The sequence below is a fragment of the Pseudomonas guariconensis genome (assembly GCF_024127895.1).
Lineage (GTDB): Bacteria > Pseudomonadota > Gammaproteobacteria > Pseudomonadales > Pseudomonadaceae > Aquipseudomonas > Aquipseudomonas guariconensis_B.
In genome coordinates this window covers 1-56,938 of the sequence record NZ_JAMYBK010000021.1, presented here as the reverse complement: position 1 = coordinate 56,938, position 56,938 = coordinate 1, and the positions used below count along the sequence as shown (strand labels likewise).

Sequence of the window (56,938 nt, the reverse complement as noted above, 5' to 3'; positions counted from 1 at the left end):
CCCACATGCGGCGCGGCAGCAGCACCGGAGGCAGAAAACCTCCCCGATGCGGATGGCCGTCTTCGCCCAGTTCCGCCATGGTCGCCAGGGCTGGAGTCGGCGCCAGGCACCAGTGCAGGCCAGGCGGCGCAAAGCCGTCGTTGTCCCAGAGATGAGGCGCCAGCGTGGCCCGGTACGCCTGGAGCATCTCGGCGGTGATCACCGCTTCGCACTCTTCGCGGCGCCCCAGCCAGGCCTTCAGCGGCTCCAGATCGGATTCGGTCATGGCGAAGTCCTCAGTAGGAACGCGGCAGACCCAGCACGTGTTCGGCGACGTAGCTGAGAATCAGGTTGGTAGAGATGGGCGCCACCTGGTACAGGCGGGTCTCACGGAACTTGCGCTCGACGTCGTACTCCTCGGCAAAACCGAAGCCACCATGGGTTTGCAGGCAGGCGTTGGCCGCCTCCCAGGAGGCGTCGGCGGCAAGCATCTTGGCCATGTTGGCTTCGGCGCCACAGTCCTGCCCCGCCTCGTACTTGGCCAGGCCTTCGCGAACCATCAGTTCGGCCGCGCGCATCTGCGCATAGGCCTTGGCGATGGGGAACTGGATGCCCTGGTTCTGGCCGATGGGACGCCCGAACACCTTGCGCTCATTGGCGTAGTCCACCGCCTTGCGGATGAACCATTTGGCATCACCGATGCATTCGGCAGCGATCAGCATGCGCTCGGCATTCATGCCCGAGAGGATGTAGCGGAAGCCCTTGCCCTCTTCGCCAACCTGGTTCGCGGCCGGAACCTCCATGTTGTCGAAGAACACCTCACAGCTGTTGTGATTCATCATCGTGCGGATCGGGCGGATAGTCAGGCCGTTGCCCAGCACCTCTCGCATATCCACGATGAACGTGGACAGGCCGTCGGTCTTTTTCTCCACCTGGTCACGCGGTGTAGTGCGCGCCAGCAGCAGCATCAGATCGGAATGCTCGGCCCGGCTGGTCCAGACCTTCTGGCCATTGACCACGAACTTGTCGCCCTCACGACGAGCGAAGGTGCGCAGCGACGTCGTGTCGGTACCGCTGGTGGGTTCGGTGACACCGAAGGCTTGCAGGCGCAATTCGCCGCTTGCCACACCGGGCAGGTACTTGGCCTTCTGCTCCTCGGAACCATGTCGCAGGATGGTGCCCATGGTGTAGAGCTGGGCATGGCAGGCGGCGCCGTTGCAGCCGGTTTCCTGGATGGTTTCCAGGATCGCCGCGGCCGCTGACAGGCCCAGACCGGAGCCGCCGTACTCCTCGGGGATCAGCACGGAAAGGAAGCCCGACTCGGTCAGGGCCTGGACGAACTCGGTGGGGTAACCACGCACCTCATCCAGCTTGCGCCAGTACTCGCCGGGGAAACGGGCACACAGTTTGCGGACTTCTTCGCGGATTTCCGGGTAGCTTTCCTGGGGATTCTTGAAGCTCATCGACTCAAACCTCGTTATCGCTCGGGCAGTGGAAGGGCCGGTCAAACCGGATCCCAACAGAACACGTCGGCGCTGACCTGCAGCGGCGTAAAGGAACTGGCCAGCGCTGGCATGCCGTGCTCGGCAATGCTCTGGGCGCTCCAGCCTTCGCTCTGCTGCACCGAACGCAACGGGCGGTTCTGACTCATCAGGAAGATTTCATTGCGGCGCACAGTGAAGATCTGGCCGGTGACGTCCCTGGCCGCATCAGAGAGCAGATACACCGCCAGCGGGGCGTTCTTTTCCGGGGTCATCTGCTTGAGCCGCTCGATACGCGCCTTCTCTTCCGGAGTGCTGTCGGGAATGGCATTGGTCATGCGGCTCCAGGCGAAAGGTGCGATGCAATTGGAGCGCACGTTGAAACGCCGCATGTCCAGGGCAATGGATTTGGAGAGAGCGACCATGCCCAGCTTGGCAGCGGAATAGTTGGCCTGGCCGACGTTCCCGATCAGGGCCGAGGTGCTGACCATATGCACAAATGCACCACAATTCTGTGCACGGAAGCGTTCGGCAGCTGCACGACTGACAAAGAAACTGCCGTTGAGATGGACCTGGATCACCGACAGCCAGTCTTCCACGCTCATCTTGTGGAAGATCACGTCGCGAATGATCCCAGCGTTGTTAACCACACCATCAAGGCGGCCGAAATGGTCCATCGCGCACGCGATGATCTGCTGCGCCCCGTTCCAGTCCGCAACACTGTCGGTATTGATCACCGCCCGGCCACCAATGGCTTCGATCAACTTGAGTGTTTCCTGGGCAGGCGTGGCTGAACCGCCCTCTCCACCCAGCGAGACACCCACGTCATTGATTACGACCGAAGCGCCGGCTCGCGCGAGTTCCACAGCCATTGCACGACCAATACCGCCACCGGCACCAGTGACCACCACTACTTTGTTATCGAGCATCTCGTATGCCTCTCTATGTCAGGTCAAGTGCTTAGCCGGGCAGGCCAAGCACCATCTTGGCCAGGATGTTGCGCTGGATCTCCGAACTGCCGCCGTAGATGGTCGCGGGGCGCGCCTGGAGGAATAGACCGGTGGGGTTGAGGTTGCCGTTGCCCTCGATAGGTTCGAGCAGCGCTGCGTACTCGCCGGAAATTTCCAGCATGTATTCGGTGATGCGCTGAAACAGCTCGGTCTGATGCACCTTGAGGAGAGACACATCAGCCCCGAGACTCTCCCCGCGACGCAGACGCTCGGCGAAGGTCTCGAACAGCAACTTGTGGTCGTCCAGATCCAGGCGCAGGCGTGTCAGGCGGTCACGGAAGCCAGGGTCTTCAGACAGCCCAAGGAAGTCCCCCAGCAGCTCCAGGCGCGCCAGGGCATTGGCCGACTGTTTGGGGGAGCCGAGAAAGATGCGCTCAAACCCCAGCAGCGCCTTGGCCATTGTCCAGCCGGCATTGATCTCGCCTACCAGATTGCTCTTGGGCACACGCACGTTGTCGAAGAACACCTCGCACAGCTCGTCATGCAGGTCGAGGTTGAGGATTGGCCGTACCGTCACTCCGGGGCTGTTCATCGGCACCAGCAGGAAACTGATGCCCTCCTGCTTCTTGGCCGTCTTGTCAGTACGCACCAGCAGGAATATCCAGTTGGCGTCGGTGGCCAGGGTTGTCCAGATCTTCTGGCCGTTGACTACCCACTCGTCACCATCGAGCACGGCCTCGGTGCGCAGACTTGCCAGGTCGGAACCGGCATTGGGCTCACTGTAGCCCTGGCACCAGATGTGTTCTCCGGAAAGGATCCGGGGGAGAAAATATTGCTGCTGCTCAGGGCTTCCGTAGCGGATAAGCAAGGGGCCCAGCAGCATGATGCCGTGGTCGGGGGTACGCGCGACGCCGTAGTTTTCGAACTCCTCGGTGTAAATGAGCTGCTTGGAAGCGGAAAGCCCCATGCCCCCGAACTCACGAGGCCAGCCTGGGCAGAGCCATCCGTGCTGCGAAAGGGTCATGTACCAATCTTTGACCTCGGCCCAATGCAGGCGCTTGGGCACATCTCGGAGTTCATCCGGGAAGTTCCCGCGAAGAAACTCTCGAACCAGCTGGCGAAACTCGTCGTCGCTCAGCGCATTGAAATCGGGCAACTGAAATTTGTCGCTCATTCTTGTGTGCTCCAGCGGGTGATCAGGCTTCAGTCAGGCGCGGCATACAAGCGTCGTAGCGACGTCGATGCAGGGCGGACGCCCCATAGAGGTTGGCCAGGGTCATGGCTTTGCGCAGATACAGGCCGACATCGCACTCATCGGTGTAACCGATGGCGCCATGCAGCTGGACAGCCTGGCGAGTCACCAGTAGCGAAGCGTCGGCAGCTCGTGCCTTGGCTCGTGATACAGCGGCACGCCGTTGTGACTCGGGGGTCAGGGAATCGCAGGCTACCGCCGCAGCATCCAGACTGGCACGCCAGAGGGACAGCTGCAGCTTCAGATCCACTGCCCGATGCTGCAGAGCCTGAAAACTGCCGATGAATTGGCCGAACTGCTTGCGAGTACGCAGATAATCCAGGGTTATGGCGAACGCCTGCTCGGCAACCCCCAGCAGGTACGCAGAAGTACCGAGAGCGGCCTCATCCAGGGCGTCGGTAAAGGCATTGGTATCCAGAGGAAGCAGTTCCGCGGGGGCACCACGCAGGGTCAGCGCGCCAAAGTGTCCACCGTCCTGAGTGCGCAGCACTTCCAGCTCGACACCGGTTGCCTTGGCATCTACCAGGGCAAGGCCTTGGGCAGTAGCGACCAGGAAGCCATCCGCCCCTGCTGCCATGGGAATGTTGATCTTTCGCCCATCTATCCGGCCAGCGCTGAACCGGGTCTCCTCAGTCCAGAAGCCAAAGCAGTCAGCCTGCTCTTGCAGTGCAGGCAACAGCAGCTTCTCACCACGAAGCTGTGCTGCAAGCGGTTCGCCATCCAGCAAGCGAGCTGCCAACACGGCCGGCACAAAAGGCTCAGGCACCAATGCCGCACCCAGCACTTCCAGGAGTGCGCAGTATTCGGCCATGCCTAGTCCGGCACCACCCTTCTCTTCTGGCAGGGACAGACCGACCCAGCCATTTTCCGCCATTTCCCGCCAGACCCCGGTATCAAACCCCGGCTCCTGGTATCGCAATCCACGTACTCGAGCCAGTTCATTCGCCGGGGCGAAAGCAACTGCGCTATCTCGAATCATGCGGATGTTTTCCAAACGCTCTTCTGACAAAAGCATCTTGTTCTCCTGTTTGCCCTGCATGACGCCCAGTACCTGGAGGTCCAGCGCAGGGCGAAAGCGATCGGCCCCCTCGCCACTCAACTCCGTCATCAGCGCGGGGTCATGACTTACGATATTTCACAATCTGAAATATCATTTCAATCAATGAATCAGGCAAAAACGACGCAACGCCCTGGGAAATGGCATCTGTTCCGTAGTTCGAAATCTCGAAAGTTGGGAAGTGAGCCGTTGGCCCCCAACGCTCTGGCCGACAGCTTTATCGCCCCGCCTGGATGGGGCGCGGAGCATTCAATGCTAAGATCCGTGCTTCAGGACTCAGCACGCAGGGCGGTATAAACCGAAACGTACCCCCGACTCAGGACTTAACGTGAACAGCATTTCCAAGCCCTCATTCAAGCCAGTCGAAGCGGTCGCACGCGCACTCAAGGTGCTGCGAGTGGTCAACGAGGAAAAACAAGCTACTGTCGCCTCCATCCACAGGCAGACCGGCCTGGACAAGGCAACAATCGTTCGCATGCTGGAAACCTTGCACCACGAAGGTTATGTATCCAAGGACCCTGAACGCGCCGTTTACTCCGTCACCGCGCGGACGCTGTTGCTGAGCCAGGGCTATGACAAGTCACGTTGGGTTGCGAACATCGCCGAGCCAACCCTGGCACGTTTCAGAAATGCCATTGGCTGGCCCTCAGACATCGCTCTTTTCGATTACGACGCGATGGTGGTGGTCCAGACTTCGCGGGGCAGCGGCCCTCTCTCCTTCAATCGTCAGCCTGGGTTCCGCTCACCAATGCTGGTCACTTCCATTGGTATTGCGTACCTCGCCTTCTGTGAACGGGAAGAACGTGAAGCAATCATCCAGCGACTAGCGGCCACGCCAGAAGAATGGAATCAGCTCGCGCATCAGCCCGCAAAACTGGAAGAACTGCTCGAGAAGGTTCGCCAGGATGGCTTTGCGGTAATGAGTGATGCATACAGCAGCAACGTGTTTGCTGGAAACGTATGGGCCATCGGCGTTCCGGTAATGCACGAAGGCAAGCTGTACGCGACCATGAATATCATGATGCTCAAAAGCGCCGTCGATCTTGATTCAGCCCGGGAAAACCTGCTTGCCCCACTTCAGGAAGCGGCCGCGGAAATCGCTTACAACCTGGCGGAGTCGAAACGCCACCGATAGCGTTATAAATCTCACCTCGGCCCCAAGAGCGGCAAGACTCGCCTTCGCTCCTTCTTTCGAAACAGATTAAGTCGAACTCCGCAACACCTGGCCAAGTATGAAGAAATGCCGCCACTTCATTATTGAAAGTGGCGGCATTCGCCTCAGTACTGCATATGTTTTTTCTGGCTCCGGCCGAGGCAGGTCAGAAGATCGGCAAGGTATAGTTGAAGATCAGTCGGTTCTGGTCTTCATCCCTGACTACACCACCACGCGCTGAACCATTCAGCCAAGTTATCCCCAGCCCTTTGAGCGGGCCATCCTGCAGTACATAGCTGATGCTCAAGTCACGCTCCCACTCGCGAACTTTTTCGCCCGCAGCATTCTTGGCATCCTTGCCATTAAGATATATCAATGAAGCATTCAGGCCGGGTATCCCCGCGGCCGCGAAGTCATAGGCGTATTGTGCATAACGGGTAGTTTCGCCAGCCTCGGTGAAGACCGAGATCAAGCGATTGGTGTACAGATAAACGTTCATGCCACCAGCACCAACACCTCCATCCAGAGAGCCTTGGTTAGGCTGCACAAAAGGGCTGCCATCAGATACTTTCTGATATCCCAGCAGGAAACTGTGCCCTTGCAGGGAGTAGATGAACGTAGCGCTCCAGGTATTGTTATCGATCTCCCCGTCACCGCCACTCGTGTAACCACTGACCTGGTAGCCTGGTTTCCCCGAAGCATTCGCTCCCTGGGAACTGGTCCTGAAGTAACGCAAGTCTGTTTTCAAGCTCTGCTGATTCCCCAGGTCGAATGTATGGACCAGCCCGACAAAGTGCTGACGGTAATAGTCCTCCATGGAAGCCTGGTAATATTGCAGCGTCAGGTCCTTGCCAACCTTGTAGTCGCCACCAGCAAAGTAGAATTTGTTGCTTTCCTCACGGCCGCCCCGCACGGCAAAACCGGTGCGATCGGTCGACCCCCTCCCCGTGACACTCTCAAGCTGGCCTGCGGTCAGGGTCAGATTCTCTATCTCCTTTGAGGTGATCATCCCACCCTGAAATGTCTGTGGCAGCAGGCGCCCGTCGTTATAGACCAGTACCGGAACATTGGGAAACAGAGTTCCAAGTCGCAGTTCGGTATTTGAAGCTTTCAGTTTGGCGGTTAGCCCCAAACGGCTCCATTCATGTGCGGAAGAATCTCCGTCATCGGGGATCATCGTACTGCGCAAATGCCTGCCCTTCCCCCCGTCGAGCCTTACCCCCAGCAAACCAACCGCATCCAGACCAAAGCCAACGGCACCCTCAGTAAAGCCGGACTGATAGTCCAGCCTGAACCCTTGAGCCCACTCCTCCGTTTTAGAAGGCAGGTCATCCCCCTTTCGGTAGTCGCCATTGTAATAGAGGTTTCTAAGAGCCAGGCTCATCTTGCTGTCACTTATGTAATCAGCATTGGCATTAACTGCAGCCACAGCCCCAGCAACGGAAACCAGAACCCTGCCGACAAACTTGTTTTTACACATACCGCCAACCTCTCTTTATTATTTTTGGACTAACTGCCCCCGCCGATGAACTCTCATCAGCAAGAACAAGAATGAGGACAATGCTATTAAACGGCGCTTAGGGAATCAGGGCACTGAATCAGATTATATTATTCTGACGAAACTCCTTTATTTGCTCAGCATTGAAGCCAACCTCAAACAAAACCTCTTCTGTATGTTCCCCGGTATATGGTGCATGCCGCCTTATTTCCAGAGGTGTTCGGGAAAGTTTGAATGGAGCCGCAACATAAGGCACGTCGACCAGAGGGCCACTTTCCAGCCAGACGAACGCTCCACTTTCTGCAATTGCCTGATCAGCATTCACTTCGGTTGGTGAGTAAACCGGTCCTGAAGGAATTTTGGCGGCAGACAGCTCTTCCAGAGCCTGGTCTCGACTACGCTCGGCACACCACTTGCCCATCAGCTCAGACAAGATTTCCCCATTCTTTCCACGCAGCTCATCGTCGGCAAAACGCGAGTCATCCAGGAGCTCGGGATGACCGACCAGGTTCGCCCAGCGTTTGAACATGGATGGGCCAATTACCTGCACAATGATCCAGCCATCCTTTGTCCGGAAAATGTCCGATGGCCCATAACTCTGGCTGCGATTGCCGCTGGCCTTACGACCCAGATTGAGCATTCGATCCTCAATCAGATAGCCACTGGAAAAGTTGAGTGCTGTTTGCAAGAGAGAAGCCTCAACCTTCTGCCCCTGCCCGCTCCGACTACGTTCGTAAAGTGCCGCAACAGCACCCAGCGCACAGGCCAGGGCTGTCGAGAAATCCACAACAGGAACCATTGACTTGATCGGTTGCTCCGGATAACCGGAGAGATAGACACCGCCGCTCATGGCCTGGCCAACTCCATCGAAACCGATCCTGTCGCGCAGTAGTTCGCTGTCACCAAAGGCCGACGGCGCCACCAGAATGATGTCCGGCTTGATCTTCTTCAGCGACTCGTAGTCCAACCCCAGATTGACCAATGTTGCCGTCGGCATGTTGGCAATCACGATATCTGCCGATTCCACCAGGCAGCGGACAATCTGCCTGCCTTCATCACTCCCCAGATCAAGGGTGATTGAACGCTTGTTGCGGTTGGACTGGAGAAATACCGCACCATCGCCGTGTTCTGTTACCGGCATGACGAAGCGATCCTCACTACCTCCAACGCGATCTACCCGGATCACATCCGCACCAAGATCCGCCAGCAACGCCCCGCAGAAAGGTCCCGCGATGTAACGCCCGAAATCGATCACCCGTATACCTTCGAGAACTTTCTCCATATCCACTCACTCATGTGCTCGGTTTAAGTTTTGAACTAGATGGGGTGATCCAGATCCTGAAGCAGTCGCTCCAGCTCCGGCGCAGCCCGCATGAGCCGCCCACCAATGACTGAACGAACCTGGGCAAAGTCAGCGCCGACAACCGCAGCTCCGCAGTTCAGGCCCACCACGGTTCTCTGGACGCCCACCCGGATCGGCACGGCTATTCCGTAGGTGTCGCGTTGATATCCGCTCTTCACCAGGCAGGTGCCCATCGCGTCCAGTTCAGAGAAGCTCTCCGAGATTTTCTTCTGCAGCGCTTCGAAGGCCCCTCCGAAGTGCTCTTCCAACTCTCCAAACAGCACCTCCCGGTCCTCATCCGAAAGGCCCCACATGTAGGCCCTACCGATGGCCGTGGACACCATCGGCAACATCGCACCAACACCAAGACGCAAAGTGGTGATATTCCGGCTGGAGCAGTACGCGACGTAGAGCATCTCGAAGCCGTTCCTGATCGCCAGGGCCACAGACACGTTCAGCTCATCAGCCAAGTCCTGCATGAAAGGCAGGGCCAGCCGCACTAACGGGCTCGTCTCGAGAAATGCATGGCCAATCCCCAGGGACCCCAATCCCAACTCAAACTGCCGTCCCCCTGGCGCATGCCGCAGAAAACCCGAGGCCAGCAAGGTGCTTGTCAAGCGAGACACGGTCGATTTGGGAAGTCCGGTACGCGCCACAATCTCCGCATTGCTCAAAGGCGTACGCTCGTTACGGAAAGCACGCAGAACCTGCAGCCCGCGGTTGACGGTCAGCAAGGAATCGCCAGCATCGACATCAACTGACATGTTCCAGCCTCCAGTGATTCGTGCTGAAGCCCTCCAGCACCTGCTTGAAGTGGTCAGCCAGCGCCACCAGCTGCGGCCCTAGCTCGCGCAGAATCCTGGCCTTGCTCATGTTGCCCAGGGAACCGAGGCAGGCCAGTACAAAAAGGCCACGCTCAGCCAGGGGCATAGGTACCGAAATGACGCCAAGGTCCTGCTCCAGCTTGCTCAACGAGTAGCAGAACCCCACCGTGCGTAGCTGACGCGAAGCCTCCGACAGACAGGACTCCACCCCGCTCCAGTCATCCGGCATACGCCGCGCGATGTTGTCCAGCAGGTAGGCACGCTCCAGGGCCGGCAGAGAAGCCAGCAGGGTGTGCCCCATGTGGTTGGAGGCAATGCTTATGCGGGTCCCCACGTTGAACCCGCTGCGGCGAAAACTGCCCGTTCCGGTGCAGCTTTCCAGCGCAACCAGGTCAAGCCGATCACGCATCGCCAGAAGAACGGTGACATTGTTGCTGCTGGCGAACTTCAGCAGCTCCGCCCTCACCAGCCTCTGGACATCGGAATGGGCAGTGGCCGCATAGCCGAGCGACAGCACAGGTGCGGCCAGGCAGTACAGGTGCCGTTTAGCGCAATAACCCACATAACCAAGCGCAACCAGCGAGCGCAGAAAACGGCTGACAGTAGAAGCTGGCAAACCGGTTCGCTCTGCGATCTCCTTGTTGCCCAGCCAACCGTCATGGGGCGTGAAGGCGGACAGCACGTCCAATGCTCTCACCAGCGGCATGACAATCTTGCCGCGAGTGTTCGAGTCGACCTGGTGGCTGGGGCCATCACTGCGTCGCAGCTCGGACGGCACGGTTTCTGCCTTGGCCATGGATGCCCCCTTATACCTCGGAGTGATCCGGGAAAATGGGCGGGCGCTTGTCGCGATGCGAACTCAACCCCTCCTTAACCTCATCGCCGGCAAACCCCAGCATCTCCAGGGCCAGGGAAGCATCGAAGATCGGGCCGGCCTGGCGCAGCCAGTTGTTCAGCGCATACTTGGTCCAACGGATAGCCGTCTGCGCACCATTGGCCAGTCGCGTGGCAATCTCCACCGCCTTGTCTTGCAACTCGTCATCTTCCACGCACAGCGACACCAGGCCGAGCCGCTCGGCCTGTTCGCCACTCATGGGTTCGCAGAGCATCAGGTGGTATTTGGCCTTGGCCATGCCACACAGCAACGGCCAGAGAATCGCTGCGTGATCGCCAGCGGCCACGCCCAGACGAGTGTGGCCATCAACCAACCTGGCACTCTTCGCTGCGATGGAGATATCGGCCAACAGCGCGGCTACCAGGCCAGCACCCACGGCCGGTCCATGAATCGCGGAAACAATGGGCTTGTTGCAGTTGATGATGTTGTAGACCAGGTCCTTGGACTCTCGCCATACACGGTAGCGGTACTCGAACGAGTCAATCATTGACTCGACCATCTCGAAGTCACCGCCTGCAGAAAAACCTTTGCCAGCGCCACGGAGAATGACGGCGCTGACGGATTCATCCGCTTCAACATCGCGCCATACGCGAGCAATCTCGGCATGACCGGTAGAGTCGAGAGCATTGAGCCGCTCCTGCCGATCTATTGTGATTCGCAATACACGCGGTACAGGGCGATCAAAGGTCAGTCGCTGGTAGCCGGAATAGGAAATAGGTTCACTCATCGCTGTACTCCTTTTGAGGATTGCTCAGCGAGCAGCACTGAGGGAGCGATCGGACACCAGCCCGCCATCGAGAGTGACGACGGTACCGCTGGTGTAGGACGACCTGGCGGAAGCCAGGAATACGAATAAGTCAGCCACTTCTTCCACCGTCGCCACGCGACCAAGGGGATAGCGCTTGAGCTTTTCCGCATAATCCGCCTCCGGATCGCTGGATCCGGAAGTCTGTGTTTTGAACACCTTGCGGATTCGGTCAGTATCCACCGGTCCAGGATTCACCCCGACCACACGTATGCCTTCATTCAGGCTGCGGCCACCAAGCGCACGGGTGAAGGCCATCAAGGCAGCGTTGCCGGTGGTGCCGGCTATGTAGTCGTAGTCGAACATCTCACCACCGCTGCCTATGTTGTTGAGGATTACCCCGCCACCACGTCTGCGCATGGTGTCGTAGACCAGACGGGTGAGATTGATGTATCCGAACACTTTCAACTCCCACCCCTGGCGCCAGCGCTCTTCGTCCACTTCCCAGAGTGTTCCTCCCGGTATGCTCCCGGCGTTATTGACCAGGATGTCCGCCTCGCGACCAAACTCTGCGACCCTGGCAATAGCGCCAGCACTCGCCAGATCGATGGGGAGGACTTCAACCAGAACGCTGAATCGTTCGCTCAGGGAAGAAGCAAGACTGACCAGGCGACTCTCGTTGCGCGCAACCAATAGCAGGTTGCACCCCTCTCTGGCGAAGGCGACAGCCAGAGCCTCGCCGATACCTTGGGAGGCACCGGTTATCAGTACCTTCTTGTTGTTCAGACCCAGATCCATAACCGCCTCCTGAATGTGTCAGCCTTTCAGCACCTGTTTGATCTCTTCCAGAGCTGCAGGGTTGTCCAGCGACGAGGTATCGCCCATCGGCAGCCCATTGCAGATATTCCTGATGACTCTGCGCATGACCTTTGAGCTGCGGGTTTTCGGCAATTGATCTACGAAGTAGACGGCTGCCGGCACAAACGGCTTGCCCATGCGTGCCTCGACATGAGTCTTTATGCGTTTGCGCAAAGACTCCTGATCCTCCCCAATACCGGGGGCGATGAGAAAAACCACCAGCTTCTGGCCTTTGCTGGCGTCATTTACGCCCACCGCAGCGGCTTCGCTGATCTCCGCCAGCTCGAGCAGCACCTCCTCGATCTCTGCCGGGCCCACGCGCTTGCCTGCCAGTTTGATGGTGTCGTCGGAACGGCCGAGCATGTAGTAGCTACCGGATTCACGCATGACCAGATCGCCATGCACCCACAAACCAGGAATGGTGTTCCAGTAGGATTCCAGGTAACGCTCGTCGTCCTGCCAGAAGGACTGGGTCATGCCAACGAAGGGGCGACGGATTGCCAATTCTCCCGGAACGCCATCCACATCCTTGCCTTCGGCATCCACCACACAGACTTCCACACCTGGGGAGGCAGTATTGAAACCGGCCGGACTGATCGTCCGGATCACTACACTCGACAACAACGCACCGGATACCTCGGTGCCGCCGGTGTAGTTGATCAACGGGCAACGGCCAGCTCCGAAATGCTTCTGAAACCAGGTGAAGTGTTCGGGATCAATGCCCTCCCCTGCAGTTATCAGCAGTCTCAGCGAGGAAAGGTCCGCGTCGCACGCCTCACCTTCATGGGCAGCCAAGCCGCGGATAAGTGTCGGGGCAGAACCGAAGTGCGTAACACGGTAGCGCTCGATCAGCCTGCCCATGCGCGACCAACTGGGAAAGTCGGGAGCACCGTCATAGCAAACCAGGGTGGCACCTCGCATCAATGCAGAACAGAGAACCAGGGTTCCTGCAATCCAGCCCATATCCGCGGGCCAACAGAACACATCACCCTGACGTACATTGAAGTGCACTGCGGAGTCATGAGCGATCTTGAGGGCGAATCCGCCATGGACATGGACAGTACCTTTCGGTTTGCCAGTCGTTCCCGATGTGTAAACGATCATGAACGGATCACTGGCAGCCATGCTGGCGGGGCTCTGCTCCTTGCCCAGTCCGGCATTCAGTACCTCGCCCCAGGCAATCCCGGATACGTCCGCACCTTCAGGATGGTGGACGATGATCTGCTCAAGTGTCGGCAACTGGCTGCGGCTGGCCTCGACCAGGCCCTGGATATCGACCCACTTGCCACGGCGATGGAAACCCGCGCTGGCAATCAGCGCTCTGGCCGAGCAGGACGACAGGCGCGCCTTGATCGCGTCGATGCCAAAACCACTGAATAGCGGTACCGCGATAGCGCCCATATAGGCGATGGCCAGCATCGAGACCGTAGCTTCCAGACCGTTGGACATCAGCAGACCTATACGGTCTCCCCGTTGCAGGCCCTGGGCTTGCAGACCTGCGGCGAATGCCCTGACCTGAGCCGCCAGCTCACGATAACTGGCCTGGCTTGCCTTTCCTGTCTCGCGCTCTGCCACTACGGCAACAGTCTCTGCCAGCCGAAGATCATCTGCCTTGGCCAGAATGCTCTGAACCCAGTTCAGCCGTCCGCCAGGGAACCAGGTCGGGAATTCCTTCCCCCGAGTTTCATCGAGATAGCTTTCGAAGGGTTTCTCCCAGGCTATGTCGCAGTACTCCATGACCATTCGCCAGTAACGCTCTGGCTCTCGGATGGAGCGGGCATAAAACTCGTCATAGTCATCCGTCCCCATGCGCTGCATCAATTCAGTCACGCAGGCGGAGGCGATGTCCGCAGCGCTGGGCTGCCACGTGGAGAGAGAGCTGTTCTTCATTTCGTTTTCCGTATCCAGATCGATTTCAGAAGCAAGGACAACCCTGAAGGCTGCTCACATGCCCATGTAGGCCCGCTGAACATCTTCGTTCTGGGCCAGTTCAGCGGCTGGTCCTTCGGCAACGATTGACCCGCCCTCCACGACATAGGCGTAGTCCGCAATACGTAGGGCAGTCTCTGCGTTCTGCTCTACCAGCAGCACATCCACACCGGTGTCACGAATCTTTCCGATCACCTGGGCGATTTGTTCGACAACAGCCGGTGCCAGGCCGATAGTCGGTTCGTCCAGCAGTAACAGTTTTGGCTTGCTCATAAGCGCCCGCCCCACAGCCACCATCTGCTGTTGTCCGCCACTGAGCGAACAGGCCTGGGCGGATAGCCGCGAACGCAAATCCGGCAGGAACTCCAGACACTGCTCCAGATCCGCCTCGATCTGTACTCGGTTCTTGCGGCAATAGGCACCCAGCATCAGGTTCTCGATGACCGTCATGGCGCCAAACAAACGGCGTCCTTCCGGCACCAGGCTCAAGCCCCTGCGTACCAATGCATCCGGTTGTTGATTCGTCGCCAGCTCGCCATGCAGGCGAATGCTGCCGCCACTGCTCTTCAGCAGGCCGCTGATACATTTCATGAGTGTCGACTTGCCAGCCCCATTGGCTCCGATCAGGGTTACCACCTGGCCGCGTGCAACGCCCATGTTCACACCACGCAGAACCGGCACCTTGCCGTAGGAAGCAGTGAGCCCCTCAACCTGCAATACGTATTCGCCGGTACTCATTGCTGACCTCCAAGATAAGCGGCAATAACCTTCGGATCGGCTCGGATCTCTTCTGGAGTTCCTGTTGCAAGCATCTGCCCGTGGTGCAGGACCACGATGCGATCGCAGATCTGCATAACCGCCTTCATGTTGTGTTCCACAAGCAGAATGGAGCTGCCGAATTCCTTGCGGATCCGTCGAAAGACATCCAGCGTGGCCTCTACCTCAGTCTGGTTAAGGCCTGTCAGTGGCTCATCCAGACACAAGAGACGCGGGCGGGTGGCGAAAGCGATGGCAATGCTGACCAACCGCTGGATGCCATGAGGCAAAGCGCCCGTCACGTCATTCAGACGATTCGACAGCCCAAGCACCTCGGCGCTTTCCATCGCCCGCTGACGCTGTTTCTGCGTAGCCAACAGTGGCAGTGCACCGATGGCACCGATCAGGATGTTGTCCAGCACTGTCATGCTCGGCAGGATGCTGCCGTGCTGGAAGGTGCGGGAAACGCCAAGGCGACTGATGCGTTCAGGCGAACTGCCGGTAACCTCAGTACCATCGATATACAGGCCCCCACTGGTGGGTTTGTAGAAGCCGCTGATCAGGTTGAAGGTCGTGCTTTTTCCTGCCCCGTTCGGACCGATCAGACCCAGCACCTCACCTGGACGAATATCGAAACTGAGATTGGAAACAGCCTTCACGCCGCCGAATGCGCGGCTGATCTCTCGCGTGGAGAGGATGGAAGCGTTATAAGCCGTCATCTTTAAGCCCTCCGCACGACTGCCTTGTTGTTATTGTTCCGCAACGCTGCGCAGCCCTGCCCAACAGGCCGACCACCCCCTTGGGAAGCAGGAGCATGGCCAGAACGATCGCAGCGCCATAGAAAATGTGCTCGTCGAGCCCCGCATCCAGCACGAGGGCATTGAGCAGAATCAGAAGCGATGCCCCGAGGACCGGGCCTGCCGGATGCTCTTCGCCACCGACTTTCAGATAAGCCAGGGCAAAGGTGGAAAGCAGAAAGCCGAAGTCGCCGGGACTGATCACATTGTTGGTGTAGGCATGGAGAGAACCCGCGATACCTACGGCAAAGGAGGCGATAACGAAGCACACCACCTTGCTCAAGTGCGCGCGGATACCTACCGAGCGAACTACGTTCTCGTTGTCTTTGATAGCAGTGAATATTTTCCCGAGGTTGGAGACCTCGACCAGGTACAGCCCCCCGATGAGCAGACCACTGACCAGGATCACGAATGGGGTCAGGTACGCGTCGAGCATCTCAGGGGCAAAGATGCCAACCATCCCCGAACTGCCGCCCAGCAAATCCGACTTGGTGTAGATGATTCGCATCACCTCGGTGAAAGCGAAGCCAATCAGCAGGAAGTACGGCCCCTTGGTGCGAAGAGTGATAAACCCGAACATCAGGCTTACCAGCGCCGCGACCACGCCACCTGCTAGAAACGCAATCAGGAATGGCCACTCGAATTGAGTGGTAACCAGCCCCGCGGTATAGGCACCGATGCCATAGAAGGCAGCAGTGGCGAAGTTCAGCTCGCCAATCAACATGACGAAGCGGAGGCTGGAGGCAACCAGTGCAGCGATAGAGATCCAGATCATCAGCTTCGCGCCATAGCCACCACCAAGGAACTGACCAAGCACCGCCAGCACCATCAGTCCCGCACAGCAAAGGAAAAACTTTTGATTAGCCACGACCCAGCACCCCATTCGGACGGACAAGAAGCATGAGCATCACCAGGACGAAAATCGCCAGGCTCGCGCTTGAAGGATCGAGATAGAAGCCGCCAAAGGCCTCAATCGCAGCAATCAGCAGACTGCCGATGATCGCGCCCGGAACGCTACCCAGGCCGCCGATAACCACGGCGATGAACCCCTTGACCAGGAAGCTGTCGCCAAAGACGGGGGACACAGAGGAAACCGGAGCGATCAATGCGCCCGCGATGGCCCCGATCATGGTGGCGAAGACAAATCCATGAAAAGCGATGGAGCGATAGGGAATGCCTTGCAACATGGCTGCCTCATGGTCGATGGATACCGCCCGCAGGGCATTACCAAAGCGAGTCCTGGCAAGGATCCAGGCCAGTCCGACAGTAAGGAGCACTGCGATCAGACAAATCAGCAGACGCTGTGAGCTGACTCCAGCACCCAATATGCTGACCGTGCCTTCCACCAGTGGAGGGACAGAGCGCACCGAGCCACCGAAGATTTCCAGGTAGATCCCTTCGAACAGCAGCACCAGCCCTGCTGACAAAATAAAGGAGCCGACCATGTCGCGCTGGAACCTGCGAAAGCCTGCCTGATACACCACTACACCCAGCAGAGTGGCCACGCTTACCCCAACCAAAAGGCCGATCAAGTAGGCACTGAACAGCGAATAGCCGTGACCGGTCAGCCAGGGAATGATCACCGCCACCAACAAGGCTGATAGTGTGAAGAACTGCCCATGGGCAAAGTTGACGATCTTCAGTACACCGAAAATGATGGTCAGTCCCAAGGCAAAGAGGATGTAGACCGATCCGATCTGCAGCGTCATCAATAAAAGCTGAATCAGGTTATCCATGATTGCTCTCTCGCGTTGCAGCGCCCCTTATTGGAGGCGCTCGCCAAGTTCGGCTGGCTGCAGACGGGCAACTTCCACCAGTCGGCCCTGCTGCAGTTGAGTCACCACCACCGGCACCAGGATCTGCTGGGGCGAACCATAGGTTTGCTGACCACCAAAGGCGGAAGTGCCATAGAAGGAATCGAAGGTAATTTTTGGCAGGGACTGGGCGACTACTTTCGGCTCAAGGCTTTGGGCATGCTCAATGGCGGCAGCAAGTGCCTTGACCGAGTCGTAGAAACCAATCTGTACCGCATTGATGGATTCGCCCGTGAGGGCACGCACCCCCTCATCCAGGCGTAACTGAAGAGGCGTCGCGTTATCGGCATCCAGCGTCACTGCTGCGCCCATGTAGGTTCCATCCACTGCATCCCCACCCGTGGCGATCAGACCATCGGCGCCAGTACCGACCTCAATGACCTGGATGCCATTCCAGCCCAGCGATTTCAGCGCCTTGAACACGTGGCCGCTGTCGGCCGGCGTGCTGGAGCACAGGTCAACGACATCGGGATTGAGCGCGGACATCTTGGCGGCAATGGGCTGGAACTCAGCAGTGCCGCGCTCATACCAGTCGCTGGAAATCACTTCGACACCCAGAGACTCCCAGGCCTTGCGAGCGATCGCCTCGGTTTCCTGGCCGGTGGCATCGTTGGGGTTAAGCAGGGCTACCGTCTTGATCTGTGGATGACGCTCCTGGACGAACTTCACCAGTGGATAGGCAATTTCGTTGGGCGTGCTCATCTGAGTGAATGTCAGCGGATACTTTGGCCCTTTGATGCTCGCCCCCCAGGCGGTGGTGAAGATCAGCACACCACGTCGCTCTGACAGCGACTGCAGAGCTCGTACTGGCGCAGTCCCCAGACTGCCTGCAACAAACTTGACCTTATCCTTGTTGAGCAGGGTCTGGGCAACCTTCGCACCATCGGCCGCGTTGTACTTGTTGTCGTAAGCAACGCACTCGAAGTTGTATTCCTTGCCCGCCACCTTCACGCCACCTTGCGCAGCGATATCTTTTGCAGCGTTCTGGCATAGCCAGTTGGCGCCAATACCCCAGTTCGCTCCCGCACCGGACAGCGGCAATGACATTCCCAGTTTGATGGTGTCAGCGGCATATCCATGCACAGACACGGCCGAACCGACGGACAGAGCAATGAGCAGTGAGAGCTTCTTGATTGCGGACATGGTCTTAGCCTCTTGTTTTTGTGTAGTTGCATTTAATTGCCGGGCTGATTTCAGCGTCAATTTGCCCAATACAACCGTTCCATCCTGCGGAATCTTGCTTTTACGCTGCTCTCGACATGAGAGTTTTAAAAACAGATACACGCAGCCACTACGGCTGATTCTCGATACCCGACCTTTATTCCACTGTACGGAACACTCTTGAAAAACCGTCACTTGGGCGGCTTGAAGTCTGCTATCCCATGGCTCACCACCAGGACATCTCGCTCAACCACCCGAGCCTGGAAGGAGCCGTTACGCCAGATTTCGCTGCGAATGGTTTCTCCCGGAAATACTGGTGAGGAAAAACGCAGAGACATGCCACGTAGTCGTGCGCCGTCGTAATCGGCCAATGTTCTGACCAGCGCGTGGCAAACCACACCGAAGGTGCACAACCCGTGCAGGATGGGACGCTCGAAGCCGGCTTTGCGCGCGACAGAGGGATCGGCGTGCAGCGGGTTATCGTCACCGTTCATTCGGTAGTACAGGGCCTGCTCTGGACGAGAAGGCAAATCCACTACGAAGTGCGGCTCACCTTCCGGCCGTGGAGTGCCGGGCTTGAAGGGCTCGGACGATCCTCCAAAACCACCTCCGCCCCTGACGAACGTCGTATTCAGCGTCGTGGCGATCAACTTCCCAGTTTCCGCCTCCACCACCTCTTTGCGCGTGTACAGCAGGGCGCCCTGGCCTTCTCCCTTGTCCACCAGGCCGACGATCGACGTGGTGCCGATCAACTCGCCCTCGACCGGAAGCGGCTCATGCAAGGTCATCTCCTGTTCCCCATGCACCACCTTGGTGGCATCGACGCCAGAGCGTGGATCGGACAACCAGAAACCGGGATGGGTCAGCACGACGGCCATGGAGGGCAAGGCCCGTAGATCTCGGGAGTAATCCACGTAACTCAGCTGCCGCTCGTCTGTGGGGTCCTGCCCCAGCCCTACCGACAGCGCATATAACGCGCTTTCACGACGGGTAAGCACCTGCCTCACCGGCGGGATTGAGTAGCTGAGTAGCTTTTCGGCATCGATGGGCATGCCACGTCCTCTCTTGTTCTGCCAGGAATCGGAATGCGTTTGGCTGCTTCAAATTTCATTAAATGAAATGTCATTTCACAAAAATATTCGGACGATTTGAGACCGAGTGCAACACCTGCTGGAGCCACAGCCGACCACCGGTTCCGCTTTGAGCGAATCCAAATACTTCAACTGTTGAAATTTTATTTCACTTATTGAATCATTCCGCAAGCTTTTCAAAGCTTCGGGAGACCCCATGAACCCAACCGAACTCCGCCGACGCCCTCTTGAAGGCATACGTGTGCTTGACCTGTCCCGCGTGCTGGCAGGGCCGTGGTGTACACAGATCCTTGGGGACTTCGGAGCTGACGTGATCAAGGTGGAAGTACCGGGGAACGGCGACGACACCCGCGCGTGGGGCCCTCCGTTCCTGCCGGACGCAGACGCTTCCGAAGGCGGGAAAACGAGCGCCTACTACTTGGGCTGCAACCGCAGCAAACGCTCCATTGCCGTGGATATAACCACTCCTGCCGGAGCTGATCTGATCCGCTGCCTGGCCTCTAAGGCTGATGTATTGGTGGAAAACTTCCGGGTAGGCACACTGGAGCGCTCCGGACTGGACTACGCCACCCTGAAGCAGCTCAACCCACGCCTGGTGTATTGCTCGATTACCGGCTTTGGCCAGGATGGCCCGTATGCACAACGAGGCGGGTACGACTTCGTCGCCCAGGCCATGGGCGGGCTAATGAGCATCACGGGAGAACCTCAAGGACAGCCCACCAAGGTTGGAGTGGCCATCACCGACCTTTCCACCGGGCTCTACGCAACCATCGCCATACTGTTGGCACTGCGTCATGTCGAGAAAAGCGGCAGCGGACAACATATCGACTGTTCCCTGCTCAACACCCAGATGGCCATGCTTGCCAATCAGGCCATGAGCTGGCTGGTTGGTGGCATCGTCCCGCAACGCCTGGGCAATGCTCACCCTACCGTGGTGCCCTATCGAACCTTCGATGCCCTGGATGGCCCATTAGTGGTAGCGGTGGGCAACGACAATCAATTCAGCGTCCTTTGTCAGGTCCTTGGCCGAGCCGACCTGGCCACCGATCCACGATACCAACGCAACGCTGACCGGGTCCGCCATCGCGATAGCCTGGAGCCGCTGTTACAAAATCTGATCGGCACCTGGCAGAGAGAAAAGCTGATAGAGGCACTGAATCGGGCCAAGGTACCTGCAGGCCCTCTCAACAGCATCGATCAAGCATTCGATGATCCATTCGCCAAGGCTCGCGGAGTGGTCCATACATTCTTCCGCGAGGATGATGAATCCATCCCTACCCTCGCCTTTCCGGCCAGGCTCTCAGAGACACCTGCCGACTACCAACTCCCCCCTCCACGACTAGGCCAACATACAGCCGAAGTCCTGAGCGACTGGTTGCAGATGCCGGAAGATCAGGTGGCAACACTGCTGGCCGACAAGGTTATCGATATCCGCCGCACAGCCGGCCCCAACGCTCAGAGGAAGTCTGATGCCCCGTGAATTTATGGAATTCGACGTCGTCATCGTCGGCGCTGGCCCTGCTGGCCTGTCCGCCGCGTGCCGACTGAAGCAGAAGGCCGCGCAAGCTGGTCAGGAGATCAGCGTATGCGTGGTCGAGAAGGGTTCCGAAGTGGGCGCCCACATTCTCTCCGGCGCCGTATTCGAACCGCGGGCCCTGAACGAACTCTTCCCCGACTGGAAAGAACTGGGCGCCCCGTTGAACACTCCGGTAACCCGCGACGACATCTATATGCTCAAGGATGCCGACGCCGCAATCAAGGTTCCCGGTCTGTTCGTGCCCAAGACCATGCACAACGAGGGCAACTATATCATCTCCCTGGGCAATCTCTGCCGCTGGCTGGCCCAGCAGGCCGAAGGCCTGGGCGTGGAGATCTACCCGGGCTTCGCCGCCCAGGAAGCGCTGATCGACGAGAACGGTGTCGTCCGCGGCATCATCACCGGCGACCTCGGCGTGGACCGTGAAGGCAACCCGAAAGAGGGTTACTACACCCCCGGCATGGAACTGCGCGCCAAGTACACCCTGTTCGCCGAAGGCTGCCGTGGCCACATCGGCAAGCAGCTGATCAAGAAGTACAAGCTCGACGCCGATGCCGACGCCCAGCACTACGGCATCGGCATCAAGGAAATCTGGGACGTCGACCCGGCCAAGCACCAGCCCGGCCTGGTGGTCCACACCGCCGGCTGGCCGCTGAGCGACGAGAACCCGGGCGGCTCCTTCCTCTATCACCTGGAAAACAACCAGGTGGTCGTCGGCCTGATCGTCGACCTGTCCTACAGCAACCCCTTCCTGTCGCCCTTCGACGAATTCCAGCGCTACAAGCACCACCCGGTGATCAAGCAGTACCTGGAAGGCGGCAAGCGCGTCGCCTACGGCGCCCGCGCCATCTGCAAGGGTGGCCTGAACTCGCTGCCGAAGATGGTCTTCCCCGGCGGCGCGCTGATCGGCTGCGACCTGGGCACCCTGAACTTCGCCAAGATCAAGGGCAGCCACACCGCCATGAAGTCCGGCATGCTGGCCGCCGAAGCCGTGGCCGCCGCCCTGGCCGCCGGCAAGGAAGGCGGTGATGAGCTGACCGGCTACGTCGACGCCTTCAAGTCCAGCTGGCTGTACGACGAGCTGTTCCGCAGCCGCAACTTCGGCGCGGCCATCCACAAGTTCGGCGCCCTGGTGGGCGGTGCGTTCAACTACATCGACCAGAACTGGTTCGGTGGCAAGATCCCGGTCACCCTGCACGACAACAAGCCCGACTACGCCTGCCTGAAGCCCGCCGCAGAGTCCAGGCGCATCGAGTATCCGAAGCCGGACGGCAAGCTCAGCTTCGACAAGCTCAGCTCGGTATTCCTCTCCAACACCAACCATGAAGAGGAACAGCCCTGCCACCTGAAGCTGGCCGACGCGAGCATCCCGATCGCGAAAAACCTGCCGCTGTACGACGAACCGGCGCAGCGCTACTGCCCGGCTGGCGTGTATGAGGTGGTGACCCAGGAAGATGGCGCCAAGCGCTTCCAGATCAACGCCCAGAACTGCGTGCACTGCAAGACCTGCGACATCAAGGACCCGGCCCAGAACATCACCTGGGTGGCCCCGGAAGGCACCGGCGGCCCGAACTACCCCAACATGTAATGCAGGCACGAAAAAGGCTCCCTCGGGAGCCTTTTTCGTGCCTGCGGAATGCCGCCCGGCCCAACCTACGAAAGCCTCCTCGCCCGGTGCGAGCGAATTCATTCGCGATTGAAATCGCCCCCACAGGCAAATCGTAGCCCATTGAAATCCGAAAGCGGCGCTGGGACTTTCCTCGGATTTCATCCCGGCTACGGAATTATTCCGGCATCGGACCGATCGGGCAGAACTCTCCTCCGCCCCCCGGCCACTGCGCTGGGCGGAGCCTCTGCGCTTTTGTCCTGACTGCTTCACCACAGCCTGGCCGCATTGCCGGCGAACGTGCTGTTGCCACATCAGCTGTTGCCACACCAACAGTGAAGGAACTGTTGGCGTAGCAACACTTGTTCAACAGTCCGCTTCTCCAGCAACACTCAATCAGCACCTCAATAAATCACAACTTATTGATTTATATGACTTTTATTGATGGAACGGAAATTGCCATGGCACTTGGAGCCCATCTGCCAAAGGAACACCCACCATGAGCACCTCCTTCAACGTCGTCGCCGTTTCGGGCGGAGCCTATCGCCCGTCACGCACCCTGGTCCTGACTGAGGCGATAGTCGATGCCCTCGGCCAACATATTCAGTTCGACAGCCGCCTGATCGAGCTGGGCGATATCGCCCGGTCGGTGGGTGGCGCCCTTTCCCGCAAGGAGCTGACCGCCGATGTGGAGGAGCAGCTGGCGGCCATCGAGAATGCCGACCTGCTGATCGTCGCAGCTCCGGTCTACCGCGGCTCCTACCCGGGCCAGTTCAAGCATCTGTTCGACCTGATCGACCAGCACGCGCTGATCGACACCCCCGTGCTGCTGGCCGCCACCGGTGGCAGCGAGCGCCACGCGCTGGTCATCGATCACCAGCTGCGCCCACTGTTCAGCTTCTTCCAGTCGCTCACCCTGCCCATCGGCGTCTATGCATCCGAGTCCGACTTCCAGGACTACCGGGTCGCCAGCGAGCCGCTACAGGCGCGCATCCGCCTGGCCGCCGAACGTGCTGCCGCGGTGCTGCGTGGCAATCACGAGCGCGCCGTGCTGCGCAAAATCGCCTGACGGGTCGCCTGCCATGAGCCTGCATCAGCAACCCACCCTCCTCAAACCGCTGCAGACGGCCAAGCGGCTGGCCGAACAGTTCGCCGAGAGCGCCGTGGAACGCGACGTCCGCGGCGGCACGCCCAAGGCCGAGCGCGATGCGCTGCGCGCCAGCGGCCTGCTGGCCCTGGCGATCCCCACCCAGTACGGCGGCATCGGCGCCAGCTGGAGCGAGACCTTCGAAGTGGTGCGCGAATTCGCCCGCGTCGACAGCTCCATTGCCCACGTCTTCGGCTTCCAGCACCTGATGCTGGCAACCGTGCGCCTGTTCTCCCGCCCCGAGCAGTGGCAACCCTGGTCCGAACAGACCGCGCGCAAGAACTGGTTCTGGGGCAACGCCCTGAATCCGCTCGACACCCGCACAGTGGTGAAGAAGTTCGACGGCTGGTACGAGTTCTCCGGCAAGAAGAGCTTCTGCTCCGGCGCCAGCGACTCGGAAATGCTGATCGCCTCCGCCGTGGACGAAAGCGCCGGCGGCAAACTGCTGATCGCCGCCATTCCCAGCGGACGCACCGGCATCAGCCTGCACGACGACTGGAACAACATCGGCCAGCGGCAGACCGACAGCGGCAGCGCCACCTTCGAGCGGGTGCGCGTCGAGCACGCCGAGCTGCTGCTGGACCCGGGCCCGCTGAGCACGCCTTTCGCCTGCCTGCGCCCGCTGATCGCCCAGCTGCATTTCGCCAACCTGTTCCTCGGCATAGCCGAAGGCGCCTTCGAGGAGGCACGCCAGTACAGCCTCAAGGAAAGCCGCCCCTGGTTCCGCTCCAATGCCCGCCATAGCAGCGAGGACCCTTACGTGCTGCGCCACTACGGCGAGTTCTGGGTCGGCCTGGAGAGCGTGCGCCTGCTGATCGAACGTGCCGCTACGCAGCTCGACGAAGCCTGGAGCAAGGAACACGCACTCGGCTTTGAGGAGCGTGCGCAGCTGGCCCTGGCCATCGGCACCGCCAAGGTGGCCGCCACCCGCCACGGACTGGATATCTGCAACCGTCTGTTCGAAGTCACCGGCGCGCGGGCTACCCATGCCTCCCTGCGCTTCGACCGCTTCTGGCGCAACCTGCGCACCCAGACCCTGCACGACCCGGTGGACTACCGCATCCATGAACTGGGTGAGTGGGCGTTGAACGGTACGCGCCCCACTCCGTCCTTCTATTCGTGAGGCATACCCATGCAACTGCTGACCCTCCCTCCGTCGCCGACACTGGCTACCTCGATCAGGGCGACCGCCCAGGTCTTCGAAGACCCCAGATCGCAGGCGCTGCTCGCCCACCTGCAACAGGTCGCCCCCAGCGAGGCCAGCGTCCTGATCGTCGGCGAGACGGGTACGGGCAAGGAGCTGGTCGCGCGCCATATCCATAACCTCAGCAAGCGCCGCAACGGCCCCTTCGTGGCGATCAACTGCGGCGCCTTCTCGGAGTCGCTGGTGGAGGCCGAGCTGTTCGGCCATGAGAAAGGCGCCTTCACCGGCGCGCTGGCGGCCAAGGCCGGCTGGTTCGAAGCGGCCAACGGCGGCACCTTGTTCCTCGATGAGATCGGCGACCTGCCCATGCCCATCCAGGTCAAGTTGCTGCGGGTGCTGCAGGAACGGGAAGTGGTGCGCCTGGGTTCACGCAAGAGCATCCCCATCGACGTGCGGGTGCTGGCGGCCACCAACGTACATCTGGAAAAGGCCATCAACGCCGGACACTTCCGCGAGGACCTGTACTACCGCCTCAACGTGGTCAGCCTGCAGCTCCACCCGCTACGCGAGCGGCCCGGCGACATCCTGCCGCTGGCCCGTCACTTCATCGCCGAATACAGCCGCCGCCTCGGATACGCCGAGGTGACGCTCAGCGACGAGGCGTGCCGGCGCCTGGCCAGCTACGACTGGCCGGGCAACATTCGCGAACTGGAAAACGTCGTCCACCACACCCTGCTGGTCTGTAGCGACAAGCTGATCCGCGCCGAAGACCTGCACCTGTCCAACCTGCGCATCGAGCGCGAGGAGGACGGCCGGCCGCGTACCGAGAGCGCCGACGAGCTGCTGCAGCGTGCCTTCCAGCGCCTGTTCGAGGAACAGAGTGGTGACCTGCACGAGAAGGTCGAGGACAGCCTGCTGCGCGCGGCCTACCGCTTCTGCCACTACAACCAGGTGCACACGGCCAACCTGCTCGGCCTGTCGCGCAACATCACCCGTGCACACCTGATCCGCATCGGTGAACTGGTGGTGAACAAGCGCCGCCAGGTCGCGAGCCTGCAGGGCAGTCGGGTCATCAACCTGTCCATATGAACACCAAGAAAAACCAATGCCATGCGTGCGCCCCCCACTTATCGACGATGGCAACGAGGACAACATCATGAGTCTGGATATCTTCTGGTTCCTGCCGACCTCCGGTGACACCCGCTACCTGGGTCACTCGGCCAGTGGCCGCCCGGCGACCAACGCCTACATGCGGCAGATCGCCGTGGCTGCCGACCAGCTGGGCTACGACGGCCTGCTGATCCCCACCGGCGCCAGCTGCCTGGACCCCTGGGTCACTGCCGCCAGCCTGGTGCCGGTCACCCAGCGAATCAAGCTGCTGGTGGCCCTGCGCACCTCCCTTGGCAACCCCACCGCCTCGGCGCGCCAGGCCGCCAGCCTGGACCAGGCCAGCGGTGGCCGCCTGCTGCTCAATGTGGTGCCCGGCGGCGACGCCACTGAGTTGGCCGCCGATGGCGTATTCCTCGCCCACGATGAGCGCTACGAGGCCTCCGACGAATTCCTCACCATCTGGCGCCGCCTGCTGCAGGGCGAGACAGTGGACTTCGAAGGCAAGCACCTCAAGGTCGCGGGCGCGCAGAACTTCTTCCCGCCGGTGCAGGCGCCCTATCCGCCGCTGTACTTCGGTGGCTCGTCGCCGGCCGCCCACGAGCTGGCAGCCAGGCACGTGGACGCCTACCTGACCTGGGGCGAGCCGCCGGCTGCGGTGGCCGAGAAAATCGCCGACGTACGCGAGCGCGCCGCCAGGCACGGCCGCACAGTGCGCTTCGGCGTGCGCCTGCACGTGATCGTGCGCGAGACCGCTGATGCCGCCTGGGCCGCCGCCGACGAACTGATCAGCCATCTCGACGACGCCACCATCGCCGCCGCCCAGGCCAACTACGCGAAGATGGATTCGGTGGGCCAGCGGCGCATGGCCGCGCTGCACGGCGGCGATCGCAACAAGCTGGAAGTGGCACCCAACCTCTGGGCCGGCGTCGGCCTGGTGCGCGGCGGTGCCGGCACCGCCCTGGTGGGCGATCCCGAGACGGTGGCCGCGCGCCTGCTGGAATACGCCGAGCTGGGCGTCGACAGTTTCGTGTTGTCCGGCTACCCGCACCTGGAGGAAGCCTACCGCTTCGCCGAGCTGGTGTTCCCGCTGCTGCCCGGCAAGGGCAAGGTCACCGTGGACGGTGCGTTCACCGGCGGCGCCTTCGACGTGCGCGCCGGCAAGGAGAACGCCGCATGAAGATCATCGACCTGCGCTGCCGGCCGGCCTTCCTGCATCCGTTCTTCGGCGCTGTGCCGGGCTCGCCCGAGCACGCCACCGCGCGCTGGCTCAACCGCCGCGTCGGCACCCGCGGCGCGGACAACCACTTCGAGCGCTCACTGACCCAGGAAGGCTTCCTCGCCGAAGTGCGCGAAGCCGGCCTGCACAAGGCCGTGGTGGTCGGCCGCCATACCCCGGGCCAGCACCTGCCCAACGACAGCATCCACGGCATCGTGCACGGCCATGACCAGCTGATCGGTATCGGTTCGGTGGAGCCGGTGCTGCAAGGTGTGGAGGCAGCCCTCAAGGAAATCGACCGCGCAGTCGACCAGCTCGGCCTGGCCGGTATCGATCTGGAGCCGGGCTTCGGCGAACCGGCGCGCCACCCCGACGATCCGCTGTACTGGCCGATCTACGAATATCTGCAGCAACGCGGAATCCCGCTGTTCCTGATGAGCGGCCCGACCACGCCGGACCCGGCCTTCAACGACCCTGGCCGTCTGGCGGCCGTGGCCCGTGCCTTCCCCGCTCTTCAGATCGTTGCCTATCACGGCTACTGGCCCAACGTGCAGCAAGCCATCGGTGTCGCCTTCCGCTACGAGAATATCCACCTGGTGCCGGACATGTACCTGTTCCTGCCCGGTAGCGAGGCCTATGTGCAGGCTGCCAACGGCTTTCTCGCCGACCAGTTGCTGTTCGGCTCCTCCTACACCTTCCGCCCGATCCGCCAGAGCATCGAAGATGCCCAGCGCCTGGGCTTGCCGGACGAGGTGCTGGAGAAGTTCTTCCACAGCAACGCAGCCCGCCTGTTCAAGCTGGCGTGAAGTGAACGTCCACGTTCGTAGAACGTGGACTTGCGGTAGCCCCCGAAAGGGGGCGAATCCACTACCGAGCACAACGCCAACCTCTTTAGCCCGGTCCGAGCCGGTAGGGTGAGCCGTGCGCTCCAGCTTCAGCACCCGGCCAAATCGCCGGTGCGCGCGGCGCCCCCTACCCGATCGCCTACATCCTGCCAGCCCGCGCAGTCGAATCGTCACAGGCAGGGCCGATGACTCATGACCACGTCCTCAGGCCTGGCGCGCCGAACCCAGGTAGAAGTCGTGCAGATCACCACGGGCGGCCATTTCACCGGCCGGTCCCTGGTCGACCACCTGACCGCTCTCCAGCACGTAGGCATGGTGGGCATGACGCAAGGCGACATCGATGTTCTGCTCGGCCACCAGAAAGCTCACGCCGCCCCGCCGGTTCAGCTCGCCGACAATGTCGAAAATCTCTTCGACTATCTGCGGCGCCAGGCCCATCGAGGGCTCGTCCAGCAACACCAGCTTCGGCCGGGAGATCAGCGCCCGGCCGATGGCGACCATCTGCTGCTCACCGCCGGAGGTGTAGCCGGCCAGGCTCTTGCGCCGGGTTTTCAGGCGTGGGAACCAGTCATAGATGCGCGCCAGCTCTTCGCTCAGCTCGCCGCGCCCGATGCGTGGCCGGGCGAAGGCACCGGTGAGCAGGTTCTCCTCCACCGTCAGGTGGGCGAAGCAGTGGCGCCCCTCCAGCACCTGCACCAGGCCGGCAGAGGCCAGGGCCTGCGGCGCGGCACGGGTGATGTCGCGGCCCTGGTAGCGAATGGCGCCACGCACCACCTCGCCGCGTTCGGCACGTACCAGGCCGGCAATGGCCTTGAGCGTGGTGCTCTTGCCGGCGCCGTTGGCACCGAGCAGGGCCACCACCTGGCCCTCGCCGACCTGCAGGGACACGCCGCGCACCGCGAGTATCGCCTGCTCGTAGAGCACTTCTATGTCATCGACCTGCAGGATCATCTCGGACTCCGTTCTGGTGAAGGCCGGGGCACAGGTCCCGGCCGGGCACGTGGCACTCAGCTTTCCTTGCTGCAGTCACGCGCGGTGATGCCCTTCTCCTCGGCATACTTGCGCGAGGAAGCCTCGATGATCGGCCGCAGCAGAGCGCGGTCGGCCTGCACCCAATCGCTGATCAGGTTCCACTTCTCGCCATCCCATTGCTGGAAGCGCACCGCGCCGCCGCCTTCATGGTCGGCGCAGGACAGCTGCAGTGGCTGCACCAGGCCTTTGGCACCCAACGCCTGCAGACGGGCGTCATCCAGACGCAGGTTCTCGAAGCCCCAGCGCACCTGCTCGCCGGTCAGCGGTTGCTTGCCGAACTTCTCCTGGGCGATGCGCACCGCTTCGACATTGAGGATGCCGTTGACCACGCCGAGGTTGTAATAGACGCTGCCGAAGCGCCTGGGATCGGCCAGGTCGCCCTCGCCCTTGTCCACCACCTGCTGCGCAATACCTTGCAGAACCGGGAACTGGGTGCCGGACGGGTGCGTGGTGATAGAGATAAATCCCTTGGCCGCTGAGCCTGCCGGAGCGGCGTCTTCCTCGGAGTTGCTCCAGATGTTGCCGATGATGTGGTCGGTCGGATAACCCACCTTCTGAGCGGTCTTGAGCGCCACGGGGTTCATCACGCCCCAGCCACGCAGGATCACCCAGTCCGGCTTGATCCGGCGGATGTTCAGCCACTGCGACTGCTGTTCATTGCCCGGGTGCGGCACCTCCAGCAGGGTCAGCTGGAAACCGTACTTGTCGGCCAGGGTCTGCAGTACCTCGTTGGTTTCCTTGCCGTAGGGCGAGCCGTGGTAGAGGGTGACGATCTTCTTGCCTTTTAGCTGATCCAGACCGCCGCTCTTCTCGCCGATCCAGTTGACGATGGCCGAGACCTCGGAATAGGGGTTGAGCTGCAGCGGGAAGGCGTAGGGGAATACGCTGCCGTCGGTGGAGTCGGTGCGCCCGTGGTTGATGGTGATCAGCGGCAGCTTGTCGGTGGTGGAACGCTCCAGGGTGGCATAGGCAATGCCCACGGAAAGCGGGTTGGTGGCGGCAGCCGGGGCGCCGTTCTGGCCCTTCTTCAGGCGCTCGTAGCACTCCACGCCCTTCTCCACCACATACTCGGTCTCGCACTCGCTCCAGGTCAGCTTGACCCCGTTCACCCCGCCATTGGCGTTGACGTATTTGAGGTAGTCGATGAAACCACCGAAGAATCCGGTGCCGCCGGCTGCATAGGGGCCGACTCGATAGCTCTGCAGCGGGAAGTACTGCTCGCTGGCCGCCTGGACGGTGAAGGCGGTGGCAGAGAGGCTGAGCGCCAGGGCCAGGCCGCCGGCGAAAGTGCGTTTGATCATCGTGCTTGTCCTTGTCGTGAATCGCTTGGCATGTGTTCGGGCCGAGGCCCATGGGGTTCGCTCAGTAGCGCAGCGGCCATAGCCGTGCGCGCTCGCGGAATCTCTGCCAGAGGCGCGCGAGGCCCTCCGGCTCCTTGATCAGGAAGAGGATGATCAGCGTGCCGAACACTATCTTCTGCAGGTTCTCCAACTGGCCTGCGTCGATGAGCCCGGCCGGCAACAGCGCGGCGAGGTTCGACAGCAAAAGGGGAAACAGCACGATGAAGGCGGCACCGAGAAAGTTGCCGAGGATGCTGCCCAAGCCGCCGATGATGATGATGAAAAGGATCTGGAAGGAGCGGCTGAGATCGAAGCCATGGGGCTCCACCGTGCCCAGGTAGGTAAAGGCCCACAGGGCACCCGCCACGCCGAGGAAGAAGCCGCTGATGGCGAAGGCCAGCAGCTTGGTCTTGAGCAACGGAATGCCGATCACTGCGGCGGCGGTATCCATGTCGCGTACCGCCATCCAGTTGCGTCCCAGTTCGCTGCGCACCAGATTGCCGCCAAGCCAGAACAGCGCCAGCACCACGGTCAGGGTGAGCAGGTAACGTCCCGCCGGCGAGCCGAAATCAACGCCCGCCACCTGCAACGGCGGCGCCGTGATCACCCCGGACGAGTTGTAGTTGGAGAGCCAGCCGAAACGGGTCAGTGCCCATTGCACGAAGAACTGTGCGGCCAGGGTCGATACCAGCAGGTAAAAGCCCTTGATGCGCAGGCTCGGCAGGCCGAAGACGATGGCCACCAGCGCCGCGCTAATGCCGCCAAAGGCAATGCTCAGCAGCAGCGGCAACCCCGGCACACGCAGCTCGAAGTTGTAAGTGGCAAAGGCGCCCACCGCCATGAAGGCGGCCGAGCCCAGCGACAACTGCCCGGCATAGCCGGTCAGCAGGTTCAGGCCAAGCCCGGCCAGGGACAGCACCAGGAAGGGAATCAGGATGGCGTTGAACCAGTAGTCGTTGCCGAGCAGCGGCACACCGGCGAAGGCGAACACCAGCAGTACGGCGATGCCGATACGGTCCTGGCGCAGGCGGAAGAATCGACGGTCTTCGGCATAGCGCACGCTGAACTGACCGGCTTCGTTGTAGAGCATGACGTCGTCTCCTTACACACGCTCGATGGCGCGTTCGCCGAACAGCCCCGCCGGACGCACCAGCAGGAACAGCAGGGCCAGCACATAGGGGAACCAGTTCTCGATACCGCCACCGATGTACGGCCCGAGATAGACCTCGGCGAGCTTCTCCGACGCGCCGATCAGCAGGCCGCCGACGATGGCGCCGGTAATCGAGGTGAAACCGCCGATGATCAGCACCGGCAGCGCCTTGAGCACCACCAGCGACAGTGAGAACTGCACGCCCAGGCGCGCGCCCCAGAGCAGCCCGGCAACCAGGCCGACGAAGCCGGCCACCGCCCACACCACCGCCCACACGCGCTGCAGGCGGATGCCCACCGCCTGGGCGGCCAGCGGGTCGTCGGCCACGGCGCGCAGGGCGAGGCCGATCCGCGTACGGTTGAACAGCAGCGACAGGGCGATCACCAGCAGGGCGGCGGTGGCCGCGGCGAACAGGTCGAACTGCGACAGCAACAGGCCGCCCAGCTCCAGCGGCTCGTCGCTGATGCCCAGCTCCAGGCCGTGCACCTGTGCGCCCCACAGTGCCTGGGCCGCACCTTCGATCACATAGGAGAGGCCCAGAGTGGCCATGAACAGGGTGATCGGCGAGCGATTGACCAGCGGCCGCAGCACCGTCCGCTCGATCAGCAGGGCCAGCGCCACCATGGTCGCCAGCGTGATGGCGAAGGCCAGCCAGAACGGCACGCCGCGCTCCAGCAGGCTGACGAACGTCAGCGCGGCGAACAGCACCATGGCCCCCTGGGCGAAGTTGAACACCCCGCTGGCCTTGTAGATGAGTACGAAACCGATGGCGACCAGCGAGTACATCACCCCGGCCAGCAGACCGCCGATCAGTACCTCGAAGAAGAATTCCATGCCTGCGTTTCCTGTTTTCGGGCAAGCCGCTCCCCTACCCGCCTGAGGGCGAGCGGAGAGGCAGCGGATTCAGTGGCGGGTGCCGAGATAGGCAGCGATCACCTCGGGATTCTGGCGCACCTCGTCCGGCGGGCCATCGCCGATCTTGCGGCCGTAGTCGAGCACCACGACGTGGTCGGAGAGGTTCATCACCACGCCGATGTCGTGCTCGATCAACACCACGGTGGTGCCGAACTCGCGGTTGATGTCGAGGATGAAGCGGCTCATTCCAGCCTTCTCCTCGGCGTTCATGCCGGCCATGGGTTCGTCCAGCAGCAACAGGCGCGGCTCGGCGGCCAGGGCGCGGGCCAGTTCTACACGCTTCTGCAAGCCGTAAGGCAGCTTGCCCACCGTTGCATCGCGCCATTGTTGGATACGTAGGAATGCCAGCACGCGCTCGGCGGCTTCGCGCTGCCGATCGTCCTCGTCGGCAGCACGCCCGACACGCAGCGCCTGCTCCAGCCAGGTGGCACGACGTTTCAGGTTGCGCCCGGTGAGCACGTTATCGAGCACGCTCATGCCCTTGAACAAGGCGATGTTCTGAAAGGTGCGAGCGATGCCGCCCAGCGCCGCATCATGGGGATGCATGCTTCGCCGGGCATGGCCGTCGAAACGGATCACCCCCTGCTGCGGCTGATACACGCCATTGATGACGTTGAGCAGCGAACTCTTGCCCGCGCCGTTGGGGCCGATCAGTGCGCAGATTTCCCCTTCGGCCACGGCAAAGCTGATGTCGCTGATGGCTTTGACACCTTTGAATGACAGCGAAATATCGTGCAGTTCCAGCAGAGCCGCAGCACTCATTTTCCTGTTCCTTATGCGGGTTGCAGCAGGCCCTGCGGCCATTCGCTGATAGGGATTTGGCGCACGTCCTGCCAGCGTTCCGCCGCCGACCAGTTGCGCACCTCAACACCCAGCCCGCCGAACAGCTGCCGGGCTTCGTCGCTCAAGGGCGCCCCCACGACAAGCGCGACTCGCGTGCGGGAAAACCCCAGCACGTCGCGCAGCGGACGGCGTACCAGCCAGCCTCCGATCAGGCGTTGAGCAATGCTGCCTTGCGGTCGCAGTGCCCAATCCACCAATTGCCGACGCAGGCTGCCCGGCAACGGCAGGCGCCGACTCACCTGCTCATGCAGGCGGCCATAGGTTTCACGGGTGCCCAGCACCAGGCTCGGGCCCAGTTCGCGGCGGTCCTGATCGCAGGTTTCCAGGCGCTCCGGGAAGTTCAGGCGGAACCCGGCCAACAGCCAGGGCGCCAGCAGATAACGCGCCTGCCCACTGGCCGCAAAGGCGCGGGCGGCCAGGGCCTCTTCACGCTCCGTGAGCCGTTCGCCCTGCACCAGCCGCTCGCCTTCGTGCAGCAGTTCGGTATGGCTGAAGAGCTGGCGTTCAACCCCAGGCTCTCCACGCCGGTAAAAGGCAAACGCAGGCGCTCCGGCCTGCGCCTGCGGTGCTTCCTGCACAGCACCAGCCGTCCTTAGCAGTGCGTAATCCAGCGCCTGCCCGCGTACCTCCTTGTCGGCCAGTCCCCGGCCATCGGCATAAACCAGCCATCCCGGCTGCAAGCCGGCTTCACGCAGGCGCTGAATTTCCTCCAATCCTTCTGCCAGAACGAACGCAACGCCCGCCTCACGCAGCGCGGCAGCCTGATCCTCCGGGTTGTCCAATGGATCAAACAGCGCCGCCACACCGCCCAGCCATTGCGCAGCCAAAGAGGCATACAGCGCTTCCGGGCGTGGCCGGCTGACAATCACCAGCTGCGCGCCCGCGGCAAACCCGGCGGCACGCAAGGCGGCGGCCAGTGCCCGCACCTCAGCCTCGACCTGCGCCCAGCTCTGCACCTGCCAGATCCCCAGGCGCTTGTGGCGCAGGGCAATGGCAGCCGGGCGCTGACGGGCCTGTTCAGCCAGCCAGTGCACCAGCGTATTTGGCGTTGCGTCACTCATCCTGCACCTCAGGCCACGGCTTTCTCGGCGGTTTTGCCGGCTTCCAGTTCGCGCACCAGCGGCAGCACATGCTTGCCGAAGTACTCCACCTCTTCCTGGAAGTGCAGGAAGCCGGAGAGGATCAGGTCGACGCCCACAGCCTTGAGCGCGACGATGCGCTCGGCGATCTGTTGCGGGGTGCCGATCAGGTTGGTCTTGAAGCCGTCGTTGTACTGCACCAGATCCTCGAAGGTGGATTTGGCCCAGTTGCCCTCGCCTTCAGGGCTCGCGGCACCGGCGTTCTTCACCTCGGCACCGAAGGCGTTGACCGCTTCCGGGTTGGCCTTGTCGATGATTTCCTGCAGCACGGCGCGGGCTTCTTCCTCGGTATCGCGGGCGATGATGAAGGCATTCACCCCGACCTTCACCGAATGGCCATTGGCCGCGGCCTTGGCGCGGATGTCATCGACCTGGGCCTTGATGCCTGCCACCGTGTTGCCGTTGGTGAAGTACCAGTCGGACACGCGGGACGCCATGTCACGCGCGGCACGGGAGCTGCCACCCTGGAAGATTTCCGGGTGCGGCTGCTGCAGCGGCTTGGGTTTCAAGCTGTAGTCGCGGAAGCGGTAGAAGTCACCGTTGAAGGTGAAATTGTCCTGCGTCCAGATGCCCTTCAGCGCACGGATGAACTCTTCGGAACGGCGATAGCGCTCGTCATGCTCCAGCCACGACTCACCGATGGCGTGGAACTCGCCCTTGAACCAGCCGGACACCACGTTGATGGCGATGCGGCCATGGGTCAGGTGGTCGATGGTCGCCAGCTGCTTGGCGGCCAGCGCCGGATTCCACGGGCCGGGCAAAATGGCGGCGATCACCTTGAGCTTCTCGGTGGCAGCCAGCAGCGCGTGGCTGATGGCCACCGACTCGTGCTGGAACTCGGCCCCGTAACCGGCGGTAAAGCGAATCTGCGACAGGGCGTATTCAAAACCTGCCTTCTCGGCGGTTTGCGCCAGCCTGCGGTTGTAATCGACATCCCAGCTGGTGCGCTGCTCGATGTTGCTGACCACCAGGCCACCGCTGACGTTGGGTACCCAGTAGGCGAATTTGATCAGTTGTTGACTCATTGCTGTTGACTCCTGTGGTCCTGGGAATTCAGGCCGCGCGAACGGCCGGGCTATGAAAGAACGCGGCGACCGGGTCGAGCGCGCGCTCGATGCGTTCGAACTGCGCCGGGTCTGCGAGGTGGTAATCGTCGAAGGCCTCGGGGGTGGCATACAGGCCGTACGGCAGGGTGTGCGCCTGGAAGAAGGCGAACAGCGGGCGCAGCTGGTGGTCGATCACCAGTGCATGGCGCTCGCTGCCCCCGGTGGCGGCCAGCAACACCGGCACACCCTTGAGGGCCTGGTAATCCACCAGGTCGAAGAAGTGCTTGAACAGGCCGGTGTAGGAGGCCCGGTACACCGGGCTGCCGGCGATGATCAGGTCGGCCTCCTCCACGGCACGCAGATGCGGCAGCAGCTGCGCAGAAGCGCTGTCGCGCTCCAGCGAACCGGCCAGCGCACCAGCCAGTTCGGCGATGCGCACCCAGTGCAGATCGATCTGCAGGCGCTGTTGCAGGCGCTCCACCAGTACCTTCAACAGGGCATGGGTGCGCGACGGATCGCGCAGGCTGCCCGACACCACGACCACCTTGATTGCCTGACTCATCCAGACCTCTCGCCCAATGGCGCTGCGTTGCTTTGCAGGGGTCAGAGCAGCAACCGTGCCAAAATAAAAATCCCTTTCAAATCAAATGGATAGATAAATACAGCGGAGAAGGCCGGATGCCTGGCGAATAGCAACCTGTTGAACGACTGTCGCTGGGCCAACAGTTGCGCCTGCCCACGTCCGGACACGAGCCCCGGGACTGCTGTCCGTCGAACAACAGTCGTCCAGCAACCTGTCCCGCCAGCCACAGCTGCGAGGATTCGGAGAAACGTCTAAGCAACTGATACAAAAGGGATTTACGGAAAGGCACGGAGCTTGCTCCGGACGTTGGGTCAGCCGCCAACCAAGGAGACCCGCGATGACCGCCCAGCAGCATCTGCCCCAGCTTTCCACCGGCACCGATTACGAGTCGCTCGCCGCCCGCTTCCGTCCGATCTTCGCCCGCATCGCCGAGGGCGCAGTGGAGCGCGAGCGTACCCGCAGCCTGCCCCACGAGCCCATCCGCTGGCTCAAGGCGGCCGGTTTCGGCGCCGTGCGCGTACCCCGGGAGCACGGTGGCGCCGGTGCCTCGCTGCCCCAGCTGATCCAGTTGTTGATCGAGCTGGCCGAGGCCGACTCGAACATCCCGCAGGCCCTGCGCGGTCACTTCGCCTTCGTCGAAGACCGCCTCAACGCCCACGCCGGGACCAGCCAGGAGATCTGGTTCAAGCGCTTTGTCGCCGGTGAGCTGGTCGGCAACGCCTGGACCGAGGTCGGCAACGTGAAGATAGGCGACGTCATCACCCGCGTATCGCGCCAGGGCGACCGCTGGCTGGTCAACGGCGCCAAGTACTACAGCACCGGCAGCATCTTCGCCGACTGGATCGATCTCTACGCCCGGATCGACGACACCGGCGAAGACGTGATCGCCGCGCTGCGCACCGATCAGCGAGGCGTGCAGCAGAGCGACGACTGGGACGGCTTCGGCCAGCGCACGACCGGCAGCGGCACCTCGCGCTTCATCGACGCCGAAGTGGAGGCGGAGAACATCATCCCCTTCGCCAGCCGCTTCAAGTACCAGACCGCCTTCTATCAGTTGGTGCTGCTGGCCGTGCTGGCCGGCACCGGACGTGCCGCCGTGCGTGACGTGGCCGAGCAGGTGCGCCTGCGCACCCGGGTATTCAGCCACGGCAACGCCTCCTCAGCGGACCGCGACCCGCAGGTACAGCAGGTGGTCGGCAAGGCCTCCGCCCAGGCTTACGCCGCCGAGGCCACCGCCGTGCGCGCGGCAAAGGCGGCACAGTGGGCCTACGAGGCACGCTTCGGCGGTGAGGAGACGGACGAACACCAGGCCAATGTCGCCGCCGAACTGGAGTCAGCCCAGGCCCAGGTAGTGATTGCCGAACTCGTACTGCGCCTGACCAGCGATCTGTTCAACGCGCTCAGTGCCTCGGCCACAAGCACCGGCAAACTGCTCGACCGCCACTGGCGCAATGCCCGCACCGCGGCCTCTCACAATCCGCTGATCTACAAGGAACGGATTATCGGCGACTGGGAGATCAACCGCAGCGAACCGCCCTATGTCTGGCAGATCGGCGGCGGCAGCAAGCAGGCGAGCTGATATTCGAGCCACCAACAGCCGACACGGCCGCCCCGCTGGAAACCACGAAGCAGACTGCGGTTTCTCAGCGGGGCCCCGTTGCGCTCACTGGAATGCCCGCGTGCTGCCGGCGAGGCCGCTGCCTTCAAAGGGGCCGACACCCAGCATCAGGGTGCCAAGAGCCGATGGAGTGACCTGACAGTTGTTCACGCGCATTCAGGACGTTCCTGCTGGTACTTGTATTCAGGGGTTCGCGCGAGTCGGCAGCCTCGCGGTCGGTTGGTGCGGCGGGCTCAAGCTAAAAAAGCCACACGCGCCCAACAATGCCGCTTTTGCCGATACGGGTATTCGTGGTTTGCGAACAATGGGATTGGCAAGCTCTGCTTCACGACGCGTCCGCCACCGGGGCACGGGTAGGCGCCGCCTGATGGGCAAGGTTAAACTGGCGGACAGATTCAAACTGCCTTCATTACTCCCAGGAAAACCCGTGCCCCACTCCTCCGACGACCGCTCATCCTTGGCGGCTTTCGCCCTCGAAAGCCCCGCCCCGCTCTACGCCAGGGTCAAGGAAATCATCCTGCAGCAGATCCGCACCGGCGTCTGGGGGCCAAACTTCAAGCTTCCATCCGAGAGCGAACTGTTCAACCAGCTGGGCGTCAGCCGCATGACTATCAATAGAGCGCTGCGCGAGCTCACCATCGAAGGCGTGCTGGTGCGCCTGCAAGGAGTGGGCACCTTCGTCGCGGAAGCCAAGGGCCATGCCGCGCTCTTTCAGATCCATGACATTGCCGAGGAAATCACCTCGCGCGGCCACATCCATCGCAGCGAAGTGATTCTGCTCGAGCCGCTTGCGGAGCACACCTCGGCAGCATTCCCCTTCCCCATGGACGGCGTGCGCAACCTGTTCCACTCGGTGCTGGTGCACTACGAAAACGAAAGCCCGGTCCAGATCGAGGAGCGCTTCGTCAACGCGGACATCGCGCCTGATTACCTCAAGCAGGACTTCACCCGCATCACCCCCTTCGCCTACCTGATGCAACTGGCTCCGCTGACCGAAGCCGAGCACATGGTAGAAGCCATCCACGCGACGGCGACCGAATGCAAGTTGCTGCGCATCAAACAAACCGACCCCTGCCTGCTCATCCGCCGACGTAGCTGGTCCAGCAAGGGACAGGTAGGCTGCGCCCGCCTGGTCTACCCGGGCTCGCGCTACCGCCTCGAAGGCCGCTTCGGCCAGTAATTTCTGCCAAGTCCCGCCTTGCCATCGGCCCCCCGGCTGATGGCGCTCTGTTGCGTTTCTTCACCTTTCGGACGTTACCCGAAACAGGCGCTGCTACCTTTTCTCCCCCTCCGCCCTTTCCCCCGGCGGTACCACGGTCTACTCCAGCGCGTGTCGACAGCGGCAACTGCAGTCACATAACACGCTGAAATATAAGGACATTTACCTCAATCCACAGCGCTTATCGAAGCGTCAGCAGAAGATTGGCCTCGCTTTTGCCTTATCTTGTATATACAGGTTGATATATCGTTGTATGTATAAGAGATGATGATCCTCAACTCACACCCAGGGTGCGACCGGCAAATCGTCACCAGGGACACCATTGGCCTTAACAAGAAGGAAACCACCATGAAAGCCTCCCGCTTCCGTGACACCGAAATCCGCGCCCCGCGTGGCAACAAGCTGAACGCCAAGAGCTGGCTGACCGAAGCGCCGCTGCGCATGCTGATGAACAACCTCGACCCCGAGGTGGCGGAGAACCCGAAGGAACTGGTGGTCTACGGCGGCATCGGTCGCGCGGCGCGCAACTGGGAGTGCTACGACAAGATCGTCGAGACCCTGAAGGAACTGAACGAGGACGAAACCCTGCTGGTGCAGTCCGGCAAGCCGGTCGGCGTGTTCAAGACCCACGCCAACGCCCCGCGCGTGCTGATCGCCAACTCCAACCTGGTGCCGCACTGGGCCACCTGGGAACACTTCAACGAGCTGGATGCCAAGGGCCTGGCCATGTACGGCCAGATGACCGCCGGCAGCTGGATCTACATCGGCAGCCAGGGCATCGTCCAGGGCACCTATGAAACCTTCGTCGAGGCCGGTCGCCAGCACTACAACGGCAACCTGACCGGCCGCTGGGTGCTCACCGCCGGTCTCGGCGGCATGGGCGGCGCCCAGCCCCTAGCCGCGACCCTGGCCGGCGCCTGCTCGCTGAACATCGAATGCCAGCAGAGCCGCATCGACTTCCGCCTGCAGACCCGCTACGTCGACGAGCAGGCATCGGACCTGGATGACGCCCTGGCGCGCATCGCCCGGTACACCGCCGAAGGCAAGGCGATTTCCATCGCCCTGCTGGGCAACGCCGCCGAAATCCTGCCGGAGCTGGTGCGCCGTGGCGTACGTCCGGACATGGTCACCGACCAGACCAGCGCCCACGACCCGCTGAACGGCTACCTGCCGATCGGCTGGACCTGGGAACAGTACCGCGACCGCGCGCAGACCGAGCCGGCCGCCGTGGTCAAGGCCGCCAAGCAATCCATGGCCGTGCACGTGCAGGCCATGCTGGACTTCCAGAAGCAGGGCATCCCGACCTTCGACTACGGCAACAACATCCGCCAGATGGCCAAGGAAGAAGGCGTGGCCAACGCCTTCGACTTCCCCGGCTTCGTTCCGGCCTACATCCGCCCGCTGTTCTGCCGCGGCATCGGCCCGTTCCGCTGGGCCGCGCTGTCGGGTGACCCGCAGGACATCTACAAGACCGACGCCAAGGTCAAGGAGCTGATCCCGGATGACGCCCACCTGCACCGCTGGCTGGACATGGCCCGCGAGCGCATCAGCTTCCAGGGCCTGCCGGCGCGTATCTGCTGGGTCGGCCTGGGCCTGCGCGCCAAGCTCGGCCTGGCCTTCAACGAAATGGTCCGCAGCGGCGAACTGTCCGCGCCGATCGTCATCGGCCGCGACCACCTGGACTCCGGCTCGGTCTCCAGTCCGAACCGCGAAACCGAAGCCATGGCCGACGGTTCCGATGCCGTTTCCGACTGGCCGCTGCTCAACGCCCTGCTGAACACCGCCAGCGGCGCCACCTGGGTGTCGCTGCACCACGGCGGCGGCGTGGGCATGGGCTTCTCCCAGCACTCGGGGATGGTGATTGTCTGCGACGGCACCGACGAAGCCGCCGCGCGCATCGCCCGCGTGCTGACCAACGACCCTGCCACTGGCGTGATGCGCCATGCCGATGCCGGTTACCAGATCGCCATCGACTGCGCCAGGGAACAGGGCCTGAACCTGCCGATGATCACTGCTGACTGAGGACATGCCATGAGCAATGTGACTGAACTGCCCGCGCCGCAGCCGCTGAAAGGGGTGCGTGTCCTGGACCTGAGCCGGGTGTTGGCCGGCCCGCACTGTACCGCGATGCTCGCCGACCTCGGCGCCGAAGTGATCAAGTTCGAAGTGCCGGGGCACGGCGACGACAGCCGCCACCTCGGCCCGTTCAAGGATGGTGAAAGCGTCTACTTCGGCCTGATCAATCGTGGCAAGCGTAGCGTCGAACTGGACTTCAAGGCGCCAGAAGACCTGCAGCGCTTCTACCGGTTGGTGGCCGACGCCGACGTGGTGGTGGAGAACTTCCGCCCCGGCGTCACCCAGCGCCTGGGCATCGATTTTGACAGCCTCAAGCAGCACAACCCGAAGCTGATCTACGCGAGCATTTCCGGTTTCGGTCAGAACGGGCCGCTATCGAAGCGCCCCGCGTACGACATCGTCGCCCAGGCGATGTCCGGGCTGATGAGCGTAAGCGGTTTCCCCGAAACCGGGCCGACTCGCAGCGGTGAGGCGCTGGGCGACCTGTGCGCCGGCGTCTACGCCGCCTGGGCGATAAGCAGCGCACTTTTCGCCCGCGAACGCCAGAACAGCGGTGCTCAGTACATCGACGTCGCCATGTTCGACGTGCTGGTCAGCCTGCAGATGACCGGCCTGTCAAACCTGTTCGCCCAAGGCCGGGCACCAGGGCTGGTGGGCAACCGCCATCCGGTGTCCACGCCCTTCGATACCTACCGCGCAGCCGATGGCCTGGTGGTGATCGCGGTGGCCAGCGACAAGCTGTTCCGGCGCTTCTGCGAATGCATTGGCCGCGCCGAACTCGCGGACGATCCGCGCTTCGCCGACGACCCGTCGCGCACCCGCAACGAGCAAGCCCTGCGCGCCGAGATCGAGGGCTGGACCGGTGCGCGCAGCGTCGAGCAGGCCTGCGACCTGCTGCTGGATGCCGGAGTGCCGTCTTCGCCGGTATGGAATCTCGCCGAGGCCACCGGCAGCGAGCAGGCGCAGGCACGCCAACTGCTGGTGCGGCCCAGCGACGACCTGCCACCGCTGGTGCCGCAACCTGTGTACTTCAACGGGCGCAAGCCCCATGCCGCCACGCGCGCGCCTCGCCTGGGCGAAGCCAATGCCGTGTTTGGCCTCGACAACCGTACTGGAGCTGCCCAATGAACTTTGAAATCGACGCCACCGAACTGGCCATCATCGACTCGGCTGAGCGTGTCTGCCGTGACGTGCTGGCCGCCAACGCACAACGCTATGACGAAGAAGAAAGCTTTTGCGCCGAAAGCCTGCAGGCTCTCGGCGAGCTGGGCTTCATGGGTATCAACCTGCCCGAAACCTACGGTGGTTTCGGGATCGGTAGCCTGGCCATGAGCCGGGTGGTGGAGGCGGTTTCCGCCGCCTGTGCGTCCACCGCCTCTGCCCTCACCGCGCACTTTCTCGCCACCGACTCGATCCTCATCGGTGGCACCGAGGAGCAGCGTCAGGAATGGCTGCCGCGCTGCGCGTCCGGCGAACTGCTCGGTGCCTTCGGCCTGACCGAGCCGGCGGCGGGTTCCAACCCGGCGGACATGCGTACCCGTGCGGTACGCGAGAAGGACGGCTGGCGCATCCGGGGTAGCAAGCACTACATCACCAATGCCCGTGAAGCCGACTTCATCGTGCTCTATGCCAAGACCGACCCGGAAGCCGGCGCCCGTGGCATCAGTGCCTTCATGATTCCCAAGGGGACCGCCGGAGTTACCTTCGCCAATCCGGAAAAGACCATGGGCCTGCGAGGCAGCACCATCTACGAGCTGGCGCTGGACTGCTGGCTGCCCGCCGACGCACTGCTGGGGCAAGAGAACCAGGGCTTCCGCACCGCGATGGAAGTGCTCGACCGCGGCCGCGTGGAAGTCGCTGCCATGTCCCTGGGCATCGCCCGCGCGGCTATGGAGTACGCGCTGAAGTGGGTGGACGAGCGGCAGATCGGGCCCAAGCCGCTGTCGGCCTACCAAGGCACGCAATGGCGCATCGCCGATATGCACGCGCAGTTCGAAGCGGCGCGCCTGCTGACCATGAAGGCGGCGGCGCGGCGCGACAGCGGCGAGCGTTTCAGCCTGGAATCGGCGACCGCCAAGCTGTTCGCCGCCGAGGCCTGTGGCTTCATCACCGACGCCGCCCTGCAGCTGCACGGCGGCTACGGCTACATCCGTGATCTGCCGCTTGAGCGCTTCGTGCGCGATGCGCGGATCCTGCGGATCTTCGAGGGAACCTCCGAGGTGCAGAAGATCATCATCTCCCGCGCCGTGCTGGATGCCGCCCGCCATTGACGGCAGGCATGGGGCGGCCTCGCTGGCCGCCCCGACGAGTCAGGAAACACTGTGAATAACAACAATAACGCGGTCGGACGAGTAGTCCTACGCGAGGAGAAAGCCTCATGGCTGGTAAGTCCCTGATCGAAACCCGTTCCATTGATTACATACCCGAGTCCGAGCGGCATGGCCGGCTGTTCAGCCAGTTCACCCTGTGGTTCGGCTGCAACCTGCAGATCACCGCGATCGTCACCGGCGCCCTGGCTGTGGTGCTGGGCGGCGACGTGTTCTGGTCGCTGATCGGCCTGCTCATCGGCCAGATATTCGGCGGCGTGGTCATGGCCCTGCACGGTGCCCAGGGGCCCAAGCTGGGCCTGCCGCAGATGATCTCCAGCCGGGTGCAATTCGGCGTGTTCGGCGCGGTGATCCCGCTGGTTCTGGTGTGCGTGATGTACGTCGGTTTCAACGCCACCGGCACGGTGCTGGCCGGCCAGGCCATTGGCCAGTTGCTGCACGTCAGCGACACAGTGGGCATCCTGGTGTTCGCGGCAGTCATTGTCGTGGTGACGGTCTGCGGCTATCGGGCAATCCATCTGCTGGGCAAGGCCGCCAGCGTGCTGGGAGTAGTCGCCTTCGCCTACCTGTTCGTGCGCCTGCTGTCGGCCAACGACATCGGCGTGTTACTGGAGAATCGCCACTTCGCCTGGAACACCTTCCTGCTGGCGGTATCCCTGGCAGCCTCCTGGCAGATTGCCTTCGGCCCCTATGTCGCCGACTACTCGCGCTACCTGCCCAGCCACACCTCCTCGCCGAAAACCTTCCTCGCCGTGGGCCTGGGTTCAGTGATCGGCTCGCAGACCTCCATGGTATTGGGGGTGTTCGCCGCCGCGCTGGCCGGCAAGGCCTTCTCCGGCCAGCCGGTGGCCTACGTGGTGGGGCTAGGCGCCAGTGGCCTGATGGCTGCCGCGTTGTTCTTCAGCGTCGCCTTCGGCAAGGTCACCATCGCCACGCTCAACGCCTACGGCAGCTTCATGTGCATCGCCACTATCATCAGCGGCTTCCGTGGCCAGCTGCAGGTGACGCGGCTGCAGCGCCTGGTGTTCGTGCTGCTGATCGTTGGTCTGTCCACTGGCCTGGCGCTGGCTGGGCAGCATTCCTTCCTGGCTGCATTCAAGTCGTTCCTGCTGTTCCTGCTGGCGTTCTTCACGCCCTGGAGCGCCATCAACCTGGTGGACTACTACTTCATCACCAAGGAGCGTTACGACGTTGCCGCCCTGGACGATCCGAATGGACGCTACGGCCGCTGGAACTGGGTCGGCATCGGCACCTATGTGTTCGGCGTGGTCGTGCAGATGCCCTTCATCGATAGCGGCTTCTACACGGGCCCGCTGGTAGAAACGCTCGGCGGAGTGGACATCTCCTGGCTGATCGGCCTGGTGCTGCCGGCGCTGGTCTATTACCCGCTCGCCCGGCAGTGGGCTCGGCGCACGCCGGAAGCACAGGCTCAATGCATTATGCAGGGACAACGCTAGCCCCTGAGCCCGGCTTGTCGCCCCACAGGGCGGCAAGCCGGTTTCCCACCCACTCCGCCACCACGCTCCGAGTCCTCATGAACTGCAGCTCGAAATTCGCCCAGCCGACCGGCACACAGGAACGCCTGCGCCAGGCGGCCGTGGACCTGTTCAGCGAACAGGGCTACCAGAACACCAGCCTGCGTGACCTGGCCGCCCACCTGGGGATAGCTGCGGGATCGCTGTACAACCACATCGAAAGCAAGCAGGCATTACTCTTCGATCTTGTCGAAGAGTGCATGAGCGACCTGCTCAGCCTCACCCGGGCAAGACTGAAGGCAACCAAGGGTACGCTCCCCCGCCTGCGCGCCTTCGTTGGTGCCTTCATCGAGTTTCAGCAGGGCGAGCGGAAAAAGCTGCAGCTCATGCTGCGGGAACGGCGCAATCTGACGGCAGAACAGAATCGCGTACTGGCCGATCTACGCAATGACTATGCGCAGTACCTGACCGGCATCATCGCTTGCCTCCCAGCCCATCGAGGCCTTGAAGGCTCACAGATGAAGTTCTTCACCAGCAGGGTCATCGGCATGCTGGAAAGTCTTCCGGATGCCGAGGATGTCGAATCCCCCCTGTCATCCCTGCAGATCGCCGAACAACTTACCGAGATGATTCTCGGCGCCGCCTCCAGCCTGGAACACACCGCTGCGGCTGGCTGCGATGCCCTGGTGGGGCTACCCGCTCCACCATGCGGCCGCTAGCCAGTGTCCTCTCGACCTGGGCAACACTGTTAACGATGGGATTGATGGGGATCGACAAAGGACCTTCGAGCCTGCCGTCGGGAGGTAAGCGCGATCCACATCAAAATTGATCCTCGTCAAATCGCCCCCGGGCCATGGGCGCAAATCTGATACCACTTTTTCCTCCATGGAGTTATCGCCATGGCCTTGCCCCGTAATCCACGACTGACGATTCCCGGATCCAGCACAGATGCCGAAGCGCACTGGATTGAACCCTTGAACGATGGCAGTCATGTACTCATACGGCCGCTTCGCCAGGAGGATCGTGATCGCGAGGTCGAGTTCATTCGCAACCTGTCCCGCGAGAGTCGGCACTTCCGCTTTCTGGGTGCGATCAGGGAAATCGACCCTGCGCTTCTCAATCAGCTCATGGAGGTCGACCTCCACGAAAAGATGGCATTCGTAGCGCTCGCCCATCAGGACGGCCAGCTGATTGAAGTCGGTGTAAGTCGCTACGCAGCCACGAAAGAAAGCGGTCAGTGCGAATGTGCCGTAAGCGTGGCCGATGCCTGGCAGCATCGCGGCCTGGGTACCGCGCTGATGCGCCATCTCATCGAAGCCGCGCGGCAGAACGGTTTCAAGCACATGTATTCAATAGATGCCGCAACCAACACCCACGCCCGGGCTCTGGCGCATGACCTGGGCTTCTGCAGCACCCGTGACCCGCAGGACGCCACACAGTTGGTCCACAGTCTTCAGCTCTAGGCGCCGCCCGGCCAGTAGGCCGTGGCAGCAATTTCCCAGCATCCCGAATGGAGGGACTGAAAATGGCCGAACCCGCAAAAAAACTGCCAGAAGAAGTCAAACCCCAGACCGGCAAGGCTCCTGCACTGGGCGACCCGTGGCGACCATTGGACACCCTGCGCCGGCAAGTGGACCGGCTGTTCGATGACTTCGGACGTCATCCTCTGCATTTTCCCTTCGGCCGTAGCACCTTCGACATCGAGCCCTTCTGGAAGCACGCGATGCCCGGCCACAGCGTGCCTGCGGTAGACATTGCAGAGACCGACAAGTCGTTCGAAGTCACAGTGGAACTGCCGGGCATGGAGGAAAAGGACGTCCAGCTCAAGCTGGCCAACGGCAAACTGATCATCAGTGGCGAGAAGAAGGAAGAAAAGGAAGACTCCCGCAAGGACTACTACCTTTCGGAACGCCACTACGGCTCCTTCCAGCGCATCTTCAGTCTGCCGGAGCACGTCGATCCGGACGGGATCGAGGCGAGCTTCCGCAAGGGGGTCCTGGTGATCTCTTTGCCCAAGCGTCCTGAGGCGGTCAAGCCCGAGAAACTCATCCCGGTCAAATCGGAGAGCTGAGCTGTGCCGGGCGGGCCCCATGCCGGGGCCCGCATGTTGTTCTTCTGTCACAAACAGGTGATGTATGGCCGACGAAGCTCCCCTGCTCCTGGCTCTCCATGAGAGCCACGCCTTCGCCACTCGCGTCGCACGCCACCTCACGCTACCTCTCGGTGCCCTTGCGGAGCACCAGTATGAGGATGGCGAATACAAGTGCCGTCCCTTGGATCCAGTTTCAGGCAGGAACGTCGTCGTATTTTCTGGACTCTATCCAGAACCTGGCCTGAGCGTGCACGACAAACTGTGCCGCCTGCTGTTTCTCAGCGCTGCAATCAAGGATGCAGGCGCCCGGCATCTTCAGGTTGTTTGCCCTTATCTCTGTTATACGCGCAAGGAGCGGCGCACCCAGGCACAGGATCCAGTCATTACCCGTTACATCGCGACCATGATGGAAGCAAGTCGCATCGATAGCCTGATGACTATGGATGTGCATGACCGGGCAGCCTTCGATAACGCATTTCGCATTCCAACCCAGCACCTGGAAAGTGCACCGCTTTTCGCCGAGCACGTCATTGGCTGGCACCAGGGTGAGTCAATCGTGGTCACTTCGCCGGATTTGGGCGGAATCAAGAGAGCCGAACGATTCCGCCAGATCCTGGAAGAGCGCCTGGGGCGTTCAATAGGTCACGCTTGCGTAGAAAAGTACCGCCGCGACGAAACTTTGAGCGGTGGCACGCTGATCGGAAAAGTCGAAGGGTGCACGGTAATTCTGTTCGATGACCTCATCAGTACGGGGGCCACGCTGCTCCGGGCGGCTGAAGCCTGTCATGCTGGAGGGGCCCTCGAAATCTATGCATTGGCGACCCATGGGCTATTCACCGACAGTAAGGGGCTGATGGAAAGTCCACTATTGAAGAAGGTCGTGATCAGCGACAGCGTTCCCCTGCCCGCGCTGGAATCCAAAGCGGGCCATTTCGACGTACTGGATACATCTGAAAGTATCGCTGCAGCCCTCGCCACCCAGTACAACATCGGCGGTCAACGAGACGCTGCGGTATGACGACTCCAGCAGCAACCGATCGTTTCTGCGTATATGACTCCCGGGAACTGGGGACTGTCATGGAATCAATGGCGCAGAAACTGGCTTCATTGTCATACGAGCAACCCTTTGCGTTCATTGGCATCCTGCGCCGCGGTGCGCCGTTGGCAGCCGCCTTGTCACGGTACTGCCACCCCATTGGAGCGCCGGCTCCTTCGCTCTATACGCTGAAAGTCAAACGCTATGCCGACGATCTGAGCCTGGTACATCCCGAGACGGCGCTTATTGAAAACCCCGGACTTGCAGCACTGAATCTCGCAGAAACACCGCTGCTGGTTGTTGACGATGTGCTCTACGAGGGGCACTCACTCCTGCGTACCTGCGCCTACCTCGCCAGGCTTGGCGCACGGAGGATACACACCGCCGTTCTGGTTGACCGCTGCGTAAGCACGCAGCCGATTCATGCGGATATCGTGGGTATCCGATTGCAAGCTGCGCCAGACGATATCGTCGAATGCCATGTTCCCCCGTATGAGCCGGACTTCCGGATTGAGATCATTCGTCATGGTCAACATCGTCTTTCGAGTGGCAATCTCGAGCCAGAAGCAGCTATTGGTGGCGGCCCATGTCTGGCCAGGAAGTCACGAATATAAGCCGACAACCGACGCCACTCGTTGCAGGGCTGATTCCAGCGACAGCATGTCGACCGAGCCGAGTGCCAGCCGGATAGCGTGGGGCACATGCGGCGAAGTGGCGAAGGGCTCTGCCGTAGAAACCGATATCTGCTCCTGCATCAGCGCCGTCGTGATCCGGTCGGCGCGTGCCTCCTCGGCCTGGGTCAGCCTGGCATACGTTTCCTTGTTCAGCATGCTGATCGGCTTCGTGTTCTGGTATCGCGGGTGGCATTGCGGCGGTTGGGCAACTGCAGCTGTTGCAGCCGTTCTTCGGCCTCGCGCTAGCCGCGACCCTGCTGCACGAAAGCGTGAGCATCGGGATGCTAGGCGTGACAGTAGCCGTGATTCTTTGCGTCGCTGGAGCTAGGAAGTTCTCGAAGTAGCGATCTGCCAACTTCCCCCACCGGACGTCTGCTTCTGGTCGGTTTTGACCTGACACGGCAGGCAGCTTGCGGTCGACTTCTGCCGCTCTCAACCGACAGAAGCGGCCGACCGCTAGTCGGAATGCCCGGGGCGGGTGTCGGGGGCGAACTAGTCTGAATTTTGGCGCCAGGGATTGCGCTTAAGCTTCAGGCCCATGAAGGGTTGTTTCGTTTCCTGGCGCTTTATTTGCCGAGGAGACGACAATGAAAAAGAGCCCCCGACGCTCGGCGTACTGGAGCTGTACCGTCGCCAGCGTTCTCACATTACCTGCCTTAGCCGCTACTCCCCCGCTGTCCCCACAGATCCCTTTCGATGTCACCGTGGTCCCACCGGTCAGCCTGCAAAGTTTGCAGCACGATTTCGATGTGCTGTCCTGGCAGACCTTCGTCGCGATCAACTGGCCAGCCTTGGCCAACGGCCTGCCCGACACCGATGCGCAGATCGGCAAGCCAGACGCGCCGACAGTGTGGGAGTCCTGGAAGGAGAGTTACCAGATCTTCCTGTCCAACGGCCAGACACCGGCCGGCTGGAACCAGCCTTCGCCGCCACCGGCCGCCTGCCAGGGGCTGGAGAGCGGGCGCGTGCTGCAACAGGTCGGTAAGGTGCCGGATGTGCTGGACGAGTTCATCCAGCCCTTCAAGACCGGACCGCTGATCGACCAGAGCGGCCAGTACGCGCGCAATGAAATCGTGGTGAACCAGGCGATGTTCGACGGCATCGTCGACAACGGCCTGTACAGCGTCGAGGGCCAAGAGAAGTTCTTCGCCAACGCCCAGAACCGGGTGGCCTTCAGCTGTGGTTCGAACGAGACCCGGGAGGTCGGTTCGATCATGGTCAAGGCATCCTGGAAGCTGCTGGACGGAAACGACCAACCGGACCAGTTCCATACCGTCAATGCGCTGATCTATACGCCGGGCAACGATGATCCGGAGAAGGGGCCGATCATTCCCGAGTCCTGCACCTCGGCCAAGGTCGGGCTGGTCGGCCTGCACATCGTGCACAAGACCGCCGATGCGCCACAGTGGGTCTGGTCGACCTTCGAGCACGTGCGCAACGTGCCGGAGAAGACCACACCGGTAAACGAGCGCAAAGGGCCTTACCTGTTCTACGACCCCCATGCCAGCGACCGGCCGGTCAACGAGCCGCCGCCGCGGCCGTGGAATCCCTCGGTCGCGACCACGCCGTCGCAGATCGTGCGGGAGATTCCCATCGACGCCGCGACCCAGCAGCTCAACGCGCAGTTCCAGGCGGCGCTGCAAGGCACGGTATGGGCCAACTACCAACTGGTCAGCACCCAGTGGCCGACCAACCCGGCGAACGACTGCCAGGTGCCGTCGCCGACCAATCCGCTGGGCACGCCGGCGCCCACCTTCCTCGCCAACACTACCCTGGAAACCTACATCCAGGGCACCACCCCGCAAGCCTCCTCGAGCTGCATGGAGTGCCATAACAACGCCACCACCAAGGTGACGCAGTCACCCCGCACCAGTTTTGCGGACTTCACCTACCTGCTCGAACGCGCCCAGTCCAGCGGCGTCAAGGAGTGATGCCATGAGCGACCAGAACCTGCAGAACTTCGTCGACCTGTCATCGGCCCTCACTGGCCTGGCATCGAGCAAGCTCGCCCCGTCCATCGACCCGATCAACCTGCCGCCGGTGTTCTTCGATACCGCCCAGCAAGGCCTGGGCGCCGCGGTACTGAGCAGCCTGCTGGAGCAGTACGCCACCCTCAAGGGCGAAGGCAAGACAGCGGACCAGATCGCCGCCGCCGTGTTGGCCGATCCGAACAGCCAGACCGCCCAGGGCGCCCGTTCGATCATGAAACTCTGGCTGCTGGGTGTCTGGTACCAGCCGTACGACCAGGGTGACCAGCACCAGGGCGACCAGCATGTGGTCTCCGACCAGGCCTACAAGGAAAGCTGGGCATGGCGCATCGCCCAGGCGCATCCCATGGGCTACAGCGAATTCCACTTCGGTTACTGGGCCGAGCAACCACCGAGCCTGGAAGACTTTACCGGCGTGCCCGCCAATGGAGGTCCCAGCGTATGAACACTGAACAAGCGGATGTAATAGTGGTGGGCGGTGGCATGGCCGGCAGCGTGATGGCCTACCAGTTGGGCCTGGCCGGGCTGAAGGTGCTGGTACTGGAGTCCGGCCCGGCGATTCCACCGAATCGCAGCGAATACCTCGAGCGCTTCTATACCGCTATCCTCAAGGCCCCGGAAGCGCCCTACCCACCGAACGAGATGGCGCAGGACCCGGCGCAGCAGAACGCGCCGCGCGCCACCATCGCGGACCTGATCAACGGCTGGCAGGACCCGCAGAAGAGCTACCTGGTGCAGAAAGGGCCGCTGTCCTTCAGCAGCACCTACGAGCGTCTCGGCGGCGGCACCATGTGGCACTGGATGGGTACTTCCTTGCGCCTGTTGCCGAACGACTTCCGCATGAAGACGGTTTACGGTGTGGGCGTCGACTGGCCGATCGGTTATGACGATCTGCAAAGCGCCTATTGCCGCGCCGAGGCGGAAATCGGCGTGTCCGCCGACGTCGCCGCGCAGAGCTACCTGGGGGTGACTTTCCCGCCCGGCTACCAGTACCCGATGCATGGTATTCCGCCGTCGCTGGTGGATCAGGGGCTGGCTGCCGCGGTGGATGGCCAGTCGTTCCAGGGCTTGCCGCTGCTGGTCAGCCCGACGCCGGCCGGGCGCAACTCGCAGAACGACAACGGCCGGCGGGTCTGCGCCGGCAATACCAGCTGCACGCCGATCTGTCCGATCCAGGCCAAGTACGATGCCACGGTGACCATGAACAAGGCGCTGGACACCGGCAACGTGCGCATCCTCTACCAGAGCGTGGCCAGCCGCGTGCAGGTGGACGGTAATGGACAGGTCAGCGGCATCGAGTTCATCCAGTACGCCACCAGTGATGGGCCGGCCACCGGCACCGGCCTGGCCCAGGGCAAACGCTATGTGATCGCCGCCCATGCCATTGAAACGCCCAAGTTGCTGCTCAACTCAGCTTCGCCGCAGTGCCCGAAGGGGGTTGCCAACAGCAGCGGCCAGGTCGGCTGCAGCCTGGCCGACCACCCCGTGTACCTGGCCTGGGGGCTGATGCCGGAGGGCAAGGCGCTATTTCCCTATCGCGGGCCGCTGTCCACGTCGGGAATCGAGAGCCTGCGCGACGGCGAATTTCGCCGGCAACGCGCGGCCTGGCGCATCGAGATCGGCAATGAAGGCTGGAACTGGTCGGAGAACGATCCATACACCACCGTCTGCGACTACATCGACGGTACCAATAACGGCGGTACCAACCCGCTGCCGTCGCAACAGGGTCAGCCGTCCCAGGCATTGTTCGGCACGGCGCTGGTGCAGAAGCTCAATAGCATCCTCACCCGCCAGTTCCGCCTGGGCTTCCTGGTGGAACAGGTGGAGGAGAACCCCGACCAGGCGTTGTGCCGGGTGGTGCCGTCGCAGCAGTACAAGGACCATCTCGGCATCCCGCGGCCGGAAATCCATTACGACTTTTCCGACTACACCAAGGAGGGCTTCAAGCAGGCACGCAACGCGGCGACGCAGATCATCACCGAGCTGCTCGGCGCCGAGGAACTGACCAACCTCAACCCATCCACGGAGAACTCGCCGCCTGGTGTCTTCAGCTACCAGGGTGCGGCCTATGCCTATGAAGGCGCCGGCCACCTGATGGGCACCTACCGCATGGGTGACGACCCAAGGACCTCGGTGGTCGACAAGGACCAGCGCAGCTGGGATCACCGCAACCTGTTCCTGATCGGTGACGGCGTCTTCCCCAGCACCGGCACAGCCAACCCGACCTTGACCATCACCGCCCTGGCCTTCCAGGCCGCGGACACGGTGGCCAGCGATTTACTGGCGCGTACCGTGCAGGTGCAGGCCAATCAGGCCTGGCAAGGCACCGGGGTGCAGGTCAACGGGCAGAGCTGGCAACTGGCGGTGTGCCGCAGCGGGCAGTGGACCGCCAATCCGGCCACCGGCATGGTCGGTGGCGACGGCCACGCCGGGCTGATCGCCAAGCCCGGCTACACCCTGCCCGGGGCCAACGAAGGCGCGCTGATCGGCCGTATCGGCAGCAACGGCGCGCCTTTCCTGGTTGGCGCCCAAGGCCAGTTACCGCGTGGCCAGAAAGGCGAGTTGCAACTGTGCATCAACGATGATCTGGACGGCCGCTACGGCGCCGGCCTGAGCGACAACCGGGGCAGCCTGGAGGTGGAGGTGCGCTTCGGCTCGTTGTAGCACCGGCCTTCGCTCTTGTGGGAGCGGACTTGTCCGCGATAGGGGCAACAGCGTTGTCTCGCGGCCATTGGCCGCTCCCACGAGGGTGCGGGGATAGCAGGACGAATGACCACAAGCACTACACCAGGCTCGTCTCTCGTCGCTTGGCCCAAGTCTCTGCAGACTGTTTACGGGAGAATGTCTGGCTCTCTTGGTAGACTTGCGCGCCGTTCTTCTTGAAGCGGATTTGTACGGTGTAGCGGAGCAAGCCGTCCGCGCCCTTCCGGGCCCGAATGGTCGCCACGGCAGTCTGCCCTTGGCTGGTGGTACAAGAAGTTTTCCAGACGGTACGCTTTACCATCCGCTTGAAAACTGGTTCTTCGCGGAATCGGGGGAAAGAGCGAGTTGACAGTCAGGGAAGTGGGTAGATTGGCAGTCGCCAAACAAACCAACTCCCACGCCCTGCTGTCGCCGTGCATCCTATTGATCTTGCCGCTTTCTGGCCAGGCTACGCGATTGTCGCCTGTCGCCAAGCCACTCACGACACCCTGCTAATCAGCCTCGAACCCCAGGCCGAGCGCTTACCGATTTGCAGCCGGTGTGCCAAGCCCAGCCCGTTGATCCACGAGCGGCGAGTCCGTCAGGTGCGTGACCGTGACCTGCTGGATCAGCGGGTCCTGCTGCAACTGCCGGTGCGTCGCGTCGACTGCCTGAGTTGCGGGCGGGTGACCGAGCGGATTGACTGGCTGGAGCCGGCCTCCCGCTTGACCCAGCGCATGCGCGTCTGGCTCGAGGGCTTGCTGCAACTGTTGCCGATCAGCCACGTCAGCCACCTCACCGGCCTGCACTGGCACACCCTTGTGAAGACACGCTTCCGTGGCCTGGCGAAGAACACGGCACAGCTGGTGACATTGTTTGCCCTGTCGAACCTGTGGATGGCGCGCCGACATTTGCTGACGAATGCAGAAGACGTGCGCCTGTAATGTGGGAAATGGCCGCTGCGAGGTGCTCGCGGTGGCTAAAAACACAGAAATGAGCGGGTGACTTGATCGATTTTGGTCGAATCGCCGCTTCTAAAACTGGCAAGGGCAGAAGTCGGCCGGAACACAGGGCTACTTCAAACCATCCTTAATCCGTTCTGGAAGAAAGCATATCTTCAGAGTTTTTCATGCCAGAGATCGGCATAGGGGGTGGCCTTCACAGGCCGCTCCCCTGCCACACCACCCGGCATGCGGGTCCGCACCGGGCGGTTCGAGAGATTGAGGTTAGGAGAGGCGCGGCACGCCGAGACGGTCAAAGTAGGCAATCGTCAGCACGCGGTGCACAGCGGAGAGGCTGTTATGCCACCAGCGGCGGCTCAGTGCTGCCACCGATTGCGCCACCTGGGGACTGGCTCCAAGGCGGAGTAGCTCCCGGTAGGTCGTCTTGCCATGGCGCCAGTGCTTGAGGTGAAGGGCACGCAGGCGGCGGCGTATCCACTCGTCCAGCGCTCGCCAGATTCGAGGGGTTTGTGCCAACCCGAAATACCCTTTCCATCCCAAGAGGTAGCTGCGCAGTTTCCCGGCCACATCAGCCAAACTACAGCCACCGGGCCGGCGGGTCAGTTGCCTGACCCGTTGCTTGAACGTTTCCCGCGCCTTCATCGACACCCCACGGCGCACCTCGTCATCCGGGGCCAGCCAGAGGGCATAACCGAGGAACTTGCGGCCAAGCGCACTCGCCACCGCACTCTTGCTCTCGTTGACGCTCAAGTGCAGCCGTCCATACAGACGCTTCAGCCAGGCCATCACACGTTCACCTGCCTTTTGACTGCGGACGTAGACGTTCGCATCATCGGCGTAGCGCACGAAACAGTGGCCTCTTCGCTCCAATTCCCGATCCACTTCGTCCAGCAGCACATTCACCAGCAACGGCGACAGCGGGCCGCCTTGCGGCGCCCCGCAGCGGCTTTTCTCGATCACGTCAGCCTTTAGCGTTCCAGCATCCAGATAGGCGCGGACCAGCCGGATTACCGGCCGGTCCGCAATCCGTTGGCTCAAACGATCAATCAGGATGTCGTGATCGACCCGGTCGAAGAACTTCTCCAGGTCCACATCCACCACGATCCGCCGTCCTGACGCGACATAACGCTGCGCCGCGAGAATCGCGCCGTGGGCGTTACGCCCCGGACGGAAACCGTAGCTGTGTTCACTGAAGGTGGGATCGAGGAGCGGCTGCAAGACTTGCAGCAGCGCTTGCTGGATCAGCCGGTCGGTGACCGTCGGAATACCCAGCTCGCGTTCGCCACCATCGGGCTTGGGAATCACCACGCGGCGTACCGGGCTGGGCCGATACGCCCCTGACAACAGCTGATGGCGAATCCCGGCCCACTCGGTCAGCAGGTGCTCGGCCGTCTGCTCAATATCCAGACCGTCGACACCCGCCGCCCCCTTGTTAGCCTTGACTCGTTTCCAGGCGCGTTGCAGGTTGCCTCTCGCAAAGGCGCGTTGCAGCAGCCCTTGCCCTGCGCTTTCGGGATCACCTTGCGGGCGCAATGCCTCGTCGCTGACGGAGCGATTCACGGTTTCACCGCTCCTCGTCTGCGTCCGCCCCGCGTTTGGCGGGCATCTGACTTCCGGTCATGTCGCATCAAGATGGCCTCCGGCGCTTTCTCTCGTTCGGCCCTTCGTCGAAAAAAACAACTACTACGGCCTCTGCTGACTTCTCGCTCCGGCTGCCGCCGTCGCCCTTTCAGGCACAAGGCGAGATCTCCCCAGGTAAGGACGCAATCCTTCACCGCACAACCGCCGGATCTACGCCGCCGCCCTTTGACCACGAGGGCTTCGCGACTTCATGCCCGCTCGCCCTGGTCGGCATCGCCTTCTATCCGGTTCTTGTTCATCGGCTCGCGGCTTCGCTCCACGCTTCCTCCCCACACTCGGTCGCCCTCATGCAGTTGCGCTTCACTTCGTTCGCTGTGGTCAACTCACGGCGGGACTCTCACCCACAAGATTGCGCCCATGCTGGGCGCACATGAAAAATGCCCGCCGAAGCGGGCAATTCCAAAAGAGGCGCACCATGAAGGTAATGCCAATGGAAAAAACCAAAGGATTACTGCGACATCCGATACAGGATCAGAAGGTTTTGCTCACGCCGAAGACCAAGCTTGAGGAGCAGGTGTCATCGAATCCGCTATAACTTAGGCATTCGCTCTTGGAAAGATCGGAATCGACATAGCTGACAGACCAGTTGAACGAAAAATACTCCTTGCTCAATGTCGCCTGCCACTCGTTGTAGCTGTCACGCCCACGTCCGCTCGAATCGATGAAAAGCGGGTCCTTGTAATCGACCCAGCCATAGCGAAGATTCAGCCCGATATCCGCCGGAAGTTTGGTTTCATAACCAACAAAGCTGTACAGAAAGCTTTGGTCGCTATACAGGTCATCCGAATAGTACCCGCCCAGATAGGGATTCTCCGATCAAGTCAGCACAAGCCGCCCGACCTGTGCTGAAATAGCCCTCCGTTCAGCCCCCCAGCAAGTCTTGCCCATGAGTCAGATGAGCTTTTCCGATTTC

Annotated in this window: 50 protein-coding genes and 5 pseudogenes (1 of these 55 cut by a window edge); 26 read left to right on the top strand and 29 right to left on the bottom strand. The window is 61.8% G+C overall.

What is annotated here, in order from left to right:
* The 5 genes in view from NJF35_RS19300 to NJF35_RS19280 are tightly spaced (at most 41 nt apart) and all read right to left on the bottom strand, a layout consistent with a single transcriptional unit that may run on beyond the window.
* On the bottom strand, positions 1-265 hold the beginning of the coding sequence (locus NJF35_RS19300) for a MaoC family dehydratase N-terminal domain-containing protein (RefSeq protein ID WP_253080699.1). Its footprint begins 584 nt before the window's first position; the window shows 265 of its 849 coding nt (coding positions 1-265); it begins with the start codon at positions 263-265; its stop codon lies off the left edge, out of view.
* Positions 266-275: 10 nt separating this feature from the next.
* Positions 276-1,442: an acyl-CoA dehydrogenase family protein gene (locus tag NJF35_RS19295; protein WP_253080698.1), complete on the bottom strand. Its 1,167-nt coding sequence runs from the start codon at positions 1,440-1,442 to the stop codon at positions 276-278.
* A 41-nt stretch (positions 1,443-1,483) separates the two neighbouring features.
* A complete protein-coding gene (locus NJF35_RS19290) occupies positions 1,484-2,389 on the bottom strand; it encodes an SDR family oxidoreductase (protein ID WP_253080697.1) in 906 nt (301 codons plus the stop codon).
* A 31-nt stretch (positions 2,390-2,420) separates the two neighbouring features.
* A complete protein-coding gene (locus tag NJF35_RS19285; RefSeq protein WP_253080723.1) occupies positions 2,421-3,566 on the bottom strand; it encodes an acyl-CoA dehydrogenase family protein in 1,146 nt (381 codons plus the stop codon).
* Between the two features lie 40 nt (positions 3,567-3,606).
* The gene (locus tag NJF35_RS19280) at positions 3,607-4,770 is read right to left on the bottom strand and encodes an acyl-CoA dehydrogenase family protein (RefSeq protein WP_253080696.1); all 1,164 of its coding nucleotides are present in this window, start codon (positions 4,768-4,770) and stop codon (positions 3,607-3,609) included.
* 277 nt (positions 4,771-5,047) lie between these two features.
* Here NJF35_RS19280 and NJF35_RS24740 point away from each other — a divergent pair, with 277 nt between their 5' ends.
* Positions 5,048-5,854 (top strand): helix-turn-helix domain-containing protein, encoded by an 807-nt coding sequence (locus NJF35_RS24740; protein WP_253080695.1) that lies wholly within the window; start codon positions 5,048-5,050, stop codon positions 5,852-5,854.
* 184 nt (positions 5,855-6,038) lie between these two features.
* On the opposite strand, the gene NJF35_RS19270 is transcribed toward NJF35_RS24740, so the two are convergent.
* The 13 genes from NJF35_RS19270 to NJF35_RS19210 form a co-directional block, all read right to left on the bottom strand.
* Entirely contained in the window at positions 6,039-7,352 is a 1,314-nt protein-coding gene (locus NJF35_RS19270) for an OprD family porin (protein ID WP_253080694.1), read from the bottom strand.
* 118 nt (positions 7,353-7,470) lie between these two features.
* Positions 7,471-8,652: a CaiB/BaiF CoA transferase family protein gene (locus NJF35_RS19265; protein WP_253080693.1), complete on the bottom strand. Its 1,182-nt coding sequence runs from the start codon at positions 8,650-8,652 to the stop codon at positions 7,471-7,473.
* Between the two features lie 35 nt (positions 8,653-8,687).
* Positions 8,688-9,476, bottom strand: a complete 789-nt coding sequence (locus tag NJF35_RS19260; RefSeq protein ID WP_253080692.1) for an IclR family transcriptional regulator — start codon at positions 9,474-9,476, stop codon at positions 8,688-8,690.
* The gene (locus tag NJF35_RS19255; protein WP_253080691.1) at positions 9,466-10,332 is read right to left on the bottom strand and encodes an IclR family transcriptional regulator; all 867 of its coding nucleotides are present in this window, start codon (positions 10,330-10,332) and stop codon (positions 9,466-9,468) included. The genes NJF35_RS19260 and NJF35_RS19255 overlap by 11 nt, the downstream gene beginning before the upstream one ends.
* A gap of 10 nt (positions 10,333-10,342) precedes the next feature.
* Positions 10,343-11,158 carry an enoyl-CoA hydratase/isomerase family protein gene (locus NJF35_RS19250; RefSeq protein WP_253080690.1) on the bottom strand — a complete coding sequence of 272 codons (816 nt, stop codon included), beginning with the start codon at positions 11,156-11,158 and terminating at the stop codon, positions 10,343-10,345.
* 24 nt (positions 11,159-11,182) lie between these two features.
* Complete coding sequence (locus tag NJF35_RS19245; RefSeq protein ID WP_253080689.1) at positions 11,183-11,974, bottom strand: SDR family oxidoreductase; 792 nt, start codon at positions 11,972-11,974, stop codon at positions 11,183-11,185.
* An 18-nt stretch (positions 11,975-11,992) separates the two neighbouring features.
* Positions 11,993-13,924, bottom strand: coding sequence for an AMP-binding protein (locus NJF35_RS19240; RefSeq protein ID WP_253080688.1), 1,932 nt, complete (start codon positions 13,922-13,924; stop codon positions 11,993-11,995).
* Positions 13,925-13,978: 54 nt separating this feature from the next.
* Complete coding sequence (locus NJF35_RS19235; protein WP_253080687.1) at positions 13,979-14,701, bottom strand: ABC transporter ATP-binding protein; 723 nt, start codon at positions 14,699-14,701, stop codon at positions 13,979-13,981.
* Positions 14,698-15,438 (bottom strand): ABC transporter ATP-binding protein, encoded by a 741-nt coding sequence (locus NJF35_RS19230; RefSeq protein WP_253080686.1) that lies wholly within the window; start codon positions 15,436-15,438, stop codon positions 14,698-14,700. Before NJF35_RS19230 ends, NJF35_RS19235 begins: the two co-directional genes overlap by 4 nt.
* Positions 15,425-16,384, bottom strand: a complete 960-nt coding sequence (locus NJF35_RS19225) for a branched-chain amino acid ABC transporter permease (protein ID WP_253080685.1) — start codon at positions 16,382-16,384, stop codon at positions 15,425-15,427. The genes NJF35_RS19230 and NJF35_RS19225 overlap by 14 nt, the downstream gene beginning before the upstream one ends.
* Positions 16,377-17,252, bottom strand: a complete 876-nt coding sequence (locus tag NJF35_RS19220) for a branched-chain amino acid ABC transporter permease (RefSeq protein WP_253080684.1) — start codon at positions 17,250-17,252, stop codon at positions 16,377-16,379. The genes NJF35_RS19225 and NJF35_RS19220 overlap by 8 nt, the downstream gene beginning before the upstream one ends.
* Before the next feature lie 27 nt (positions 17,253-17,279).
* Positions 17,280-18,473: an ABC transporter substrate-binding protein gene (locus NJF35_RS19215; protein WP_253080683.1), complete on the bottom strand. Its 1,194-nt coding sequence runs from the start codon at positions 18,471-18,473 to the stop codon at positions 17,280-17,282.
* Between the two features lie 209 nt (positions 18,474-18,682).
* Positions 18,683-19,543 carry a MaoC/PaaZ C-terminal domain-containing protein gene (locus NJF35_RS19210; RefSeq protein WP_253080682.1) on the bottom strand — a complete coding sequence of 287 codons (861 nt, stop codon included), beginning with the start codon at positions 19,541-19,543 and terminating at the stop codon, positions 18,683-18,685.
* Between the two features lie 235 nt (positions 19,544-19,778).
* Here NJF35_RS19210 and NJF35_RS19205 point away from each other — a divergent pair, with 235 nt between their 5' ends.
* From NJF35_RS19205 to NJF35_RS19175, 7 genes are all read left to right on the top strand, one after another.
* A complete protein-coding gene (locus NJF35_RS19205; protein WP_253080681.1) occupies positions 19,779-21,062 on the top strand; it encodes a CaiB/BaiF CoA transferase family protein in 1,284 nt (427 codons plus the stop codon).
* Entirely contained in the window at positions 21,052-22,707 is a 1,656-nt protein-coding gene (locus NJF35_RS19200; RefSeq protein ID WP_253080680.1) for an electron transfer flavoprotein-ubiquinone oxidoreductase, read from the top strand. Before NJF35_RS19205 ends, NJF35_RS19200 begins: the two co-directional genes overlap by 11 nt.
* 517 nt (positions 22,708-23,224) lie before the next feature.
* A complete protein-coding gene (gene msuE / locus NJF35_RS19195) occupies positions 23,225-23,794 on the top strand; it encodes an FMN reductase (RefSeq protein ID WP_253080679.1) in 570 nt (189 codons plus the stop codon).
* A 13-nt stretch (positions 23,795-23,807) separates the two neighbouring features.
* Positions 23,808-24,995, top strand: a complete 1,188-nt coding sequence (locus NJF35_RS19190) for an acyl-CoA dehydrogenase family protein (protein WP_253080678.1) — start codon at positions 23,808-23,810, stop codon at positions 24,993-24,995.
* A gap of 9 nt (positions 24,996-25,004) precedes the next feature.
* Entirely contained in the window at positions 25,005-26,105 is a 1,101-nt protein-coding gene (locus tag NJF35_RS19185; protein ID WP_253080677.1) for a sigma-54 interaction domain-containing protein, read from the top strand.
* Positions 26,106-26,172: 67 nt separating this feature from the next.
* Positions 26,173-27,303, top strand: coding sequence for an FMNH2-dependent alkanesulfonate monooxygenase (gene ssuD, locus NJF35_RS19180; RefSeq protein WP_253080676.1), 1,131 nt, complete (start codon positions 26,173-26,175; stop codon positions 27,301-27,303).
* Positions 27,300-28,148, top strand: a complete 849-nt coding sequence (locus NJF35_RS19175; RefSeq protein ID WP_253080675.1) for an amidohydrolase family protein — start codon at positions 27,300-27,302, stop codon at positions 28,146-28,148. Before ssuD ends, NJF35_RS19175 begins: the two co-directional genes overlap by 4 nt.
* 243 nt (positions 28,149-28,391) lie before the next feature.
* On the opposite strand, the gene NJF35_RS19170 is transcribed toward NJF35_RS19175, so the two are convergent.
* The 8 genes from NJF35_RS19170 to msuE (NJF35_RS19135) form a co-directional block, all read right to left on the bottom strand.
* The gene (locus NJF35_RS19170) at positions 28,392-29,138 is read right to left on the bottom strand and encodes an ABC transporter ATP-binding protein (RefSeq protein WP_253080674.1); all 747 of its coding nucleotides are present in this window, start codon (positions 29,136-29,138) and stop codon (positions 28,392-28,394) included.
* Between the two features lie 56 nt (positions 29,139-29,194).
* The gene (locus tag NJF35_RS19165) at positions 29,195-30,520 is read right to left on the bottom strand and encodes an ABC transporter substrate-binding protein (protein ID WP_253080673.1); all 1,326 of its coding nucleotides are present in this window, start codon (positions 30,518-30,520) and stop codon (positions 29,195-29,197) included.
* A gap of 61 nt (positions 30,521-30,581) precedes the next feature.
* On the bottom strand, positions 30,582-31,649 hold the full coding sequence (locus NJF35_RS19160; RefSeq protein WP_253080672.1) for a branched-chain amino acid ABC transporter permease: 1,068 nt from the start codon (positions 31,647-31,649) through the stop codon (positions 30,582-30,584).
* Between the two features lie 12 nt (positions 31,650-31,661).
* Positions 31,662-32,543: a branched-chain amino acid ABC transporter permease gene (locus NJF35_RS19155; protein WP_253080671.1), complete on the bottom strand. Its 882-nt coding sequence runs from the start codon at positions 32,541-32,543 to the stop codon at positions 31,662-31,664.
* 69 nt (positions 32,544-32,612) lie between these two features.
* On the bottom strand, positions 32,613-33,386 hold the full coding sequence (locus tag NJF35_RS19150) for an ABC transporter ATP-binding protein (protein WP_253080670.1): 774 nt from the start codon (positions 33,384-33,386) through the stop codon (positions 32,613-32,615).
* A gap of 11 nt (positions 33,387-33,397) precedes the next feature.
* Positions 33,398-34,528 (bottom strand): AMP-binding protein, encoded by a 1,131-nt coding sequence (locus NJF35_RS19145; RefSeq protein ID WP_253080669.1) that lies wholly within the window; start codon positions 34,526-34,528, stop codon positions 33,398-33,400.
* Positions 34,529-34,536: 8 nt separating this feature from the next.
* Positions 34,537-35,631 (bottom strand): dimethylsulfone monooxygenase SfnG, encoded by a 1,095-nt coding sequence (sfnG, locus tag NJF35_RS19140; protein ID WP_253080668.1) that lies wholly within the window; start codon positions 35,629-35,631, stop codon positions 34,537-34,539.
* A 28-nt stretch (positions 35,632-35,659) separates the two neighbouring features.
* Positions 35,660-36,214 carry an FMN reductase gene (gene msuE, locus NJF35_RS19135; RefSeq protein ID WP_253080667.1) on the bottom strand — a complete coding sequence of 185 codons (555 nt, stop codon included), beginning with the start codon at positions 36,212-36,214 and terminating at the stop codon, positions 35,660-35,662.
* A 358-nt stretch (positions 36,215-36,572) separates the two neighbouring features.
* Between msuE (NJF35_RS19135) and NJF35_RS19130 the strand changes: the two genes are divergently transcribed.
* From NJF35_RS19130 to NJF35_RS19080, 11 genes are all read left to right on the top strand, one after another.
* Positions 36,573-37,814: an acyl-CoA dehydrogenase family protein gene (locus tag NJF35_RS19130; RefSeq protein WP_253080666.1), complete on the top strand. Its 1,242-nt coding sequence runs from the start codon at positions 36,573-36,575 to the stop codon at positions 37,812-37,814.
* A gap of 466 nt (positions 37,815-38,280) precedes the next feature.
* On the top strand, positions 38,281-39,033 hold the full coding sequence (gene hutC, locus NJF35_RS19125; protein WP_253080665.1) for a histidine utilization repressor: 753 nt from the start codon (positions 38,281-38,283) through the stop codon (positions 39,031-39,033).
* Positions 39,034-39,420: 387 nt separating this feature from the next.
* On the top strand, positions 39,421-41,094 hold the full coding sequence (hutU, locus tag NJF35_RS19120; protein WP_253080664.1) for a urocanate hydratase: 1,674 nt from the start codon (positions 39,421-39,423) through the stop codon (positions 41,092-41,094).
* A gap of 9 nt (positions 41,095-41,103) precedes the next feature.
* A complete protein-coding gene (locus NJF35_RS19115; RefSeq protein ID WP_253080663.1) occupies positions 41,104-42,276 on the top strand; it encodes a CaiB/BaiF CoA transferase family protein in 1,173 nt (390 codons plus the stop codon).
* Positions 42,273-43,418: an acyl-CoA dehydrogenase family protein gene (locus tag NJF35_RS19110; RefSeq protein ID WP_253080662.1), complete on the top strand. Its 1,146-nt coding sequence runs from the start codon at positions 42,273-42,275 to the stop codon at positions 43,416-43,418. Before NJF35_RS19115 ends, NJF35_RS19110 begins: the two co-directional genes overlap by 4 nt.
* A 107-nt stretch (positions 43,419-43,525) precedes the next feature.
* A complete protein-coding gene (locus NJF35_RS19105) occupies positions 43,526-44,932 on the top strand; it encodes a purine-cytosine permease family protein (protein WP_253091384.1) in 1,407 nt (468 codons plus the stop codon).
* 77 nt (positions 44,933-45,009) lie between these two features.
* Positions 45,010-45,669 carry a TetR/AcrR family transcriptional regulator gene (locus NJF35_RS19100; protein WP_253080660.1) on the top strand — a complete coding sequence of 220 codons (660 nt, stop codon included), beginning with the start codon at positions 45,010-45,012 and terminating at the stop codon, positions 45,667-45,669.
* Between the two features lie 180 nt (positions 45,670-45,849).
* Entirely contained in the window at positions 45,850-46,413 is a 564-nt protein-coding gene (locus NJF35_RS19095; protein WP_253080659.1) for a GNAT family N-acetyltransferase, read from the top strand.
* A 62-nt stretch (positions 46,414-46,475) separates the two neighbouring features.
* Positions 46,476-47,021 (top strand): Hsp20/alpha crystallin family protein, encoded by a 546-nt coding sequence (locus NJF35_RS19090; RefSeq protein ID WP_253080658.1) that lies wholly within the window; start codon positions 46,476-46,478, stop codon positions 47,019-47,021.
* A 64-nt stretch (positions 47,022-47,085) separates the two neighbouring features.
* Positions 47,086-48,060, top strand: a complete 975-nt coding sequence (locus tag NJF35_RS19085) for a ribose-phosphate diphosphokinase (RefSeq protein WP_253080657.1) — start codon at positions 47,086-47,088, stop codon at positions 48,058-48,060.
* Entirely contained in the window at positions 48,057-48,692 is a 636-nt protein-coding gene (locus NJF35_RS19080; protein WP_253080656.1) for a phosphoribosyltransferase family protein, read from the top strand. The genes NJF35_RS19085 and NJF35_RS19080 overlap by 4 nt, the downstream gene beginning before the upstream one ends.
* Here NJF35_RS19080 and NJF35_RS19075 read toward each other — a convergent pair.
* Positions 48,681-48,881 (bottom strand): annotated as a pseudogene (locus NJF35_RS19075) (PLP-dependent aminotransferase family protein); the annotation flags it as partial. The gene NJF35_RS19080 and the pseudogene NJF35_RS19075 sit on opposite strands and share 12 nt — an antisense overlap.
* Between NJF35_RS19075 and NJF35_RS19070 the strand changes: the two are divergent.
* The 4 genes and pseudogenes from NJF35_RS19070 to NJF35_RS19055 all read left to right on the top strand — a co-directional run.
* A pseudogene (locus tag NJF35_RS19070) lies at positions 48,871-49,096 on the top strand (EamA/RhaT family transporter); the annotation flags it as partial. The pseudogenes NJF35_RS19075 and NJF35_RS19070 overlap by 11 nt on opposite strands.
* A gap of 243 nt (positions 49,097-49,339) precedes the next feature.
* Entirely contained in the window at positions 49,340-50,683 is a 1,344-nt protein-coding gene (locus NJF35_RS19065) for a cytochrome C (RefSeq protein WP_253080655.1), read from the top strand.
* A gap of 4 nt (positions 50,684-50,687) precedes the next feature.
* Entirely contained in the window at positions 50,688-51,185 is a 498-nt protein-coding gene (locus NJF35_RS19060) for a sorbitol dehydrogenase (protein ID WP_253080654.1), read from the top strand.
* A complete protein-coding gene (locus NJF35_RS19055) occupies positions 51,182-53,404 on the top strand; it encodes a GMC family oxidoreductase (RefSeq protein ID WP_253080653.1) in 2,223 nt (740 codons plus the stop codon). The genes NJF35_RS19060 and NJF35_RS19055 overlap by 4 nt, the downstream gene beginning before the upstream one ends.
* Positions 53,405-53,528: 124 nt before the next feature.
* Here the strand turns inward: NJF35_RS19055 and NJF35_RS19050 are convergent.
* Positions 53,529-53,687: pseudogene (locus NJF35_RS19050) on the bottom strand (site-specific integrase); the annotation flags it as partial.
* Between the two features lie 169 nt (positions 53,688-53,856).
* Between NJF35_RS19050 and NJF35_RS24685 the strand changes: the two are divergent.
* Positions 53,857-54,090 (top strand): annotated as a pseudogene (locus NJF35_RS24685) (transposase family protein); the annotation flags it as partial.
* A 156-nt stretch (positions 54,091-54,246) separates the two neighbouring features.
* Positions 54,247-54,366 (top strand): annotated as a pseudogene (locus tag NJF35_RS19045) (IS5/IS1182 family transposase); the annotation flags it as partial.
* Between the two features lie 282 nt (positions 54,367-54,648).
* Here the strand turns inward: NJF35_RS19045 and ltrA are convergent.
* The gene (gene ltrA / locus NJF35_RS19040; protein WP_253080652.1) at positions 54,649-55,944 is read right to left on the bottom strand and encodes a group II intron reverse transcriptase/maturase; all 1,296 of its coding nucleotides are present in this window, start codon (positions 55,942-55,944) and stop codon (positions 54,649-54,651) included.
* Positions 55,945-56,382: 438 nt separating this feature from the next.
* On the opposite strand from ltrA, the gene NJF35_RS19035 reads away from it, so the two are divergent.
* Positions 56,383-56,532, top strand: coding sequence for a hypothetical protein (locus NJF35_RS19035; RefSeq protein ID WP_253091383.1), 150 nt, complete (start codon positions 56,383-56,385; stop codon positions 56,530-56,532).
* Positions 56,533-56,938: the final 406 nt, after the last annotated feature.

Bases quoted from the DNA above. Each gene is read 5' to 3' on its own strand.
- NJF35_RS19060 (WP_253080654.1), top strand. From the start codon at position 50,688: ATGAGCGACCAGAACCTGCAGAACTTCGTCGACCTGTCATCGGCCCTC.
- ssuD (WP_253080676.1), top strand. From the start codon at position 26,173: ATGAGTCTGGATATCTTCTGGTTCCTGCCGACCTCCGGTGACACCCGC.
- NJF35_RS19205 (WP_253080681.1), top strand. From the start codon at position 19,779: ATGAACCCAACCGAACTCCGCCGACGCCCTCTTGAAGGCATACGTGTG.
- NJF35_RS19280 (WP_253080696.1), bottom strand. From the start codon at position 4,770: ATGACGGAGTTGAGTGGCGAGGGGGCCGATCGCTTTCGCCCTGCGCTG.
- NJF35_RS19095 (WP_253080659.1), top strand. From the start codon at position 45,850: ATGGCCTTGCCCCGTAATCCACGACTGACGATTCCCGGATCCAGCACA.
- NJF35_RS19190 (WP_253080678.1), top strand. From the start codon at position 23,808: ATGAGCCTGCATCAGCAACCCACCCTCCTCAAACCGCTGCAGACGGCC.
- NJF35_RS19255 (WP_253080691.1), bottom strand. From the start codon at position 10,332: ATGGCCAAGGCAGAAACCGTGCCGTCCGAGCTGCGACGCAGTGATGGC.
- NJF35_RS19230 (WP_253080686.1), bottom strand. From the start codon at position 15,438: ATGACGGCTTATAACGCTTCCATCCTCTCCACGCGAGAGATCAGCCGC.
- NJF35_RS19100 (WP_253080660.1), top strand. From the start codon at position 45,010: ATGAACTGCAGCTCGAAATTCGCCCAGCCGACCGGCACACAGGAACGC.
- NJF35_RS19115 (WP_253080663.1), top strand. From the start codon at position 41,104: ATGAGCAATGTGACTGAACTGCCCGCGCCGCAGCCGCTGAAAGGGGTG.
- NJF35_RS19265 (WP_253080693.1), bottom strand. From the start codon at position 8,652: ATGGAGAAAGTTCTCGAAGGTATACGGGTGATCGATTTCGGGCGTTAC.
- msuE (WP_253080679.1), top strand. From the start codon at position 23,225: ATGAGCACCTCCTTCAACGTCGTCGCCGTTTCGGGCGGAGCCTATCGC.
- NJF35_RS19105 (WP_253091384.1), top strand. From the start codon at position 43,526: ATGGCTGGTAAGTCCCTGATCGAAACCCGTTCCATTGATTACATACCC.
- NJF35_RS19035 (WP_253091383.1), top strand. From the start codon at position 56,383: ATGCTGGGCGCACATGAAAAATGCCCGCCGAAGCGGGCAATTCCAAAA.
- NJF35_RS19200 (WP_253080680.1), top strand. From the start codon at position 21,052: ATGCCCCGTGAATTTATGGAATTCGACGTCGTCATCGTCGGCGCTGGC.
- NJF35_RS19160 (WP_253080672.1), bottom strand. From the start codon at position 31,649: ATGCTCTACAACGAAGCCGGTCAGTTCAGCGTGCGCTATGCCGAAGAC.
- NJF35_RS19210 (WP_253080682.1), bottom strand. From the start codon at position 19,543: ATGCCCATCGATGCCGAAAAGCTACTCAGCTACTCAATCCCGCCGGTG.
- NJF35_RS19055 (WP_253080653.1), top strand. From the start codon at position 51,182: ATGAACACTGAACAAGCGGATGTAATAGTGGTGGGCGGTGGCATGGCC.
- sfnG (WP_253080668.1), bottom strand. From the start codon at position 35,631: ATGAGTCAACAACTGATCAAATTCGCCTACTGGGTACCCAACGTCAGC.
- NJF35_RS19080 (WP_253080656.1), top strand. From the start codon at position 48,057: ATGACGACTCCAGCAGCAACCGATCGTTTCTGCGTATATGACTCCCGG.
- NJF35_RS19250 (WP_253080690.1), bottom strand. From the start codon at position 11,158: ATGAGTGAACCTATTTCCTATTCCGGCTACCAGCGACTGACCTTTGAT.
- NJF35_RS19235 (WP_253080687.1), bottom strand. From the start codon at position 14,701: ATGAGTACCGGCGAATACGTATTGCAGGTTGAGGGGCTCACTGCTTCC.
- NJF35_RS19185 (WP_253080677.1), top strand. From the start codon at position 25,005: ATGCAACTGCTGACCCTCCCTCCGTCGCCGACACTGGCTACCTCGATC.
- NJF35_RS19130 (WP_253080666.1), top strand. From the start codon at position 36,573: ATGACCGCCCAGCAGCATCTGCCCCAGCTTTCCACCGGCACCGATTAC.
- hutU (WP_253080664.1), top strand. From the start codon at position 39,421: ATGAAAGCCTCCCGCTTCCGTGACACCGAAATCCGCGCCCCGCGTGGC.
- NJF35_RS19240 (WP_253080688.1), bottom strand. From the start codon at position 13,924: ATGAAGAACAGCTCTCTCTCCACGTGGCAGCCCAGCGCTGCGGACATC.
- NJF35_RS19290 (WP_253080697.1), bottom strand. From the start codon at position 2,389: ATGCTCGATAACAAAGTAGTGGTGGTCACTGGTGCCGGTGGCGGTATT.
- NJF35_RS19175 (WP_253080675.1), top strand. From the start codon at position 27,300: ATGAAGATCATCGACCTGCGCTGCCGGCCGGCCTTCCTGCATCCGTTC.
- NJF35_RS19150 (WP_253080670.1), bottom strand. From the start codon at position 33,386: ATGAGTGCTGCGGCTCTGCTGGAACTGCACGATATTTCGCTGTCATTC.
- NJF35_RS19145 (WP_253080669.1), bottom strand. From the start codon at position 34,528: ATGAGTGACGCAACGCCAAATACGCTGGTGCACTGGCTGGCTGAACAG.
- NJF35_RS19090 (WP_253080658.1), top strand. From the start codon at position 46,476: ATGGCCGAACCCGCAAAAAAACTGCCAGAAGAAGTCAAACCCCAGACC.
- NJF35_RS19165 (WP_253080673.1), bottom strand. From the start codon at position 30,520: ATGATCAAACGCACTTTCGCCGGCGGCCTGGCCCTGGCGCTCAGCCTC.
- NJF35_RS19295 (WP_253080698.1), bottom strand. From the start codon at position 1,442: ATGAGCTTCAAGAATCCCCAGGAAAGCTACCCGGAAATCCGCGAAGAA.
- NJF35_RS19215 (WP_253080683.1), bottom strand. From the start codon at position 18,473: ATGTCCGCAATCAAGAAGCTCTCACTGCTCATTGCTCTGTCCGTCGGT.
- NJF35_RS19155 (WP_253080671.1), bottom strand. From the start codon at position 32,543: ATGGAATTCTTCTTCGAGGTACTGATCGGCGGTCTGCTGGCCGGGGTG.
- NJF35_RS19245 (WP_253080689.1), bottom strand. From the start codon at position 11,974: ATGGATCTGGGTCTGAACAACAAGAAGGTACTGATAACCGGTGCCTCC.
- NJF35_RS19065 (WP_253080655.1), top strand. From the start codon at position 49,340: ATGAAAAAGAGCCCCCGACGCTCGGCGTACTGGAGCTGTACCGTCGCC.
- msuE (WP_253080667.1), bottom strand. From the start codon at position 36,214: ATGAGTCAGGCAATCAAGGTGGTCGTGGTGTCGGGCAGCCTGCGCGAT.
- NJF35_RS19270 (WP_253080694.1), bottom strand. From the start codon at position 7,352: ATGTGTAAAAACAAGTTTGTCGGCAGGGTTCTGGTTTCCGTTGCTGGG.
- NJF35_RS19170 (WP_253080674.1), bottom strand. From the start codon at position 29,138: ATGATCCTGCAGGTCGATGACATAGAAGTGCTCTACGAGCAGGCGATA.
- NJF35_RS19085 (WP_253080657.1), top strand. From the start codon at position 47,086: ATGGCCGACGAAGCTCCCCTGCTCCTGGCTCTCCATGAGAGCCACGCC.
- NJF35_RS19260 (WP_253080692.1), bottom strand. From the start codon at position 9,476: ATGTCAGTTGATGTCGATGCTGGCGATTCCTTGCTGACCGTCAACCGC.
- NJF35_RS19110 (WP_253080662.1), top strand. From the start codon at position 42,273: ATGAACTTTGAAATCGACGCCACCGAACTGGCCATCATCGACTCGGCT.
- NJF35_RS19220 (WP_253080684.1), bottom strand. From the start codon at position 17,252: ATGGATAACCTGATTCAGCTTTTATTGATGACGCTGCAGATCGGATCG.